A 57671-nucleotide genomic window follows, 5' to 3' on the forward strand; every position below is an offset into this window, starting at 1 on the left:
ACGTTGAAAGACTTTGTGCGTCTGGCATCGCGCGCCCTGGGTAGGGCTGCGAGATAACCCGAACGACCCGCACACCCCGCGTGATCCGCGCGCCGTGCCCGACGAGGAGGCCATCTGTGGCTGCACCGGCTTACGTCCCGTCCCCGGCCCTGTCCAAACCCGTGGCGGAGCATCCCTCCGCCTACCTCCCGGACTTCCCGGACCTCTCCGGCTCCGAGGAGCCGCAGTACTGCGTCTTCAGCGCGGAGGGCCCCTGCGCCGAGGTCCCGCTGACCAGCGAACCCCCGCTGCCCGACGCCGAACCCCTCACCAGCGAACCGCCGCTCGCCGACGCCGCCCCGCTGACCAGCGAGTCCGACGCCTTCACGGACACCTCCGACTCCTCCGGACTCGACTCCTTCCCGGCCCAGTACCGCCCGGAGCCCTAGGGTGACCGCGCCGCGGCCGGCCGAGCCCCCTTCCGAGGACCTGTCCCGGCTCGCCGCCCTGTACGGCGTCGCCACCTCCTACGCACCCTCCCCGGACCGCACGGTCACGGCCTCGGCCACCGCCGTCACCCTCGCGCTGGCCGCCCTCGGCGTGGACACCGCCACCCCGGACGCCGTGCGCACCGCGCTCACCGCCCGCGAACGGGAACTCGGCACGCGCCTGCTGCCCCCCACCCTGGTCGGCTGGGGCACCCGCGCCCCCGACGCCCTGAGCGCCCTCCCCGACGGCACCCGGCTGCGCGTACGCACCGAACAGGGCGAGATCCGCGCCTCGGCCGGACACCTCCCGCCCGGCGTGCACGAGGTGACCGCCACCGCCCCCGACGGCCGCACCGCCCGCGCCCACCTCATCGTCGCCCCGACCGCGCTGCCCGCCCCGCCCGGACGCTCCTACGGCCTCCTCGTCCAGCTCTACTCCCTGCTCTCCCGGCGCTCCTGGGGCATGGGCGACCTCGCCGACCTGGGCGAACTCGCCGGCTGGGCGGGACGCGCCCTCGGCGCCGGATTCGTCCAGGTCAACCCGCTGCACGCGGCCGTTCCCGGACCGCCGGCCGACCCGTCCCCCTACCGGCCCTCCTCGCGGCGCTTCCCCGACCCCGTGCACCTGCGGGTCGAGGACGTACCCGAGTTCGCGTACCTCGCGGGCGGTGCGGACGGGCTGCTCCAGCGGGCCGGACGGCTGCGCGAGGCCGTACTGGAGAAGGGCGCGCTGATCGACCGGGACGCCGTCTGGCAGGTCAAACGGGAGGCCCTGGAACGGGTGCGCGAGGTCCCCCTCGGGCCGGGCCGCCGTGCTGCCTACGACGCCTTCCGCGAGGAACAGGGGCAGGCCCTGGAGGACCACGCCACCTGGTGCGCGCTGGCCGAGGTGCACGGCGCCGACTGGCACCGCTGGCCCGACGGGCTGCGCGACCCGCGCTCGGACCGGACCGCGCGTGCGCGGCGCGAGCTGGCGGACCGCGTCGGCTTCCACTCCTGGCTCGTCTGGCTCACCGACGCCCAGCTCACCGCCGCGCAGCGGGCCGCGCGCGAGGCGGGGATGCCGGTCGGGATCGTCCACGACCTCGCGGTCGGCGTGCACCCCGGCGGTGCCGACGCCTGGGCGCAGCGGGAGTACTTCGCGGCCGGTATGTCCGTCGGCGCGCCCCCGGACGCGTTCAACGCGCGCGGGCAGGACTGGGGGCTGCCGCCCTGGCGGCCCGACCGGCTCGCCGACTTCGGGTACGCGCCGTTCCGGGCGCTGCTGCGCGGGCTGTTCCGGTACGCGGGCGCGCTGCGCATCGACCATGTGATGGGGCTGTTCCGGCTCTGGTGGGTGCCCGAGGGGCATCCGCCCACGGAGGGCACGTACGTCCGCTACGACGCCGAGGCGATGCTCGCCGTGCTGGTCCTGGAGGCGTCGCGGGCCGGGGCGATGGTGATCGGGGAGGACCTGGGGACCGTCGAGCCGGGTGTGCGGGAGGCGCTGCGCGAACGCGGGGTGTACGGCACGTCGGTGCTGTGGTTCGAACGGGACTGGGAGGGGGACCGGCGTCCGCTGCCGCCGGAGGCATGGCGCGCGGACTGTCTGGCCACGGCCACCACCCACGATCTGCCGCCCACCGCCGCCCGGCTCACCGGGGAGCACGTGGACCTGCGGGACAGCCTCGGGCTGCTGACGCGTCCGCCGGAGGAAGAACGGGCGGAGGCGGCGGCCGACACGGCGGAGTGGCGCGAGCTTTTCCTGCGGCTGGGGCTGATGGAGCCGGGGGCCTTCGAGGAGGCCGAGATCCAGGCCGTCCACCGCTACCTGCTGCGCACGCCGGCCCGCATGATCGGGGTCTGGCTCCCGGACGGCGTGGGCGACCGCCGCCCCCAGAACCTGCCCGGCACATGGGACCAGTATCCGAACTGGCGCCTCCCGATCGCGGATGCGGGGGGCCGCCCGGTCACGCTGGAACAACTGACGAGGTCACCCCGGCTCCGGGCCCTGCTCGAGGTACTGCACCGGCAGCGCTAGTCGCGGGCTGCCGCATGCCGCCGTTCCCGCGGGCGCGTCCATCGGGCACCCCGCGCGCGCGAACCCCGACCCCGTTGGATAGCTTGTGACCGTGGACAAGAAGAACGCCCTGCGCGCCGGCGCCCTGGCAGCCGGTACGACGCTGATGATGCTGCTCATGTCGTCCCCCGCGCTCGCGCTCACCCGCGACGACGGCGACGACCCCGGCACGGGCCTGAGCGTCGTCGAGACGCTGGGCCTCTACGTCCTGGCCCCGATCGCGTTGTTCCTGCTCATCGCAGGCCTGGTGATGATCGGCGACAAGACGCACAACAAGAAGGACCCGACCAGCTCCAACATCACGACCAAGGCCGAAGCCAAGGCCTGATCCGGGGCAGGCCGCCCGCGAGCGGCCGCCACGCACCTCCACGAGGGCGCCGACCCTGTCGTACGTACGCGCGTCAGCCGTACGGGACGAGGGCGGCGCCCTCGGTGCGTCCACCGCGGACCCGGCGCCGTCGGACGACGCCGCCCGGTGGGCGCCGGCCGTGCCACGGCCGAGGAGCGGGCGGCTACCTCTCCGTCGCCGCCAGCAGCTCCCGCAGGAGACCGGCGAGTTGTGCCGACCGGTCCCCGTCCAGGGCGGAGAGTGCCTCGGTCTGGGCGGCGAGGCCCGCGCCGGCCGCCGCGTCGATCAGCCTCAGGCCCGCCTCGGTGAGCGTGACCTGGAGGCCGCGGCGGTCGTGGGGGTCGGGGGAGCGGCGGAGCAGTCCCGCACGCTCCAGTTTGTCGAGGCGGCCGGTCATCCCGCCGGTCGTCAGCATCAGCGTGGCCGACAGCGCCCGCGGGGAGAGCGTGTGGGGCTCCCCCGTGCGGCGCAGCGCGGCGAGGACGTCGAACTCCCCCCGCGAGATCCCGTACGTGGCGTACACCGCCTCCATCCGGTCACCCATCGCGCGCGCGAGCCGGAACACCCGCCCGAAGACCTCCATACCGGCGGTGTCGAGATCGGGCCTGACCTGGGCCCATGCCTCGACGACCGCGTCGACGGCGTCCCGGGGGCGCTGCTCGGGGGTGTTCATGACCTGGAGTATCCGTCCGGCACTGATCGCCCGCAACAAAGTAGCTCGCCGGTAAGCGACCGGGTGACGGCCCGTCGGCCGGGCGTATCGTTCGCGCCACCTGGGGCCAAAGTGGCGCGTTCAACCATTGCCGCTTCGTGGGGCCACGCGCAGCCTGGGAGCGCGGGAGCGCTCCCACCCCGTCGACGCGATCGATCGCGCTCCTCCCGAACAGCGCACCAGCACCAGAACACCCCCGCCGTGCAAGCGTCCACGTTTCCGGAGCCGACATGCCACGACGCCGCTGGACCGGTCCCCTCCTGCTGGCCCTCCTGCTCACCGCCCTCGCCCCGCTGCCCGCGGCGGCGGACACCGCGCCGTCCCGTACCGGGACGGCCGAGGCCGTTCCCCTCCCCTCGATCAGCGCGACCACCACCCAGGTCGCCTCCGGGCTGAGACGGCCCACCGCCATCGCCGCCCCCGACGACGGCACGGACCGGCTGTTCATCACCCAGAAGTCCGGCAGCGTCCGCGTCTACGACCCCGACACCGGCCTGGCGCAGACCCCGCTGCTCGACATCACCTCCGCCGTCGACGAGTCCGGCAACGAGCGCGGCCTCCTCGGCATCGCCGTCCCGCCCGACTTCGCCGACAGCCAGGACCTGTACCTGGCGTACACGGCGCTGCCCGACGCCGCCGTCACCGTCGCCCGCTACCGGCTCGACGAGTCCCGCCTCGAGCCCCTGCTCTCCCAGCCGCACGCCGAGTTCAGCAACCACAACGGCGGCCAGCTCGCCTTCGGCCCCGACGGCAACCTGTACTGGAGCATCGGCGACGGCGGCAGCGCCGGCGACCCCTTCCGCTCCGGACAGCGGCTGGACACCCTGCTCGGCAAGATCATGCGGATCGACGTGAGCCGTACCTGCGGCACGCTGCCGTACTGCGTCCCCGCCGACAACCCGTTCGTCGGCACCCCCGGCGCCCGCGGGGAGATCTGGCTGTACGGGCTGCGCAACCCGTGGCGGTTCTCCTTCGACCAAGCCGACGGCTCGATGTGGATCGGCGACGTCGGCCAGGGCCGCTGGGAGGAGATCGACCATCTCGCTCCCGGCCGGGGCGGGCTGAATCTCGGCTGGTCCTGCTACGAGGGCCTGGAGAAGTTCCAGGGCGGCGACTGCGTGCCCGGTGAGCGCTACACCGAGCCCGTCTTCACCTACTCCCCCTACACCGGCGGCTGTTCGGTCATCGGCGGCCATGTCTACCGCGGCCGGGACCACGCGGGCCTGGTCGGCGGCACCTACATCGCCACCGACTACTGCTCGTCCACCGTCTGGGCGCTGCGCCCCGACGGCAGCGGCGGCTACGAGCAGGCCGAGATCGGTGAGATGCCCACCCAGGTGACGTCGATCGGCACGACCGCCGACGGCGAGTTCTACGTCGTCAACGACCTGCCCGGCGGCCTGCACAAGGTGTCCTTCGCCCAGGAGGAGCCCACCTGCCGGGTGGACCGGGCGGTGACCGCGTGGGGCACCGGCATGACGGTCGATCTCACCGTCACCAACACCGGCGACACCCCGGTGAACGGCTGGACCCTCGAGTTCTCCCTCGCCCTCGGCCAGACCGTCGTCTCCGACTGGAACACCACCCTGACCCAGGGAAGCAACACGATCACGGCGGTCAACGCCCCGCACAACGCCACGATCGCCCCCGGCGCGAGCGTCACCCTCGGCTACCTCACCGGCAACACCGGCGACGCCACACCACCGGCACGGTTCATGCTCAACGGCGACGCCTGCGCGGTGGGCCGCTGAACAGCCGTCAGGGGCGCCGGAAGAGGACTCCGGCGCCCCTGACGTACGTACCGCTAGGAGGCCGCCGCGTCCGCCGCCTGGGCGCGCAGGGCGCGTTCCACTCCGGCGCGGGACTCCGAGACCAGGCGGCGCAGGGCCGCGTTGGGCTCGGCGGACGTCAGCCAGGCGTCCGTCCTGTCGAGGGTCTCGCCGAAGACCTGGACCGCCGGGTACAGGCCGACCGCGATCTGCTGGGCCATCTCGTGCGAGCGGGAGGCCCACACGTCCGCCAGGACCTCGAAGTACCGGTCCGTGTACGGCGCCAGCAGTTCCCGCTGGTCGGTCTGGACGAAGCCGGCGATGACCGCCTCCTGGACGGCGTTCGGCAGCTTGTCGGACTCCACGACCGAGGCCCACGCCTCCGCCTTGGCCTCCTCCGTCGGCCGGGCCGCACGGGCGGTCGCGGCGTGCCGCTCACCGGCCGCCGTCCGGTCCCGCTCGTACTCGCCCGCGATCTCCGTCTCGTCGAACCGGCCCACCGCCGCCAGCCGCTGCACGAACGACCAGCGCAGCTCCGTGTCCACGGCCAGGCCCTCGACGGTCTGCGTGCCGGCCAGCAGCGCCTCCAGCAGGTCCAGCTGCTCCGGCGTACGGGCCGTCGCCGCGAACGCCCGCGCCCACGCCAGCTGGTGGTCGCTCGCCGCCTCGGCGGACCGCAGATGGGCCAGCGTGGCGTCCGTCCAGCGGGCCAGCAGGGCCTCACGGGAAGCCGGGGCGGCGTACAGGTCGACGGCCAGCTTCACCTGGCGGTGCAGCGACTGCACGACACCGATGTCGGACTCCTTGCCGATGCCCGACAGCACCAGGGACAGGTAGTCGCGGGCGGCGAGTTCCGCGTCCCGGGTCATGTCCCAGGCGGAGGCCCAGCACAGGGCGCGCGGCAGCGACTCCGCGAAGTCGCCCAGGTGCTCGGTGACGAACGCGAGGGAGGCCTCGTCCAGGCGGACCTTGGCGTACGAGAGGTCGTCGTCGTTGAGCAGGACGACCGCGGGACGGCGCTTTCCGGCCAGCTGCGGTACGGCGGTCAGTTCGCCGTCGACGTCCAGCTCGACCCGGTCGCCGCGCACCAGCTTGCCGGTCGCCCCGTCGAGGTCGTACAGGCCGATCGCGATGCGGTGCGGACGCAGTGTCGGCTCGCCCTTCGCGCCGGCCGGGAGCGCGGGGGCCTCCTGGCGGACGGCGAACGAGGTGATGACGCCGTCGGCGCCCGTCTCGATCTCGGGGCGCAGGACGTTGATGCCGGCCGTCTCCAGCCACTGCTTCGACCACGACCTCAGATCGCGGCCCGAGGTCTCCTCCAGCGCGCCGAGCAGGTCGGACAGGCGCGTGTTGCCGTACGCGTGGCGCTTGAAGTACGCCTGCACGCCCCGGAAGAACGCGTCCTCACCGACGTACGCGACGAGCTGCTTCAGCACGGACGCGCCCTTGGCGTACGTGATGCCGTCGAAGTTGACGAGCACGTCGTCCAGGTCGCGGATGTCCGCCATGATCGGGTGCGTGGACGGCAGCTGGTCCTGGCGGTAGGCCCAGGTCTTCATCTGGTTCGCGAACGTCGTCCACGAGTGCGGCCACTTCGAGCCGGGGGCGGCGGCCTGGCAGGCGGCCTCCGCGTAGGTGGCGAACGACTCGTTCAGCCACAGGTCGTTCCACCACTCCATGGTGACCAGGTCGCCGAACCACATGTGGGCGAGCTCGTGCAGGATCGTGGAGGCCCGCACCTCGTACGCGGCGTCCGTCACCTTCGAACGGAACACGTACTGGTCGCGGATGGTGACCGCGCCCGCGTTCTCCATCGCGCCCGCGTTGAACTCCGGCACGAACAGCTGGTCGTACTTGGCGAACGGGTACGCGTAGTCGAACTTCTCCTGGAACCAGTCGAAGCCCTGCCGGGTGACCTCGAAGATCGCGTCGGAGTCCAGGTACTCGGCCAGCGAGGGGCGGCAGTAGATGCCGAGCGGGACGGACTGGCCGTCCTTCTCGTACACACTGTGCACGGAGTGGTACGGGCCGACGATCAGCGCCGTGATGTACGACGAGATACGCGGGGTCGGCTCGAACTCCCAGACGTTGTCCTTCGGTTCGGGGGTCGGCGAGTTGGAGACGACCGTCCAGCCCTCCGGGGCCTTCACGGTGAACCGGAACGTCGCCTTGAGGTCGGGCTGTTCGAAGCTCGCGAAGACACGGCGGGCGTCCGGCACCTCGAACTGGGTGTACAGGTAGGCCTGGTCGTCGACCGGGTCGACGAACCGGTGCAGACCCTCACCGGTGTTGGTGTACGCGCAGTCGGCGCTCACCCGCAGCACGTTGCGGCCCTTCAGCAGGCCGGGCAGGGCGATGCGGGAGTCCGCGAAGACCTCGGCCGGATCGAGGGAGTCCCCGTTGAGGGTCACCTCGTGCACGGCGGGCGCCACCAGATCGATGAACGACTCCGCGCCGTCACCGTCCTCGGCGACGTCGAAGCGCACCGTGGTCACGGACCGGTAGGTGCCGCCCTCCTGCGCGCCGGAGAGGTCGAGATCGATCTCGTACGAGTCAACGGTCAGCAGCTTCGCCCGCTGCCGCGCCTCTTCGCGAGTCAGGTTTGTGCCAGGCACGCGGTCATCTCCTCGATATGTGTGGGTTGCGCCATCCTTCCACGCGACCTCGCGCCGAGGCGATGACCGAGCCGGATCATGGGGATACCCCTGTGTCACCCGGCCGCTGGGCGCGGGGCGGGCTCGACGTCCGAAACCCGCCAGCGGCCGCGGCGGGCGGGAGCGAGCCTGGGGGACATGCCGATCCACACCGCACGACCCGTCCCCCCGGCCGTCCGCGAGGAGCTGCTACGCCTCGACGACGCCGGCCGCCCGGCCGTCCCCCGCACCGACGACGAGGGCGGCGCCCCGCTCCGCTGCTGTCTGCGGCGCAGCCGCCCGGGAGAGCGCGTCGCCCTCGTCTCCTACGCGCCCCTGCGCCGCTGGGCGGCGCGGACGGGCGCGGACCCCGGCGCCTACGACGAACAGGGCCCCGTCTTCCTCCACGCCGGGGAGTGCGCGGGCGCGGAGGGCACGGACCTCCCCTTCACCCACGCCCACCGCACACTGCGCCGCTACTCCGCCGACGGCCGCATCCTCGGCGGGCGGCTCGTCGAGGCACCGGAGGACTTCGCACCCGCCCTCACCGAGGCCTTCACCGACCCCGAGGTCGCACTGGTGCACGTGAGGGCCGTGGAGTACGGCTGCTTCCTCTACGAGGTGCGCCGGGACTGAACCGTCCCCCTGCCGTACGACGAAGAGGCGGGCCCCCGGTCGCCCGCCGCTCGCGTCGTGGGGGTCAGCCGCGCAGCTCCGCCGCCACCAGCTCCGCGATCTGCACGGCGTTCAGCGCCGCGCCCTTGCGGAGGTTGTCGCTGGAGACGAAGAGCGCGAGGCCGTTGGCGACCGTCTCGTCGGGGCGGATACGGCCGACGTACGACGGGTCCTGGCCGGCCGCCTGGAGCGGGGTGGGGATGTCGGTGAGGACGACACCGGGAGCGTCCGCCAGCAGCTCGGTCGCGCGCTCGGCGCTGATCGGGCGGGCGAAGCGGGCGTTGATCTGCAGGGAGTGCCCGGAGAACACCGGGACGCGCACACAGGTGCCGGAGACCTTGAGCCCGGGGATCTCCAGGATCTTGCGGGACTCGTTGCGCAGCTTCTGCTCCTCGTCGGTCTCGTTCAGGCCGTCGTCGACGAGGTTGCCGGCCAGCGGCAGCACGTTGAAGGCGATGGGGCGCTGGTAGACACCCGGCTCGGGGAAGTCGACCGCCGCGCCGTCGTGGGTCAGCTTGTCCGCCTCGTCGATCACCTTCGACGCCTGGCCGTGCAGCTCCGCGACGCCGGCGAGGCCGGAGCCCGACACCGCCTGGTACGTGGCGACGACCAGCGCCTCCAGGCCCGCCTCGGCGTGCAGCGGACGCAGGACCGGCATCGCGGCCATCGTCGTGCAGTTCGGGTTGGCGATGATGCCCTTGGGGCGGTCCGCGATCGCGTGCGGGTTCACCTCGGAGACGACGAGGGGGACCTCGGGGTCCTTGCGCCAGGCGGAGGAGTTGTCGATCACGACCGGGCCCTGCGCGGCGACCTTCTCGGCCAGCGCCCTCGAGGTCGCGCCGCCCGCGGAGAACAGCACGATGTCCAGGCCGGAGTAGTCGGCGGCCGCCGCGTCCTCCACCGTCACGCCGTCCAGCTCCGTGCCCGCCGAACGCGCCGACGCGAACAGGCGCAGCTCGGTGACCGGAAAGTCGCGCTCCTTGAGGATCCTGCGCATGACCGTGCCCACCTGACCGGTGGCTCCGACGATTCCGACCCTCACGGCGACTCCCTACGTGTCCTGATTCGTTCCTGAATGCCTGGCCGAGGCTCTTCCATCATGCGGCCGACCACGGCCCGCCTGTCCAATTCTTTGCGGAGCCTGCCCGCACAGTGGGACGGACCGGCGGCGGCCACCGGTTGCGGACCTTCGGCCATAACCCCCCTGAACTGCAGAAATTCGACTTCTGGGGGCCGTGGACCGCAAGGTCCCCTGCCCCGTCCGGTACCGGCCACACGGAGGTGTGACGTACGCCTCTGAACGTTCCGGGCGGGACCGGCGTCGTAGGGGAAACAGTGTGAGGGGGGTGGCCGGTGCTGCGCGGAAGGAGCCGGCGCGGCCGGGGGCCGTCGTACACCGCGGTGGACGACGACCCGCTGGACGCGGCGCAGGAACGCCGGGTGCGGGCGGTGCTCGCGCTCGGCGGGGTGCCGCAGGCGGACCTGCCGGACGGGGTGCAGCAGGTCCGGCTGCGGCTGCTGGAACGCGCGGCGAGCGGGCGGGAGGCACCGCGGGACGTCTCGGCGTGGGTGGCCGTGGTCGCCTCCAACCTCGCCATGGACTGGCACCGGGCCAAACGCCGCCAGGAGCGGATCGGGGAGCGCCTCGCGTCGCTCCGCCCGGCTCAGGCCCCTTCCGGCGAGGAGACCAGCGTGCTCTCCCTCGCCGTCGCCCGCGGCCTGGACGAGCTGCCCGACGCACAGCGCCAGGTGGTCGTGCTGCGCTTCTACGCCGACCTGCCGGTCCGGTCCATCGCCGAGCAGCTCGGCGTCCCGGAGGGCACGGTCAAGAGCCGCCTGCACACGGCGGTACGCGCCCTGCGCACCCGCCTGCACGAGGACGAGGTGGTCTGACATGCCATCCCACGACGAACACCACGCCCCCGACCACGAGGCCGACGCCCCGACGCCCGCCGGCCAGGGGGCGGGCGCGTCCGGAACCCGTGACGGCGGGGTGGACGTGCTGATGGCCGTTCTGCTCGACGAACCGTTGTCCGCGCAGGGCCGGGAGGATCCCGCGGTCGTGGCGGCGCATCGGGCGGCCGCCGCCGATGTCGCCGTGCTGCGGGAGCGGCTCGGGCTGATCGGGGACGCCCTCGCCGCGCCCGCGGAGCCGGGCGTGCCGGCGGGGCGCGACGAGGCCGGGGGCGAGGTCCGGGAGCGGGTGGCCCCCCGGGCCGCGGTGCGGGGCGGGCGGCGGGCCGGGCCGGGGGCCGGCTCCCGCGGGCCCCGTCGCGGGCGGCCCGCGCGGGTCGCGCTCGGGGTGCTGGTCGCCGCCGTCGCCGCCACCGTCGTCGCCGGCATGGGGTGGCTCGTGGCGCAGCCGGGGGGTGTGTCCGGGGCGTCGGACAGTGGTACCGCCGCTCAGGCGGACTCCAAGGAGGCCGCCGGTGTCGCCTTCGGCAGCCCCCGCTATCTCGCCTGCGCCCGGCTCGTCGCCGAGGGCACCGTGCTCGCGGTGGAGCGGATGGCCGGTGCCGAGCGGGTCACGCTGTCGGCGGGCCGCTACTACAAGGGCGAGGGCGAGATCGTGTTCCTGCGGGACCCCGCCGCGGGTGCCCCGCTGCACGAGGGCGACCTCGTGATGGTCGGGATGCCCGCCGGCGGGCAGTACCCCGACGCGGTGATCGTCGGGGAGGCGGACATCGCCCGCGAGCGGCCCCGGATCATCGCCGCGCTCCCCGAGGCCCGCACCCTCACCTGCGGCTGAGGACGAGGAGGACGAAGGGGCGGGCGCCCGTACGGACGCCCGCCCCTTCCCGGATCACCGGCCCGCTACGGAACGACCTTCTCGATCGCCACGTTGCCGAGGCCCGCGACCGTGCCGCGCGCGTTCACCAGCTGCACGCGCCCGAAGAACGCGCGCCCCTCGGGAGCCGCCGCCGCGACGGTGACGTCACCGGAGACGGTGGCGGTGTCGCCCGTGCCGAGCTTCACCGGCGTCGAGTCGTCGACGCCGACGGAGCCGAGCGAGGCGGAGAAGAACACGTCCAGGTAGTCGTAGTCCGTGGAACCGGCCGGAACGGAGTAGCCCGCGACCTCCACGGTGTACGTACCGGCCGCCGGGGAGGCGATGGAGACGGACTCCTCCGAGTCGCCGTCGGCGGACTGGGCGACCTGGACGCCGTCGGCGTCGTAGACCGTCAGGTCGAGGTCCGCGGAGGCGTCCGTGACGTTGCCGATGGCCACGTCGAGGGAGGTGGCGCCCGCGGGCACCTCGACCGTCGTGGTGTGGGTGTCACCGGTCGCGATGGCCGGACGGGCCGTCTTGGACGAGCCGAGCGGGCCGCCCACGAGCTTGCCGTCCAGCGCGGCGAACTCGTTCGTCACCGTCCAGGAGACGGCGGCCGGCGTGCCGATCTTCGCCTCCGGCACGGTCACGGTCTCCGGGTCGAAGGCCGCGCCGAGGACGGCGACGTCCAGCTTGTAGGGGTTGTCGAGCAGCGGCGAGGTGCGCCGGGCCTCGACCTCGATCTCCCACACGCCCGGCTGCGGGTCGGCGTACGAGCGCACGTCGGGACGGCAGCCGTTGCCGTCGTTGTAGTTGTTGTAGCAGTCCGGCGTCGAGGTGCTGTCGGCCGGGACGCCGTACGGGTGGATGGCGATGAACCGGGTCTGGCTCTTGTCCTTCAGCCCGCTCATCGCGATCTCCAGCGTCCTCGCGCCCTCGGGCACGGTGACGAAGTAGGAGGTCGTGTCGTTGCGCTGGGCCGTGCCGCGCGCCGAGAAGGTGTGCCGCAGCGGCGCGGAGACGACCACGGTGCTGAGGATCTGCTGGTCGACGCCCTCGGTGCGCGGGTCGTCGACCTCCAGGATCGCGCTCTTCAGCCCGGCCGAGCGCGGTGCGGCCTGCACCTTGACGGTGACCGGCTGGTTCAGCGGCAGCCGGACGTCGTCGTCGCCGACGATGCGGAAGGTGTGGTCGGCGTTGTTCTCGAGGCCGAGCTCGTGCCGGACCGGGCGGTCGGGACCGGACGTACGGGTGATCGTGACGTCGTACGTCTTCTTCTGGCCGGCCTTCAGGCCGCCCTCACGGTCGTAGAGGCCCGTGCCGAAGCCGGGGGTCGCCAGGAACTGGTCGATCGCGGTGTCGACCGGCGCCTTCACCGTGTAGTCGTGCGCGGTGGCGCCGTCGCGGATGGCGTCCCAGGCGTCCTCGATGTCGATGAGGCCGGCGCCCTCCTCGTACGCCTGCACGCCCTTGATGTGCTCGGCGGTGGAGGTGAGGGCGGTGCGCAGGTCCGCGGGCGTCAGCTCGATGTGCTTCCGCTTGGCGGCCGACAGCAGCAGCGCGGTGGCGCCGGTGGCCTGCGGGGACGCCATCGAGGTGCCCTGCAGCATGCCGTAGCCGGCCGGGAGGCCGTAGCCCGCCTCGGCGACCGGGGCGCCCGGCATCCAGGTCTGGATGGTGTTGATCGCCGCGCCGGGCGCGACCAGCGTCGGCGTGAAGCCGCCGTCCTCACGCGGACCGCGCGAGGAGAACGGCATCATGGCGTACTTCGTCTTCACCACGGAGCCGTAGTTCGCGGCCCAGGTCTCCCTGGAGACGGACGCGCCGACGGAGATGACCTTGTCGGCCAGACCGGGGTCGCCGATGGTGTTGGCGCCGGGGCCGGAGTTGCCCGCGGAGATCACCAGCTGGACGCCGTAGGTGTCGATCAGGCGGGTGTACAGCTCGGCGCGGGCGTTGTTGCCGTCGTTCAGCGCCGGCAGACCGCCGATGGACATGTTGACGATGTCGACGCCGCGCTCGGTGACGAGGTCGATCATGCCCTCGGTGAGGGCCACGTTGGTGCAGCCGCCGGACCAGGTGCAGGCACGCGAGGAGACGATGTTGGCGCCGGGGGCGGCGCCGTCCATCCGCCCGCCGAACAGGCCGTTGGCGGCGGTGATGCCGGCGACGTGGGTGCCGTGCTCGGACTCGATGACACCGATGTTGACGAAGTCGGCCGTCTTGCCGACCCAGTCGCCGCCGTACGGGTCCATCGGGACGTCCTCGCGGATCTCCACGACGAACGGCTGCCGCTCGGCGATGTCGGTCTTCGGGTCGTCGGTGCCGAAGTACCCGATCTGGAAGCCGTCCTTGTACGGCTTCATCGGGGTGTCGTCGCCGAAGTCCTGGTTGTTGTTCAGGTCGACGCGGACCGTCCCGGAGGCGGCGTCGTAGAGGACGCCCCAGGAGTCGGTGGTGTCGCCGTCGCGGTTGGCGTCGCCCTTGGCGTCACCACCGGTGGTGTACGACTCCAGGAAGGTGCTGATCCGGTACGAACCCGCCGGTGCCCGCCAGGTCCTGCCGCCGTAGGTGAACGCCGGGCCGGAGACCGAGGAGACCATCGGGCGCCAGGTCTGGTCGCTGTCCACGATCGGGTCGGTCGCCGTCACCCAGTCGACGATCTTGCGCTCGCCGGTGGTGGTCTTCTGCAGCGCCGGGTGGCCGAGGTCCACACCGGAGTCGAGGATGCCGATGGTGACCCCGCGGCCGTCCGCCTTCGGGTTGTCCTCGACGAAGTCGACGGCACCGGTCTCGAAGGACGGGTTGTACGGGTTCTCCGCGGGCGTCCGCCGGTTCGGGGCCGGATAGGCGCCGGAGCCCTTGGAGCCCCCGGCCTTCTGCGCGGTGTCCGCGCTCGGCGTGGGGTCGTCCAGCGGGATCTCCTCGCGCAGGTCGACGCCGTGCACGGAGGAGAGCTTGGCGGCGGCGGCGATCGCCGCGTCCGCCTTGCCGGTGGGGACGGTGGCCCTGACATAGCCGAGCCGGTCGTGCGTCCGGCCGACCGAACCGCCCTTGACCGCGTCCAGCTGCGCGGCGACCTGCTCGGTCTTCCCGGGGGCGGTGGCGATCATCAGCGTGACGTTCTTGTCGCCGGCGGCCTTGGCCTCGGCGAGCAGGTCCGCGTCGTCGGCGCCGAGCTTGTCGTGCGCGGACTTGACGTCCGCGTCGGCGGGCGCGGCGGGCGGGTTGTCGGCGGCCATGGCGAGGGGTATCGGCCCGGCCGCGGAGAGCGCGGCGACGAGGCCGGCGGCCACGGCGATACGGGCCACGCGTCTGGCGCCGGGTATCGGTTCGCGCTGGGGGGAGTGGGTCATCGGCATCCCTTGTAAGTAAAGGAACGATCGTTGAGCGACCGGAGCCGGTCGACCCTGGTCGCGACGGCCCGGAACGTGATCCCGGACGATCGACGAGCCTTATGCAAGAGGTGCGTGTTTGGCGAGAGTTGGCCGCGCCGAAATGGATGTGTGGGGAAAACCCCCGATGCTCTTATGGGGAGATGAGCACCCGAAGGTGACAAGTCGCCCTTGGGTACCCCGCGGTACCGGCCGCCGGGTTAACGTCCCCGGATGCGAAGGAATCTGCGGGTGGCGGCCTACGCCGTGGTGGTGCGCGACGGACAGCTCCTGCTCGCCCGCTCACCGGTGCCCGGCGGCACACCCGAGTGGGTGCTGCCGGGCGGGGGCATGGAGCACGGCGAGGATCCCCACGACACCGTGCGCCGGGAGGTCGAGGAGGAGACCGGCTACCGCATCGAGGTCACCGGACTCCTCGGTGTGCACTCCACCCGCCGCACCTTCCCGGCCCGCTTCGGCCGCTCCGTCGACCACCACGGCGTACGGCTGGTCTACGAGGGCCGTGTCACCGGCGGCGAACTCAGGAACGAGATCGGCGGCTCCACCGAACTCGCCGCCTGGCAGCCCCTGGACGCCGTCCCGGACCTGGTCCGCGTCCGCCTGGTCGACATCGCGCTGCGCCTGTGGCGGGAACGGCCGGCGGCCGGACGCGTGGAGACGGCGTAGGGCGCGGCCGGCGAGCCGCACCGGTCCGGCTTCCCCGTGGGACGAACGCACGGTGACCGCACCGAACCGCTGCCGGGGAAACCCTGACCCCCGCCTACCGGGGCAGCACCCTCACATACGCCGACGGCTCGCGGTCGGCCGAGGCCATCAGCGCCGTACGGACGACCGCCGCCTGCTGCTCCATCGCGTCCCGGAGCCGGCGCGGGGTGACGTGGACGACCGTGATGCCCAGGCGTTCCAGGTGCTCGCGCTTGCGGACGTACTCCGACCACTGGGCCTCGTCCTCCGGCCGTCCCCCCGGGCGCGGGGCGCGGGTGTCCAGCTCCACGGCGACCGAGTGCTCCGGCCAGTACGCGTCCACGCCGCCGAGACGGGGCCCGCCCGGCAGCCCGAGGTCGACGTTCCAGCACGGGTCGGGCAGCCCGTGGTCGCGCACCATCCGGTACAGCCGGGACTCCGCCAGTGCCCGCCCCGCCGCCAGCAGCGAGTCCACCGCGTCCACCACGTGCGGCCGGTTGAGCAGCTTCGCGGAGGTCAGCTCCCGCACCACCGCCGCCGGATCGCAGAAACCGCCGCGCACCGCCTCCGTGAGCAGCCGGCGCACCGTGCCCGCGTCCCGCAGCCCGGCCACCGCGTCGGCGAGCGCCCGCGGCACCGGCGCCACCGGCACCCCCGTGACGTGCTCGGGAACGGGCAGCTCGGGCGCGCGGACGATACGGGCGGGGCCCGTCGAACGCAGCCGGCGCAGCCGCGGGACCAGTACGTCGAAGGTCTCCAGCGACGGCAGCGGGGGAGCGGACGGGAAGCCGTGCAGGGTCAGCGCGGCCAGCCCGGTGATCATCGCCTCCGGGTACAGGGGCGCGGCCGGGCCCTCCGTGCCGGGCTGGGCGGGTACGCCCCCGGTCCGCACCCGGGCCGCGTACAGCAGCACCGCGTGCAGCCGCTCCTCGCTGGTGGGCGGTCCGGAGTGGAGCAGGACCACGCCGGGCAGCAGCTGCCGCCAGGGTCCCCCGGGGCGGCACTGCGCGCCGGTCTCCGCGGCCGGGACACCGTGGGCGCGCAGCTGGGCGTGGGTCAGCACCCGGCGCCCGGTGACGCCGGCGAGGTGGTGCAGGGGGAGGGGGGAGAGCGGGGTTTCGTGGTTCATGACCGGCAATTTCCCGCCCCGGAACCGGGCCCGAACCCGTGTTACACGTCCGTCGACAAACAAGGACAAGCCCGCGCTAAAGGACGCCTGTTCGGATACCGAAAACCCCTGGTCCGTTCGGACACGGACCAGGGGTTACGGCCGCTGATGACCGGATTCCGTAACGATGACGGAACGCCCGACCATTGGCCAAAGCTAGCCCTCGGTCGCCGCCGCGTCGCAGGCCTGTCCGCGCAGCGCGCGGGCCAGGTCGTCACGGGACTCCAGGACCAGCCGGCGCAGCGCGGGGGCCGCGTCCTCGTGGGAGGCGAGCCAGGCGTCCGTCGCGTCCAGCGTCGCCTGCGAGTCCTGGTACGCGGGGAACAGTCCGCGCACCACGTCCATGCCGATCTGGATGGACCGCCGCGTCCACACCCGCTCGATCGCCGCGAAGTACTTCTCCGTGTACGGCGCGGTCAGCTCCCGCTGCGACGGCTGCGCGAAGCCCGAGATGGTGGCCTCCACCAGGGCGTTGGACAGCGCGTCCGACTCCACGACCTGCTCCCAGCACCGCGCCTTGACCGCCGCCGACGGACGGGCGGCCAGACAGCGCACATGGTGCCGCTTGCCGGAGGCGGTGTCGTCCCGGGCCAGTTCCTCGTCGAGCCGCTTCTCGTCGGCCACGCCGTGGGCGGCCAGCGGCTCCAGGAACGCCCAGCGCAGTTCCTGGTCGACCTCCAGCCCCGGCAGGGTCACCGTGCCGTCGAGCAGCGCGGTCAGCAGCTCGAAGTCGGCCGGTACGTCGGCCACGTGGGCGAAGAACCTCGCCCACGCCAGCTGGTGCTCGCTGCCCGCCTCGGCGGTGTACATCTGGAGCGCGGTGCCCTCGGCGAGCCGGCGGCCGGCCTGCTCCCGGTGCTCGGGCGCGGTGTAGTGCACCGCGGCCGACTCCGCCCACGCGTGCAGCATCTGCAGCACGCCGATGTCGGACTCCCGGCCCGCGAACTTCAGCACCAGACCGATGAACTCCCGGGCCGGCAGCAGCGCGTCCCGCGTCATGTTCCACAGCGCCGACCAGCACAGGGCGCGGGCCAGCGGGTCGGTGAGGTCGCCCAGCCCGGCGCGCAGGGCCGCGAGCGAGGTCTCGTCGAAGCGGGTCTTGCAGTACGTCAGGTCGTCGTCGTTGACCAGCACCAGCTCCGGCGCGTCCGCGCCCGCCAGTTCCGTCACGACCGTACGGGCGCCCTCGACGTCCGTCCCGGCCTGCGCGTAGCGCTCCAGGCTGCCCGAGTCCGTGCGCCGGTACAGGCCCACCGCCACCCGGTGCGGGCGCAGTTCGGGGTGGGACTCCGGGGCCTCCTGGAGGACCGCCAGCTCGTCGATCCGGCCGTCCTCGCCCAACAGCACCTGCGGGGTGAGGGAGTTGACACCGGCCGTCTGCAGCCAGGCCCGCGACCAGGCCGCCATGTCACGGCCGCTGGTCTCCTCGAGGACCGACAGCAGATCACCGAGGCGCGTGTTGCCGTACGCGTGCCGCTTGAAGTAGCGCCGGGCGCCCTCCAGGAACGCGTCCTGGCCGACGTACGCCACCAGCTGCTTGAGCACCGAGGCGCCCTTGGCGTAGGTGATGCCGTCGAAGTTGAGCTTGGCGTCCTGGAGGTCGCGGATGTCCGCGGTGATCGGGTGCGTGGAGGGGAGCTGGTCCGCGCGGTAGGCCCACGCCTTGCGGCGGTTGGCGAAGGTGATCCAACCGTCGGTGAAGCGGGTGGCGCCGACCAGCGAGAACGCGCCCATGAAGTCCGCGAAGGACTCCTTCAGCCACAGGTCGTCCCACCACTCCATGGTGACCAGGTCGCCGAACCACATGTGCGCCATCTCGTGCAGGACGACGTTGGCCCGGCCCTCGTACGACGCCCGCGTCACCTTGCCCCGGAAGATGAACTCCTCCCGGAAGGTGACCATCCCCGGGTTCTCCATCGCGCCGAGGTTGTACTCGGGCACGAACGCCTGGTCGTACTTGCCGAACGGGTACGGGTAGTCGAAGTGGTCGTGGAAGAAGTCCAGGCCCTGCTTGGTCACCAGGAACACGTCGTCGGCGTCGAAGTGCGGGGCGAGACCCCTGCGGCACATCGCGCCGAGCGGGATCTCCAGCCGGGTGCCGTCCTCGAAGGTCCGCTCGTAGGAGTCCGTCACATAGTGGTACGGGCCAGCCACCACGCAGGTGATGTACGTCGGGATCGGCTTGGTCTCCGCGAACCGCCACACCCCGTCGGCGAGTTCACCGGCCCCGTTGCTCCACACCGTCCAGCCCTCGGGCGCGCGCACCTCGAAGCGGTAGGGCGCCTTGAGGTCGGGCTGCTCGAAGTTGGCGAAGACCCGGCGGGAGTCGGCCGGCTCGTACTGGGTGTACAGGTACACCTCGCCGTCCTCCGGGTCGACGAAGCGGTGCATGCCCTCGCCGGTGCGGGAGTAGGCGCACCGCGCGTCCACGACCAGCTCGTTGTCGGCGGCCAGGTCCTCCAGCAGGATCCGCGACCCGTCGAAGACCTGGCCGGGGTCCAGGTCCCGGCCGTTGAGCGCAAGGGCCGTCACCTCCGGCGCGATCAGGTCCGCGAAGCTGCTCGCGCCCGGCTCGGCACAGCGGAACCGGACGGTGGTGACCGACCGGAAGGTGCGCGGCTCCCCGCCGGTGTGCTCGCCGATGGCGGACCGCAGGTCCAGGGACACCTCGTACCCGTCGACGGACAGCAGGACTGCCCGCTCCCGGGCCTCGTCTCGGGTCAGATTCTCACCGGGCACGGGCGGCACTCCTCAGGCGTCGTCGACAGGAATGAACAGGACCGATCCTGCCATGTGCCCCTGACGCGGGGCGGGCGGGAATGGCGAGGACCGGCCTTGTTGTTCCCGGGACAAACCTTTCCCTCTTGAGGAGCGACATGTCGGACAAGTCTCCCGCCACGCCCGTCGACTTCTGGTTCGACCCGCTGTGCCCCTGGGCCTGGATGACCTCCCGCTGGGTGCGGGAGGTGGAGAAGGTGCGGGACATCGAGGTCCGCTGGCATCTGATGAGCCTCGCCGTCCTCAACGAGGACAAGCTCGACGAGCTCCCCGCCGAGTACCGCGAGATGCTCGAGGTCAAGGCCTGGGGTCCGGTCCGGGTGGTCATCGCGGCGCAGCAGGAGCACGGCCCCGAGGTGCTGGGCGACCTCTACACCGCGCTCGGCACCCGCATCCACAACCAGGAGGAGGGTCCGGGCAAGGAGACGGTCGCCGCCGCGCTGAAGGACGTCGGTCTGCCCGAGTCGCTCCTGGAGCACTGGGACTCCACCCCGTACGAGGCCGAGCTGCGCGCCTCCCACAAGGAGGGCATCGACAAGGTCGGCCAGGAGGTCGGCACCCCGGTCATCGCGATCCCCGGCCCCGGCGGCGAGGAGATCGCCTTCTTCGGTCCGGTCGTCACCCCGGCGCCCCAGGGCGAGGAGGCCGCCCGGCTGTGGGACGGCACCCTCGCGGTGGCGTCCGTCCCCGGCTTCTACGAGATCAAGCGCACCCGCACGAAGGGCCCGGACTTCAGCAACCTGTGACCGTCACTCGGGCGGCAGCAGTCTGACGGGCGCGGGGAACGGATCCCGGACGAAGGGCAGACGCAGGGTCCGGCACTCCTTGCCGGTCTCCGGGTCCACCACGTTCACACAGAGCCAGAGGTCGTACGCGACTTTGCGGTCGAGCTGCTTCCTCGCCCTCGTTTGTTCCTCGCCGGTCAGCAGGCGGTGCTCGTGCTCGCCCTTGCAGGTCCCGCAGGGCAGCGTGCGTCTCCTGGATGTCGTCATCGCCCCACGGTGGCCCGGATCACCGCATACCGGAAGCTCCCGCGCGAGTCACTCCCCCGGAGGGGGGACCCCCATTGCGGGGGCTTCCGGTTCTTCCCCTGCCGGGTGAACGGTGAGAGGACGACCACGCGGCACGCCGCAGAAATGGCTGTCCGGGAGCTCCCGGCACGCGATACGGCCCCCGCGTGTCCACGCGGGGGCCGTCACACAGGACCGGGTCAGCCGTGGGCGTGCGCCCGCCGCTGCCGGACGTACCCCACGGCCGCCAGGGCCAGCGTCATCGCGCCCGTCGACAGCAGCTGTACGCGGGTGTCCGGCTCCCGGACCATCAGGACGAAGACCGCCGCCATCCCGGCCAGCGCCACCCAGGTCAGATACGGGTACGCCCACATCCGCACCACCAGCTTCTCCGGTGCCTCGAGCTCCAGCCGGCGGCGCAGCCGCAGCTGGGAGACGGCGATGAGGATCCAGACGACGAGGATCGCCGCGCCGACCGTGTTCAGCAGCCAGGCGAAGACGTCGTCCGGCCGCCAGTAGCTCAGCAGCACGCACAGGAAACCGAAGCACGAGGAGGCGAGGACGGCGGTCCGCGGCACCCCGCCCGACACCCGGCCGAGCGCCTTCGGCCCCTGACCGCGCCGCACCAGGGAGTAGCCGATGCGGGAGGCGCCGTAGATGTTGGCGTTCATCGCGGACAGCAGCGCGACCAGGATCACCACATCCATCAGCCGGCCCGCGCCCGGGATGCCGAGCCGGTCCAGGGCGGCGACGTACGGGCCCCGCTCGACCACGGCCGGGGAGTCCCACGGGACCAGGGTGACGACGACCGCCATCGACCCGACGTAGAACAGCGCGATCCGCCACATCGCCGTACGGACCGCGCGGGCCACGCCCCGGACCGGGTCCTGCGACTCGGCCGCCGCGATGGTCACCGTCTCCAGACCGCCGTACGCGAAGACGGAGGCGAGCAGCCCGATCACCAGGCCCTCGGCGCCGCGCGGCAGGAAGTCGGTCAGATGGGAGGTGCCCGGGGAGTCCGTGCCCGGCAGCACACCGGCGATCGCCAGCACGCCCAGCACCAGGAACAGGGCGATCGCGCCGACCTTCAGGGCGGCGAACCAGAACTCGAACTCGCCGAAGTTCTTCACCGCCGTCAGGTTCATCCCGCAGAACACCACGACGAACAGCGCCACCCACGCCCACTCCGGTGTGCCCGGCAGCCAGCCGCTCACGATCTGCGCCGCGCCGATGCCCTCCAGGCCGACCACCGTGCACAGCAGCACCCAGAACGACCAGCCGGCGGTGAACCCGGCCCAGGGTCCGATCGCCCGCTCGGCGTGCGCGGAGAAGGAACCCGACGACGGATACGCGGCGGACATCTCGCCCAGCATCCGCATGACGAGCATCACCAGCAGGCCGGAGAGGGCGTAGGCGACGACGATGGCGGGTCCGGCGGCGGCGATGCCCGCCCCCGACCCGACGAACAGCCCGGCGCCGATCACCCCGCCGAGGGCGATCATCGAGAGATGGCGCTGTTTCAGGCCGTGCGAGAGGGAGACGCCGTCCGCCTCGGGAGGCGTCTCGACAGAGGTGCGGGGCATGGGCGCGGCACGTCCAATGCGGGAGGAGACAAAACGCCGCCCAGTCTGGGCGGCCTTCCCGCGTGCACGGGGAGGCCGCCCAGCATATGGACACGTGTCATGCGGAGTGTGACAGTCCGCTTACCCGGCGACGGTGGTGTAGTGCGAGGCGTCCCCCTCGACCGAGTAGGACTCCTTGCCCTCGATGCCGACCGGGATGTCACCGGCGACGGTCACCCGGTGCAGCCGGCGCGGCAGACCGTCGTAGTTGTCGACGGCGTAGTGCTGGGTGATGCGGTTGTCGAACAGCACCAGCTGGTTGGGCGACCAGCGCCAGCGCACCACGTTCTCCGGCCGGGTGACGTACGCCTGGAGCAGGTCGAGGACCTTGCGGGACTCGCCCTTGGACAGACCCACGATCCGCTGCGCGAACCCGCCGATGAACAGCCCGCGCTCACCGGTCAGCGGGTGCACCCGCACCACGGGGTGGACGGTGCGGTACTTGATCGAGGTGAACCGGGCCCGCCGGGCCGCCTCGTCCTCGTCGACCGACTCCTCCGGTACGGCGTAGTCGTAGTCGTTGGTGTGCTCGGCCCACAGGGTGTCGGCGAGCCGCCGCAGCGGCTCGGGCAGGTCGCGGTAGGCGGCGGCCGAGTCGGCGATCAGCGTCTCGCCGCCGTAGGGCGGGACCGTGATGCTGCGCAGGGTGCTGGCCTGCGGCGGGTTGAGGACGAAGGTGACGTCCGTGTGCCAGTTGTTGGCGGCGCGGCCGCCCTCGCTGTCGACCGGCAGCACGTTGGGGGCGCCGTCCACGGCGGGCACCGTCGGATGGGCGCCGGTGATGTCGCCGAAGTGCCGGGCGAACGCCTGCTGGCCCTCGTCGTCGAGGTTCACGTCGTCGAAGAGGAGGGTTTTGTGGGTGTTCAGCGCGTCCCGGAGCGCGGCGACGGTCCCGTCGTCCAGCGGCCGGGAGATGTCGACGCCGGAGACCTGCGCGCCGATGTGCGCGGTCACCTTGGTGATCTCGATGTCGGTCATGGTGCGGTTCCCTTCGGATCGGGTCAGACGAGGGCGGGTACGCCGGTGAGGTGCTGGTTGGCGGGGCGGGGGAGTCCGTAGCGCTCGCGCAGGGTCTGCCGGGGGCCGTACTCCGTGCGGAGCAGGCCGCGGGCGCGCAGGATCGGGACGACGTGGTCGACGAAGGTGTCCAGGCCGGACGGCAGCACGGGCGGCATGATGTTGAAACCGTCGGCGGCGCCGAGGGAGAACCACCGCTCGATGGTGTCGGCGACCTGCTCGGGCGTGCCGGCGAAGGTCAGGTGACCGCGTCCGCCGCCGAGCCTGCCGATCAGCTGCCGCACGGTGAGCCGCTCGCGCCGGGCCAGCTCGACGATGAGCGTGTAGCGGCTCTTGGCGCCCTCGATGGCGTCCTCGGACGGCAGCCCGTCGGGCAGTTCCGCGTCCAGGGCGAGCGAGCCGGGGCCCAGCCGCAGCAGCTCCTCGAGGCGGCGCACCCCGTGCTCGTGCACGATGTGGTCCTCCAGCTGCCGCTCCCGCGCCAGGGCCTCCGCCTCGGTGGAGCCGATGACGGGCACGATCCCGGGCAGCACCTTGAGGTGCTCGGGGTCGCGTCCTGCCGCCGCCGTACGGGCCTTGAGGTCGGCGTAGAAGTCCTGCGCGTCGGCGAGGGTCTGCTGGGCGGTGAACACGGCCTCCGCGTACCGGGCCGCGAACCGCTTGCCGTCCTCGGAGGAGCCCGCCTGTACGAGGAGCGGGTAACCCTGCGGGCCGCGCGGCACGTTGAGGGCGCCCTCGACACTGAAGTACGTGCCCTGGTGCCGCGGCGGATGGATCTTGGCATCGTCGCCCCACACCCCGGCCGCCTTGTCGGCGACGATGGTGTCGTCCTCCCAGCTGTCCCACAGCTTGAGGGCGACGTCGAGGAACTCGGCGGCACGCGCGTACCGTTCGGCGTGCGCGGGCTCGGCGTCGAGCCCGAAGTTGCGGGCGGCCTCGGCACCGGCGGTGGTGACGACGTTCCAGCCGGCCCGTCCCCCGCTGATGATGTCCAGCGAGGCGAACTTCCGGGCCAGGTTGTAGGGCGAGTTGTACGACGTCGACGCGGTCGCGATCAGACCGATGTGCTCGGTGGCCGTGGCCAGTGCGGTGAGCAGCGTGAGCGGTTCGAGAGCCCCGGCGGGCCGCTGGGCGACGGTGTTCCACAACTGCGGCCCGTCGGCGAGGAACAGGGAGTCGAAGGTCCCGCGCTCGGCGGTACGGGCCAGCCGTACGTAGTGCTCGAGGGACACATGGGCGTACGGATCACTCTCGGGCAGCCGCCAGGAGGCCTCGTGATGACCGGTGTTCATGAGGAAGGCGTTGAGGTGGAGCTTTCGAGGCATGGGGGAGTCCCTCTTCCGGGCCAGGAGGTACGGGTCTTCGGACGTGGGGCGGCTCGGCGGCGCGGTCCGCCGCATCCGGCCCGTCGGGCGATGGCGGACGAGGCCCGTTCAGGGCCGGAGCGGGGGCCCGGGGGCGCCGGCCCCCGTATCGGTCACACCAAGGGCCTGGAGCAACCGCGCGCGGTACTCGCCATGTGAGTGCGGACCCTCACGGTCGACCATCAGGTCGACCTCGATCCGCCCCCGCGAAAGCACCAGCACCCGGTCCGCCAGGACCACGGCCTCATCCACGTCGTGGGTGACCAGAAGCACCGACGGCCGGTGCCGCTCCCACAACTCCCGTAGCAATGCGTGCATCTTGATGCGGGTCAGCGCGTCGAGCGCCCCGAACGGCTCGTCGGCCAGCAGCAGTTCCGGCTCCCGCACCAGCGACCTGGCCAGAGCGGCCCGCTGCGCCTCGCCCCCCGACAGCTCGCTGGGCCACGCCCGCTCCCGTCCGCCGAGACCGACCTCAAAGAGGGCCTGTCTGCCGCGCTCCTCCGCGTCCGCGCCGTCCAGTCCCAGCAGGACGTTGGGCAGGACCCGGCGCCAGGGCAGCAGCCGGGAGTCCTGGAAGACCACCGACACCTTCTCCGGCGCGGTGAGCGTCCCGCTGCCCGCGACCCCGTGGTCGATGCCGGCGACGGCGCGCAGCAGGGTGCTCTTTCCGGAGCCGCTGTGTCCGAGCAGGGCGGTGAACTGCCCGGCGGGCAGGTCGAGATCGATGTCGTCGAGGACCGTACGCCCCTCGAAGGAGCGGGTCAGCCCGCGCAGCCGTACGGCGGGCCGGGTCAGCTGCTCAGTGTGCGGCGCCATGACAGCACCCTCCGTTCGATCAGGCGGACGAGGGTGTCCGAGACGAGGCCGAAGATGCCGTAGACGACGAGGCCGACGAGGATGACGTCGGTCTGGCCGTAGTTCTGCGCCTGGAACATCATGTAGCCGAGTCCGCTGGTGGCGTTGATCTGTTCGAGGACGACCAGGCCCAGCCAGGAGCCGGTCACCCCGAGCCGCAGCCCGACGAAGAAGCCGGGCAGCGCGCCCGGCACGACGACCTGCCGGACGAAGGCGAGCCGGGACAGCCCCTGCACCTCGGCCAGTTCCACGAACCGGTGGTCGATGCCGGAGAGCGCGGAGTGGGTGTTGAGGTAGATCGGGATGTAGACGACGATGGCGATGATCGCGATCTTGAACGTCTCGCCGATGCCCAGCCACAGGATGAACAGCGGGATCAGCCCGAGCGTGGGCACCGCCCGGTTCAGCTGCACGCTGCCGTCGATCAGCGCCTCCCCGGTCCGGCTGAGCCCGGAGGCGAGCGCGAGGACGACGCCCGCGGTCAGCCCGATGGCGAAGCCGGAGCCGGCCCGCCGCAGCGAGGTGAGGATGTCGTCCGGCAGGGTGCCGTCGGTCCACAGCCGTACCCCGGTCTCCAGCACGGTCCAGGGCGCGGGGATCGCCCCGGGGTCCAGCCGGCCGGCGGCGGAGGCGGCGGCCCACAGGACGAGGACGAGCGCGGGGCCGAGCAGCCGGGAGGCGGGCAGCCGTCTGCCGGGGGACAGCCGCCGTCGCCGGCGTACCTGGTGCTCCTCCTCCTCGACGGCTGCGGGCGGTGCGGGCGCGGTGGTCGTGGTCACGGCGGTCACCTCCGGTACTCCTCGGGTACGGCCTCGGCGGCCAGGGGCTCGAAGCGCCGGTCGAAGAGCCCGCCGACGTCGAACTTCTTCACATAGCCGCCCTCCGCCAGCAGATCGGCGGTCTCCTGCTCCCAGGCGACCGCCTCGTCCCAGCTCGGCGGGAACAGCGGCTTGTTGGCCAGCGCGGTGACCGACTCGGCCTGCTCGAGGGTCAGGTTCTGTGTCTTGACGAAGTACTCCCGGTTCCACTCGTCCGGGTGCTCGTACTGCCACACCGCGCCCTTCGCCCAGTACGGGATGTACGCGGCGACCGCGGCGGCCTTCGCCCGGTCGGCCAGCACGGTGGCCGGCGCCCACAGCAGGTTGAGCAGGTCCACCACGTCGGTGGGGATGGTCCGGGCGCCCTTGTCCCCGTACTGCTTCAGATAGGACGGCGCCTGGGTGTTGCCGAGCGGGGCGATGTCCACCTGCCCGGACTGCAGGGCGGTGAGGAACTGGTTGCTGGTCAGCGGGATCAGCTCGGCGTCGTCGTACCTCAGTCCCGCCTCCTTCAGGGCGCGCAGCAGCACGACGCCCTGCGCCTGCCCCTGGGAGAACGCCAGCCGCTTGCCGCGGAAGTCCTCGACGGTGCGGATGCCGCTGCCGGGTTTCGTGGCGAAGAGATAGTTGGGCCTGCGGGTGATGTTGATCGCGACGATCTTCGCGTCGAAGCCCTGGTAGTACGCCTGGATCGGCGGTATCCCGGCGTTGTTGGCGAGTTCCAGGGACTGGGAGCGGAAGGCGTTGATGACATCCGGGCCGGCCCCGATGTTCAGCCAGTCGTCCACCGTGAACGGCAGCTCGCCGAGCCCGGCGAGCTTCAGCTGGAGCTGCTGGACATTCTGGAACGAGGAGATCTTCAGACGCGTACCGGCGGGGACCTTCTTGGCGAGCGGGTCCTTCAGGGACGCCGTGTCGGCCGCGGCGCCGGCCTCGGCGCAGCCGCTCAGCCCCGCCGCGGCGGCGGTGACGCCGAGCAGGGAGGACAGGAAGAGCCGTCGGTCGATGCCGGACGCTGGGGGTGCGGGCATGGAGAACTCCCGGAGTTCTTGAAAATGACACAGTGCGGAAAAGGGGCGATGAATTCCGGGCAGGAAAGGGCCACGGAAGGGAATTCACGCGGAGAGGGACGGACGCTGCGGATGCTCGCGCGTCAACGTGTCAGCAACAGAGGGTGCGACAGCTCATGACCAGGAGTTTCCTGTCCTCGGGTGAGGTCTGTCAATATTCGGAGTTTCTGAATTAATTCAGCTCTGGTGAAACGCCCAGCGGATCCCGGTAGAGGACGTCGAGAGCCACCGAACCGCCGGCCACGGCCAGGACGGAATCGGGGAAACTCGTCGGTACGACCGTGGCCGCCCGCTCCGCGTCCAGTTCGGCGCGCAGCGCGGCGAGGCAGTCCGGCCGGTGGATCACACCGATCTCGGTGACCACGACATGCTCCGGATTGAGCACATCGGTCAGCAGCCGCACCGCCCGCCCCGTCATACGGGCCCGCTCCCGCAGCAGCCGTACGGCAGACGGCTGACCGGCCGCCGCCGCGTCCACCACCCGTGCCGGGTCCGCGAGCCCGGCCCTGCGGCACAGGGTGCTTTCGCTCAACTCGGCCTGGAGGCAGCCGACTCGCCCGCAGGGGCAGGGTTCGGTGCCGCCCGCGAGCGGCAGATGGGCGATCGCCCCCGCCTGGGAACGCGGACCGTGGTGCACCTCGTCGTGGGTGGCGAACGCCGCGTCGACCATGTTGCCCGCGAACAGGTGCAGCGCGCTGCGGCTGCCGCGGGCCGCCCGCCCGAACAGCCGCTCCGCGTCGGCCAACGCCCGTGCGTGCCCGTCCACATGGACCGGCAGTCCGGTGTGCCCGGCGAGGATCTCCCGCACCGGGACCTCGCGCCAGCCCAGCAGCGGATGGTCGACGACGGTGCCGGCCTGCCGGTCCACCCAGCCGCCGGCCGCGAAGCCGACACCCAGCGGCCGGGCGTCCGGCACCCGGCGCAGGAGCGCCGACAGCCCTTCGGCGGCCCGCGCCAGCGTCCGTGCGGGCGGCTCGGGTCCCTCGTGCCGCAGCCGCCGCTCGGCCAGCACCCGGCCGCGCGGATCGAGCAACGCCACCGTGGTGTGGGGCACCGCCACATGCACCCCGCCCACCACCAGCCGCGAAGGGTCCACGTCCACCGGCAGATGCGGCCGGCCGACCCCGCCCGAGCGGCGGGGCGCGGCGGCCTCCCGGATGAGTCCGCGCCGGGTCAGCCGGGCGCAGTGGCCGGTCACCGAGGCGGGGGACAGGCCGGTGAGCCGGGCGATGGTGCTGCGCGCCACCGGCCCGTGCTCCAGCACGGACCGCAGCACCACACTGGCACTGGTCCGCAGCCGGTCCGGATCGGCGACCCGCGACACGGGGGAGCCGGAAGGGGATGGGGGTGCCACGGTACGAAGCATGGGGAACTTCCTCGGGAACGGGTCCGACACTGCGCCGTCGTACGGGAGTCGAGGCGCGCCGGAGATCCGCTCCGCCCGCCTCGCTAGCCGAGGCGACAGGCGGTGGCGCCCACGCGTCGCAGATCGACGTGGCGACGCGAGGTGAGGTTCCGAGACTGGGCGACCATGGCTCGAAGCTAGCAAACCGGTTCCGCGCTGCCCAGACGGCGACCGACGGGCGAGACGGCACCCGCGAACCCGTGCGGCCCGTTTGGTGGTTCCCTACAGCCGCGCTTCCCCGCCGCACTGTCGGCGAAACCACGTCACCTCAGTGACCGGTGTCACCTCACGCCCCTTCACCACCGGTTCTTTGTCCGGAGCCCACCAAGTCCGCGTCGGCGCCTTTGTCGACCGCTGACGGTGATCGGCGCACGGGCGCCGGTATAGCGTCGCGGTGTCCCCAACTGCCCTCACCCCGCGGAGACCCCATGAGCACCGCCACCGTCACGTCCGCCCGATCCGGACAGGTCCTCGCCGACCTCATCCCGGCCTCCCGCGTCCGGGACGCCGCGCTCGTGCTCGGCGGCGCCGCGCTCACCGGCCTCGCCGCCCAGATCGCGGTGCCCGTCCCCGGCTCCCCGGTGCCGGTGACCGGCCAGACCTTCGCCGCGCTCCTCGTCGGCACCGCCCTCGGCGCCCGCCGCGGCTTCGCCTCCCTCGCGGTGTACGCGCTGGTCGGCGCGGCCGGTGTGCCGTGGTTCGCGGAGGGCGGGTCCGGGACGGCGATGCCGTCCTTCGGCTACATCCTCGGCATGCTGCTGGCCTCCGTGGTGGTGGGCGCCCTGGCCCGCCGCGGCGCCGACCGCTCCGCCTGGCGCACGGCCGGCACCATGGTGCTCGGCTCGGCGATCATCTACGCCGTCGGCGTGCCCTACCTCGCCCTCGCCACCGGGATGTCCGCCTCCGCCGCGATCGCGGCCGGCCTGACCCCGTTCCTCGTCGGCGACGCCCTGAAGGCCGCCCTGGCCATGGGAGTACTGCCCACCGCCTGGAAGTTCGCCGGCAAGCGGTAGCACCGGTTCCGTACGGCAGGAGGCTCGTGGGACGCCGCACGGCGTCCCACGAGCCTCCTGCCGTATATACGAGTGCCTCAGCCGGCCGGGATCTCGTCCCGGTCCCGCGTCCCGCGGCCGGCCAGTCGCTGCTTGACGAGAGCGATGGCGAGCACGACGGCGGCGACCATCAGCGACAGCAGCATCGTCGTCCGCCCGTCGTGCTCCGTGTCGGTCAGCATGTAACCGAGCACGAACACGATCAGCGCGGCGCTGGCCCACGTCAGATACGGGTACAGCCACATCCGTACGACCAGCTTCTCCGGCGCCTCAGCCTGGATGATCTTCCGCATGCGCAGCTGCGAGAAGCAGATCACCAGCCATACGAACAGGGCGACGGCGCCGGAGGAGTTGACGAGGAAGAGGAAGACGGAGTCCGGGAACTTGTAGTTGAAGAACACGGCGACGAAGCCGAACACCACCGACGAGATGATCGCGGTCCGCGGCACGCCCCGCGCGGTGGTCCGGGCGAACGCCTTCGGCGCGTCCCCGCGCTGACCGAGCGAGAACGCCATCCGGGAGGCCGTGTAGAGCCCGGAGTTGAGACAGGACAGCACGGACGTCAGCACGATGAAGTTCATGATCTGGCCGGCGTGCGCGATACCGAGGGAGTCCAGGGCGGCGACGTAGGAGCCGTCCTCGGCGATCGACTCGCTGTCCCACGGCAGCAGACAGACCACGACGAAGATCGAGCCGAGGTAGAAGACGCCGATCCGCCAGATGATGCTGTTGGTCGCCTTGGTGACCGCGCGCTGCGGGTTCTCCGACTCACCGGCGGCCAGCGTGGCGATCTCGCTGCCCATGAAGGAGAAGACGACGAGCAGGATGCCGGTGAGGATCGCGCCGGCGCCGTGCGGCAGGAAGCCGCCGTGGTCGGTGAGGTTGGCCAGGCCCGCCTGGTCGGTGTCGGCGCCGGGCAGCATGCCGAAGACGGCGAGCCCGCCGATGACGATGAACGCGCCGATGGCGACGACCTTGATACCGGCGAACCAGAACTCGAACTCGCCGTAGGAGCCCACGGACACCAGGTTGGTGGCGGTCAGCACCACCATCACGATGAGCGCCCAGCCCCACTGGGGAACGGCCGGAATCCACCCTTCGAGGATCGCTGCTCCCGCGGTCGCCTCGACGGCGAGGACGACGACCCAGAAGAACCAGTAGAGCCAGCCGATGGTGAACCCGGCCCACGGACCGAGCGCGCGGTCGGCGTGCGCGGAGAACGAGCCGGACGTCGGGTTGGCCGCGGACATCTCACCGAGCATCCGCATCACCAGCACCACGAGCGTGCCGACGAGGGCGTACGACAGAAGGATGCCGGGGCCCGCGGTGGCGATGCCGGAGCTGGAGCCGACGAAGAGGCCGGCGCCGATGACACCACCGATGGCGATCATCGACAGATGGCGGTTCTTGAGTCCCGCCTGAAGCCCGGAACCGTGGGGACCGGTCGCGGAACCTCCCGGTTCTCCGGGGCCGCTTTCGGGTGTTTTCAGAGTCGGCTGCGACGTCATGGAGCGGTATTTCCTTTGCGCCGAGGGGGAGCTGCGCACCGTAGGGGTCTACGGGTCGGACCAGTGAAACGGAGGCGAACGGATTGCGGAACCTTCGAATCCATATCGTTACTTGAGCTTTCCCTGAGCTTCGGAGATTCTCCTCACTTTCATGGCATGCGCACCCCGCGCGCTTTCCCGGTGACCCGCGTGTCACACTCGGACCATGCGCGTGTATCTCGGCTCGGACCATGCGGGCTACGAACTCAAGAACCACCTCGTCGAGTGGCTCGAGGCGGCGGGGCACGAGCCCGTCGACTGCGGCCCGCACCTCTACGACGCCCAGGACGACTACCCGCCCTTCTGTCTGCGCGCCGCCGAGCGGACCGCCGCGGACGAGGGCGCCCTCGGCATCGTGATCGGCGGCTCCGGCAACGGAGAGCAGATCGCCGCCAACAAGGTCAAGGGCGTACGGGCGGCCCTGGCGTGGAGCGAGGAGACGGCCGCGCTCGGCCGCACGCACAACGACGCCAACGTGATCGCGCTGGGCGCCCGTATGCACTCCCGGGAAGAGGCGACCAGGTTCGCCGAGATCTTCCTCGGCACCCCCTTCTCCGGTGACGAGCGTCACATCCGCCGGATCGACATGCTCACCGGCTACGAGACCACGGGCGACCTCCCGCCCATCCCCGCGCACCACCCGCAGCGGTAACGGACGAAGAGAGCGGACGAGGGGGGACCGACCCGTGCCCGAGGGTCACACGATCCACCGGCTGGCCCAGGACTACGCCGCGGCCCTCCCGGCCGGTACCCCCCTCCGCGTCACCAGCCCCCAGGGCAAGTTCGCCGACGCCGCCGCCCTCCTCGACCGCACACCGCTGTACGCCACCGACGCCCACGGCAAGCACCTCTTCCTCGGCTTCGGCGCCCCCGAACCGGCCGAGTGGGTCCATATCCACCTCGGCCTCTTCGGCAAGGTCACCTTCGGCCCGGCCCCCGCGCCACCGCCCACGGACACCGTCCGGCTCCGCCTCGCCGGCGACCTGTCGTACGTCGATCTGCGCGGCCCCACCACCTGCGCCCTGATCACGGACGGCGAGAAACGGGCGGTCCACGACCGCCTCGGCCCCGACCCGCTCCGCCCGCACGCCGACCGGTCCCTCGCCTACCGCAGGATCAGCCGCAGCCGTACGTCGATCGCCGCGCTCCTCATGGACCAGAAGGTCATCGCGGGCGTCGGCAACGTCTACCGCGCCGAGGTCCTCTTCCGGCACGGCATCGACCCCTACCGCGCGGGCCGCGACATCACCCCGGCCGAATGGGACGCCCTCTGGGCCGACCTGGTCGCCCTGATGCGCGAGGGCGTGCGCCACAACCGCATCGACACCGTCCGCCCCGAACACACCCCGGAGGCGATGGGCCGCCCGCCGCGCGTCGACGACCACGGCGGCGAGGTGTACGTCTACCGCAGGGCGAACCTGCCCTGCCACATCTGCGGCGGCGAGATCCACACCGCCGGCCTCGCCGCCCGCAATCTGTTCTGGTGCCCCGGCTGCCAGCGCCGCTGAACCGTCAGAACCCGTGCGGCAGCCACGGCGCCGCGTCGCTCCCGAACGCCGGCGACGCCTCCGCCAGCGCACCCCGCCGCAGCTCGCCCACCCGGCCGGCCGCCGCGAGCGCCGTCAGACTCACCCCGCCCAGATACGCCGCGCCCAACTCCCGTACCGACAAGACGAGATCCGCCGCAACCTCGGTACGCTCGCAGGACGCGCCCTTGGCGTCGCCGCTCAGCCGCCAACGCCCCGTGTTCCAGGGGCAGAAGGCGTCCTCCACCTCGAACACCACGTCCACCGGCGTCCGGTAGGTCCGCGCCTGGAGCGCCGCCCCGACGTCGACCAGCCGTACATACAGCGAGTCCCGCACCTCCGGCCGGCAGCGGCGGATGTCCGACACCATGTACTGCCACGCCTCGTCGACCGGCCGGCCGCGCACCACCACCGTCGACGTCAGATCGACGCCGAACAGGAACCGCCACAGCGCCGCGTCCGCCGCCGGATCCAGCGCCGCCAGCGCGCTGACCACCACCGAGCCGTCGGGCCCGCCCGGCCCCCAGTCCGGCTTCACCCGGAACCGCGCGTACCCCACCGTCTCGCCGTCCCGCTCCGCGACCACGCACTGCAGCGGCGACGCCCCGTCCCGGCGGCTCTCCGGGTCGAGCAGCCCCAGCCGCTCCCAGCCGGGCCGCCGCGCCAGCATCCCCGGCCGCCCCGGCACCAGCCGGGCGTACACCGCCTCGCACGCGTCGAGCACCTCGGCGGGCGCCGCGTACCGCAGCCGTACGCCGTCCGTACCGGGCGGCACCGACAGACCCGTACGACCCGTGTCGATCTCGGCGTTCACATGGAACGTGGCCGCCCCGTACCCGAACCGGCCGTAGATCGCCGGCTCGGACGCCGTGAGCACCGCCAGCGGCTCGCCCCAGGACCGTACGTCGTCCAGCTGCCGCCGCATCATCGACGTCAGCACCCCGCGCCGGCGGTGCGTGGCGGCCACACCGACCATGGTGACGCCCGCGGCCCGCACCGACGCGCCCCCGGGCACGGTCAGCCCGAACGTGAACGCGCCCGCCGTACCGACCCAACCGCCGTCCCATACACCGAGGGAGCGGTCGACCTCGGTCAGCTCCCGGAACAGCTCCCGTTCCTCATCCGGCTCCGGGACCCCGCCGAAGGCACGGACAAGGCTTCCGTACCAGTCGTCCCACTCGTCCCGCCGCGGCACCCGCGGCCCGTTCACCCTGTCAACGCCGTTGTCGCCCATGGACCAATCCGTACCAGGACCGCACGGGACGGGCGAGGCAATTTCTCCCGGACGGCCCCAAGGCGGCGTTTCGTGAAGTTCACTGTGAAGTCCGTCCCGAACAAGGGGACAACCAGGACCTCCCGTGCCAAGCGGCCGGTCCGATGGATAGGGTCCCGAACTAATGGCAGCAGGACGAGAGCGGCGCGCGGAAGCCGACACGTTCACGGCCCGGTTGAAAAAGCAGTGGCACCGGGCCCGCGTCGGCATGCGCCGGGCCGCCGTCGACTACTTCCGCGGCGACGGCTCCGACTGGGTCGCACTCGCCGGACTGCTCCTCACCGTCCCGCTGATCGCGGCCGGGACACTCGCCGACTCCGTGTGGTGCGCGCCCTCCGCCCTCGTCATACCGATCGTCGCCGGCGGCCTGCTGCTGCGCCCGGCGAGCCTGCTCGGCCTGTACGCGGCCGCGGCGACCGCGCTGATCGTGGAATCGGTGCAGCTCGGCCCCTACACCGAGGGCGCCGCCCGGGTCACCCCGGGCGTGGTCCTCGTGGTCGCCGCCTGCGGCTCCTTCGGGCTGGTCGTCGCTCAGTTCCGCAGCCGCGTCGGCGTCCCCTGGCGGCGCGGCGGCACCATGCTGTTCGACCTGCGCGAACGCATCCGCGTCCAGAGCAAGCTGCCGAAACTCCCCAGCGGCTGGCACCGCGAGATGGCGCTGCGCCCGGCCGGCGGACAGTCCTTCTCGGGCGACTTCGTGGTCGCCGCCCGCACCAACGGCGGGCGCACCCTGGAGGTCGTCCTCACCGACGTCTCCGGCAAGGGCATGGACGCCGCCTCACGCGCCCTGCTGCTCTCCGGCGCCTTCGGCGGCCTCCTCGGCAGCCTCCCGCCGCACGCCTTCCTCCCCGCCGCCAACGGCTATCTGCTGCGCCAGGACTGGGACGAGGGCTTCGCCACCTCCATCCACCTGGTGCTCGACCTGGACTCCGGCGACTACGAGCTCTACTCCGCCGGACATCCGCCGGGCCTCCAGCTCAGCGCGGGCAGCGGCCGCTGGGAGGAGAAGGCCGCCGACGGCCCGCTGCTCGGCGTGTACGACGGCGCCCAGTTCGACTCCGTGAAGGGCTCGCTGCGCCCCGGCGACGTGCTGATGCTGTTCACGGACGGTCTGGTGGAGACCTCCGACCGGGACATCGTGGAGGGCATCGACCGGCTCACCGGCGAGGCCGACCGCTATGTCGCCGGCGGCTTCCACGGCGCCGCCTGGCATCTCATCGAGGCCGTCGCCAAGGACGTCAACGACGACCGGGCGCTGCTGCTGATCTGCCGTGAGGGACCGACCGCCGCGGCGTCCCGCTGACCCGTGCACACTGGGCGGGTGACCGAGACGACACCACTCACCCTGGCCGGCATCGAGGCCACCGCCCGCGCGGCGCACGCCGGCCAGACGGACAAGGCGGGCCGGCCCTACGCCGAACACCTCCGCGCCGTGGCCGAGGGGGTACGGGCTCGCGGCGGCGACGAGGAACAGATCGCCGCGGCCTGGCTGCACGACGCCGTCGAGGACGACAGGCTGTCGGCGCGCTGGCTGGAGGAGGCGGCGCTCACCCGGCGCACCAAGGACATCGTCCTCGCCGTCACCAAACGCTCCGGGGAGCCGCCCGAGGCCTACGCGGCCCGCATCCTCGCCACCCCCGGCGCGCTGCTGGTGAAGGAGGCGGACCTGGCACACAACGCCGACCCGGCCCGTCTCGCCGCGCTGGACGGGCCCACGGGGAGACGACTGACCGAGAAGTACGCGCGGATGCGCGCACTCCTCGGTCTCGCTCCGGGAGAAGAACGGGTCGGGTGACCGGTTACACGGAGACTTTCTCGCTCGGCGTACGCGCCTCGGCGTCCGTCCGCCGCTCGCGGCCGTGGGCCGTATCGCCCGCGTCCTGCCGGAAGGCCCACGCCATCCTCGGCTCCACCACGCACCGCAGGGCCCGCTGTACGGGTTTGGTGCACAGCACCGTGACGGCGGCGGCCGCGAGGACGGTCAGCCCGATCGCGCCGAGCGGCTCCTCGAACACCGGGTCGTGGAACCAGCCCGCGTAGCCGCCCGCCTTCACCAGGAAGGCGTGCAGCAGATAGCCGTAGATCGTGCCCGCGCCGAGCGAGGTGAACCACATGTGCCGGCGCGGCACCCAGGCGAAGAAACAGGCGGTCAGCAGCAGCGAGCAGCCGATCGTCGCGAACACCATGACCGGGCCCGTCCACCACGGCGCGCCCAGCTCCTGGGCGGCCCTGTTGTGGTAGAGCCAGCCGAGCTTCATGCGCGGCATCGACCACCAGGCGACGGCGGCCGCCGCGGCCAGCACCGGCAGGGACATCAGCCGCACCGAGCGCCGCTGCACCCGCTGGAAGTGCTCGGGCCGCAGCGTCAGGCCCAGCACGAAGAACGGCAGGAACTGCAGCACCCGCTGGAGCTCCAGGTCGTCACCGATCTGCGGCGACACCGAGCCGAGAGCGGCGAGGACCAGCGAGACCGCCACCGGATGACGGACCGTCTTCCACATCGGGGTGGTCAGCCGCCAGATGACCAGCGCGCACAGGAACCACAGGTGATACGTGGGGTCCAGCAGCGTGATGCCGTACTCCGGGTCGTCGTTCCCGTAGCGCTGGAACAGGGAGTACGCCGTCTCGAAGACGACATAGGGGACGATCACCCCGGTGATCAGCCGCTTCACATGCTTGGGGCGCAGATCGAAACTGCGGGAGAAGTAGCCGGAGATCAGGATGAACGCCGGCATGTGGAACGTGTACACGACGCGGTACGCGGTCTCCACCGCCCCGTCGTCCAGGATCTGCCCCCAGGCGTGACCGACGGCCACCAGCACGATCGCCAGGTACTTGGCGTTGTCGAAGAACGCGTCGCGCTGTTTGCCGGGCGGCGCCGTCCGGTCGCTCTCCTTGCTCTCGGCGCGTGGGCTCGGCACTCCGTCCGCCGGCGACTGCGCCGGGGGAAGCGGCCTCCTTCGGTTGCCGTACGGTCGCTGCGAGTTCGTCACAGACCCTCCCGACAGGAACTCGGGGAGATGATCGGTGGGCTCGCTGCGCTTGCGGGGGACGAGGCAGCGTGGAACATCTGAGGCACCCTAGCGTTGTCCGTGGGATTTCGTAAAACACCGACGTCGTTAGCGGATATCCCGCTCGGGTACCCCGGATCCGGGAATGTGTGCGGGCGTGCTTCGTGATGGACAACACACTGTGCGGGGGGCGGGGTTGGGTGTCGCGTGCGCCGTTTTTTTCGTGACAGTACCGGACAGAACCATGCATAGAGATGACGGACCACTCAGGTGAAATGCCTCGCTTCGGGTCATTCTTCCCGAACCGCTCCCGGGCCTGTCGGGACGCCCGCGGCGCCAATTCGAATTACCTGCGAACGCGTTGTGTGGAGACGGAAACGATCCGTTTCAATTCCTTGCGCGGGTGTTGTTTCGAATTGCCGTGCGATACGGCGCTGTTGGCCTGTGGGGGCGGCCGTGCGCGGGACGAGCCGGCCGCGCCGGCGCGGACGATGTGTCAGCGGCCGCATAGGGGAGCCCGGTTGGTGGCACGATGGTTCTGGCGGGGTGCGCGGGGTCGCGTCGCCCGGGCCGGGGAAGCGGAACCGACCGAGGGTGTGATCAGTTGTGGCCATTTCACTGTCTGTGGTGCTGCTGTTGGCGATCATCCTGGTGGTGCTGCTCAGAGGCGGCTCCATCAAGGCCGGACCGGCGGTCGTCGCTGTCCTCTTCGGCTTCTTCCTCGCCTCCACCGGCATGGCCGACGACATCCAGCGGTTCCTGGACTCGATAGCCGAAATGATCAACTCGATCAGCTTCTGACCCCGCCAGGCCCCGCCCCGGACGGCAACGGCCCACGGAAACGCCCGGGGCCGGGCCGGAGGGTGATCCCTCCGGCCCGGCCCCGGGCGGTACAGAGCGGGCGACGGGAATCGAACCCGCGTAGCTAGTTTGGAAGACTAGGGCTCTACCATTGAGCTACGCCCGCATGCGTCGCGCCGCGCGTCGGTGACCGCGGCACTGACAGGCATCGTAGCGGGTCGTAGGCCTTCGCCGCACACCCCGTTTCCGGCCCGCCCCGGCGCCGCACCGCGCCCGCGAAACGCGGCGGCCGTCGCGGCCGGGGACATGTACCCTACGTGTCGCACCAGACGGGGTGTGGCGCAGCTTGGTAGCGCGTCCGCTTTGGGAGCGGAAGGCCGTGGGTTCAAATCCCGCCACCCCGACCAGCCACCTGCCGTTGTGCCGGTGATCGCCTTTTGGGCGCCGTAGCCGCTGCCGTTACTATGCAAACTGCGCGCCCTGTGTGTCTCTGACAGTCCTCCGGGCGGCGAAATCGGCCGGACCTCTCTGGTCCCGGCAGTACCGAGAAGTCAGCCACAAGGAGACCGAACCGTGAAGAGCGCCGTGGAGACCCTGAACCCGACCCGGGTTCGGCTCACTGTCGAGGTGCCCTTCGAGGAGCTCAAGGACAGCCTCGACGCGGCGTACAAGAAGATCAACCAGCAGGTCACGGTGAAGGGCTTCCGCAAGGGCAAGGTCCCGGCCCGGGTCATCGACCAGCGGTTCGGCCGCGGTGCGGTGCTGGAGGAGGCCGTCAACGACGCCCTCCCGAAGTTCTACACCGACGCGGTCAACGAGGCCGAGCTGAACCCGCTCGGCCAGCCCGAGGTCGACATCACGGAGCTGAAGGACGGCGAGACGCTGAACTTCACCGCCGAGGTCGACATCCGCCCCTCCATCGAGATCCCGGACTACTCCGGCATCGAGGTCGAGGTCGACGCCGTCGAGGTCACCGACGAGGACGTCGAGAAGTCGGTCGAGCAGCTCCGCGAGCGCTTCGCCTCCACCTCCCCGGTGGAGCGTGCCGCCGCCGACGGTGACGTCGTCACCATCGACCTGGAGGCCAAGGTCGACGGTGAGATCCTGGAGGACGGCGTCGCGAGCGGCGTCTCCTACACCATCGGCTCCGGCGAGCTGCTGGACGGCATCGATGACGCCGTGACGGGCCTGGAGGCCGGTGGCGAGGCCACCTTCACCTCCGAGCTCAAGGGCGGCTCGGCGGCCGGCAAGGAGGCCGAGGTCACCGTCAAGGTCTCCCAGGTCGCCGCCCGTGAGCTGCCCGAGCTGGACGACGAGTTCGCCCAGCTCGCCTCCGAGTTCGACACCCTCGAGGAGCTGAAGGCGGACAGCCGTAAGCGCCTGGAGAACATGAAGCAGTACGACCAGGCCACGCAGGCCCAGGAGCGCGTCCTGGAGAAGCTGCTCGAGCTGGTCGAGGTCCCGGTCCCCGAGAAGCTGCTCGAGGACGAGATCAACACCCGTAAGCACAACCTCGAGCACCACCAGCTCGGCCAGATGGGCCTCGACCTCGCGAAGTACCTGGAGATCCAGGGCAAGACCGAGGAGGAGTTCGAGACCGAGACCCGCGAGTCCGCGGTCAAGGGCATCAAGACCCAGTTCGTGCTCGACGAGCTCGTCAAGCAGGAGAAGCTCAACGTCAACCAGGAGGAGCTCACCGAGCACCTCATGCGGCGCGCGGCCTCCTCCGGCATGTCCCCCGACCAGTTCGCCCAGGCCGTCGTCGAGCAGGGCCAGGTCCCGCTCCTCGTCGGCGAGGTCGCCCGCGGCAAGGCGCTGGCCGCCGTGGTCGAGAAGTCCACGGTCAAGGACACCAACGGCGAGATCGTCGACCTCGAGGACGAGGACGAGGAGGAGACGGCCGAGGCGGAGACCGCCGAGACCGCCCCCGAGGAGAAGCCCGAGGCCTGACCCTCACCGCTCCACCTGCGACGGGCCCCCGGACGACCAGTCCCGGGGGCCCGTCGGCCGTACGGCGGCCGGTGGGGGTTGTCCGCGCCCCCGAGGTGGGCTGCGTCCACGTTTGGCCGGGAAGCACCCGCGTTGCGCAACACGCGGCACATCTCCGCCGGACGCGGATGCGGCCCACCCGGGGCGCGGGGCCGTATCGACATGCGGCTCGGCCGCGACGGGCGCGACCGGCCCCCACCGGCGCGCGGCCGTGTACGGGACCCGTACCCCCGCCGGAACGGCGGACCCCCGTCCCCGCCGAGCGCTACGCCCCCGGCGAACACCCCGGTTACCGGGATTCCCCGGCGGAGCCCCCGCGTTAGGGTCCATGAATACCAGGGGACGCGAGTCACCGATAACGCTCCAGTCCCACAGGGAAACGTGAGACGGCCCGGCGCCGTCGTAAGACGAGCAGGTGGATACGTGACGAATCTGATGCCCTCAGCCGCCGGCGAGCCCTCCATCGGTGGTGGCCTCGGCGACCAGGTCTACAACCGGCTGCTCGGCGAGCGGATCATCTTCCTCGGCCAGCCGGTCGACGACGACATTGCCAACAAGATCACCGCACAGCTGCTGCTCCTTGCCGCCGACCCGGACAAGGACATCTACCTGTACATCAACAGCCCCGGCGGCTCGATCACGGCCGGCATGGCGATCTACGACACCATGCAGTTCATCAAGAACGACGTGGTGACGATCGCGATGGGCCTGGCGGCCTCCATGGGCCAGTTCCTGCTGAGCGCCGGCACCCCCGGCAAGCGCTTCGCGCTGCCGAACGCCGAGATCCTGATCCACCAGCCGTCCGCCGGCCTCGCCGGCTCGGCCTCGGACATCAAGATCCACGCCGAGCGGCTGCTGCACACCAAGAAGCGCATGGCGGAGCTGACGTCCCAGCACACCGGCCAGTCGGTCGAGCAGATCACCCGCGACTCCGACCGCGACCGCTGGTTCGACGCCTTCGAGGCCAAGGAGTACGGCCTCATCGACGACGTGATCCCCACGGCCGCCGGCATGCCGGGCGGAGGCGGCACCGGGGCCTGAGCGGCCGTACGGGAGCCCCCGTGGCCCCGCACCGGCCCCCGGACCCCTCCGCAGGGCCCGGAACACGCCCCAGCAGCCCCAGCCGACCGCCTCAGCCCCTTTCAGGAGACACCGTGAACGACTTCCCCGGCAGCGGCCTGTACGACCGCACGCCCGCCGCCTCCGAGGGCCGTTACACCGGCCCCTCGGCCGAGTCCCGCTACGTCATCCCGCGCTTCGTCGAGCGCACCTCCCAGGGCATCCGCGAGTACGACCCGTACGCGAAGCTCTTCGAGGAGCGGGTGATCTTCCTCGGCGTCCAGATCGACGACGCCTCCGCCAACGACGTCATGGCGCAGCTGCTGTGCCTGGAGTCGATGGACCCCGACCGTGACATCTCGATCTACATCAACAGCCCCGGCGGCTCCTTCACCGCGCTCACGGCGATCTACGACACGATGCAGTACGTGAAGCCGGACATCCAGACGGTCTGCATGGGCCAGGCCGCCTCCGCCGCCGCCGTCCTGCTGGCCGCCGGTACGCCCGGCAAGCGCATGGCCCTGCCGAACGCGCGCGTGCTGATCCACCAGCCGTACAGCGAGACCGGCCGCGGTCAGGTCTCCGACCTGGAGATCGCCGCCAACGAGATCCTGCGGATGCGCAGCCAGCTGGAGGAGATGCTGGCCAAGCACTCCACCCGCCCGCTGGACAAGATCCGCGAGGACATCGAGCGCGACAAGATCCTCACGGCCGAGGACGCGCTGGAGTACGGCCTGGTCGACCAGATCATCACCACCCGGAAGATGGACAACTCCAGCCTGCGCTGACGCGAGGCGGGGGTGTAACGTCTGCCGCCCCTTGGCACGGTTTGGCACGGTCCACGTCAAAGTGAACCGTGCCAAGGGGGGCCCGAACGGGGGGCCAGGCAAGGTACCGTCGGACATAAGGCAGCACCAGGAGTCGCTGGACGTTGACGTCCAGGTGGCTCCCAGGCGAAGGGGAAGCACACCGTGGCACGCATCGGTGACGGCGGCGATCTGCTCAAGTGCTCGTTCTGCGGCAAGAGCCAGAAGCAGGTCAAGAAGCTCATCGCAGGGCCCGGTGTCTACATCTGCGACGAGTGCATCGATCTCTGCAACGAGATCATCGAGGAAGAGCTCGCCGAGACCAGTGAGGTCCGCTGGGAGGAGCTGCCCAAGCCCCGCGAGATCTACGAGTTCCTCGAGGGGTACGTGGTGGGGCAGGAGTCGGCCAAGAAAGCCCTCTCCGTCGCCGTGTACAACCACTACAAGCGCGTCCAGGCCGGTGAGAACGGCGGCGCCCAGGGCCGTGAGGACGCCATCGAACTGGCGAAGTCGAACATCCTGCTGCTGGGCCCCACGGGCTCCGGCAAGACCCTCCTCGCCCAGACCCTCGCCCGCATGCTGAACGTCCCGTTCGCGATCGCCGACGCCACGGCGCTCACGGAGGCGGGCTACGTCGGCGAGGACGTCGAGAACATCCTGCTGAAGCTGATCCAGGCGGCCGACTACGACGTCAAGAAGGCCGAGACCGGGATCATCTACATCGACGAGATCGACAAAGTCGCCCGCAAGAGTGAAAACCCGTCGATCACCCGTGACGTCAGCGGTGAGGGCGTGCAGCAGGCCCTGCTGAAGATCCTCGAGGGCACCACGGCCTCCGTGCCGCCGCAGGGCGGCCGCAAGCACCCGCACCAGGAGTTCATCCAGATCGACACGACGAACGTGCTGTTCATCGTGGGCGGCGCCTTCGCCGGACTGGAGAAGATCATCGAGGGCCGGGCCGGCGCCAAGGGCATCGGCTTCGGCGCGACGATCCGCTCCAAGCGGGAGATGGAGAACAAGGACCAGTTCGAGCAGGTCATGCCCGAGGACCTGGTCAAGTTCGGCATGATCCCCGAGTTCATCGGCCGGCTCCCCGTCATCACCAGCGTCCACAACCTGGACCGCGAGGCCCTCCTCCAGATCCTGGTCGAGCCGCGTAACGCGCTGGTGAAGCAGTACCAGCGGCTGTTCGAACTCGACGGTGTGGAGCTGGACTTCGAGCGCGAGGCGCTGGAGGCCATCGCCGACCAGGCCATCCTCCGCCAGACCGGCGCGCGCGGTCTGCGCGCCATCATGGAGGAGGTCCTCCAGGGCGTGATGTACGAGGTCCCGTCCCGCAAGGACGTCGCCCGCGTCGTCATCACGGCCGACGTGGTCCTCTCCAACGTCAACCCGACCCTGATCCCGCGCGACGCCCGCGGCCGCGGCTCGGGCGAGCAGAAGACGGCGTAACCCCGGACACGCGGAAGGGGCCCCGGTCGACGACCGGGGCCCCTTCCGCGTATCCGTGCGGGTCAGACCTTCGCGCGGATCTCCTTGCGGAGCTTCGTGGTGAGGTCGACCGCGGTGTCCTTGGCGACGCCCGTGCCGTTGTTGTCACCGGGGGAGACCATGGCGACCGTGCTGTAGTCGGCCCAGGCGCAGAACCAGTCGGTCGACTCCTTCTTGGTGAGCCCGTTGACGGCCTTCGTCGACTGGCACTTGGCGACGGCGCCGTCGATCTCGACCTCCTCGGGCTCGCCGACCAGCTCGACGTTCTGCATACCGCCGCTGCTGCTGGTCGAGCCCTCCTTGACTTCCTTCTGGATGTTCGCGAAGAACTTGTCGAGCGTCGACTGCGGTTCGGCGATCTTGCCGTAACCGCCCACCATCGTCATCCCCTTGGCCTTCAGCAGCTCGGCCTGGTCGGGGAGCGTGGACGGGTCGTTGGGGTCGAAGTTGCTCAAGTCGGCGGTGGACCACTGTCCGATGACACTGACGCCGTTCTTGATGCCGCTCTTCTCCATGTCCTTCGCGTTGTCGGCGTCGTCCTTCACCTGGGCCTCGCCGGCCCGCGTGTACTCGCCGAGCACCGTCGTCGGCGTGGTCAGCTTGTGCGCGCCGTCGTCCTCCAGGCCGCCCGCGCCGCCGCCTCCGCCGATGACGAAGTACGCGCCCACGCCGATGGCCGCGACGACCGCGACCGCGCCGATGATGATGCCGGCCTTCTTGCCGCCGCCACCGGACGCCGGGGGCTGGCCCGGCACACCGTAGCCGGGCTGGCCGTAGGGCGGCTGCTGACCGTACGGCTGCTGCGGCGGGACACCCGGCTGGCCCTGCTGCGGGTAGCCGTATCCGGGCTGGCCGGGCTGACCGGGCTGGCCCGGCTGCTGGGGGTAGCCGTAGCCGGGCTGCGGAGCCTGCGGCTGCTGGCCGTAAGGTCCCTGCTGGCCGTACGGCCCGGGCTGCTGGGGCTGCTGCCCGCCGTACGGGCCCGGCTGGTTGTAACTCATGACTGGGTTCCCCTCCAGATGCTTATGCGTTGCTGACATCCTGACTCAGAGGAGAACGGTTCAGGCCAGTGGGGGTCGCACCGTTACAGAGGAATCGCGTTTCGGTACAGGGCCGTGACGCCTCTAAACTGAGTCCCGTGACCGAGAACGCTCAGCAGGAGCCACCAGCGCCCAACACCGAACTGCCGACCCAGTACGCGCCGGCCGATGTAGAGGGGCCGCTGTACGAGCGCTGGGTAGAGCGCGGTTACTTCGAGGCGGACGCGAAGAGCGAGAAGCCGCCGTTCACCGTCGTCATCCCGCCGCCGAACGTCACGGGCAGCCTGCACCTCGGGCACGCCTTCGAGCACACGCTCATCGACGCCCTGACCCGCCGCAAGCGGATGCAGGGCTTCGAGACGCTGTGGCAGCCCGGCATGGACCACGCCGGCATCGCCACGCAGAACGTGGTCGAGCGGGAGCTCGCCAAGGAGGGCAAGTCCCGCCACGACCTCGGCCGGGAGGCGTTCGTCGACCGGGTCTGGCAGTGGAAGGGCGAGTCCGGCGGGCAGATCTCCGGCCAGATGCGCCGCCTCGGCGACGGCGTCGCCTGGTCCCGCGAGCGCTTCACGATGGACGAGGGCCTCTCCCAGGCCGTCCAGACCATCTTCAAGCGGCTCTACGACGACGAGCTGATCTACCGCGCCGAGCGCATCATCAACTGGTGCCCGCGCTGTCTGACCGCGATCTCCGACATCGAGGTCAACTACCAGGAGGAGGACGGCGAGCTCGTCTCCATGAAGTACGGCGAGGGGGACGACACCATCGTCGTCGCCACCACCCGCGCGGAGACGATGCTCGGTGACACGGCCGTCGCCGTCCACCCCGGGGACGAGCGCTACAAGCACCTCGTCGGCAGGCTCGTCAAGCTGCCGCTGACCGACCGCTCCATCCCGGTCGTCGCGGACGAGCACGTCGACCCCGAGTTCGGCACGGGTGCCGTCAAGGTGACCCCGGCGCACGACCCGAACGACTTCGAGATCGGCCGCCGGCACGACCTGCCCGCCATCACCGTCATGGACGAGCACGCCGTCATCACCGCCCACGGCCCCTTCCAGGGCCTGGACCGGCTCGAGGCCCGCTCCGCCATCGTCGCCGCGCTGCGCGCCGAGGGCCGGATCGTCGCCGAGAAGCGGCCCTACGTCCACAGCGTCGGCCACTGCTCCCGCTGCAGGACCACCATCGAGCCGCGGCTGTCCATGCAGTGGTGGGTCAAGGTCGGCCCGCTGGCGAAGGCGGCCGGCGACGCGGTCCGCGAGGGCAAGGTCAAGATCCATCCGCAGGAGATGGAGAAGCGCTACTTCGACTGGGTCGACAACCTCCACGACTGGTGCATCTCGCGCCAGTTGTGGTGGGGCCACCGCATCCCCGTCTGGTACGGGCCGAACGGCGAGGTCGTCTGCGTCGGCCCCGACGACGAGGCCCCGGCCGGCGAGGGCTGGCACCAGGACACCGACGTCCTCGACACCTGGTTCTCCTCGGGCCTGTGGCCGTTCTCCACGCTCGGCTGGCCCGAACAGACCGAGTCGCTCGCGAAGTTCTACCCGAACTCCGTCCTGGTCACCGGCTACGACATCCTCTTCTTCTGGGTCGCCCGGATGATGATGTTCGGCCTGTACGCGATGGACGGCACCCCGCCGTTCCACACCATCGCCCTGCACGGCATGGTCCGCGACCAGTTCGGCAAGAAGATGTCGAAGTCCTTCGGCAACGCGGTCAACCCGCTGGACTGGATGGACAAGTACGGCAGCGACGCGCTCCGCTTCACCCTCGCCCGCGGCGCCAACCCGGGCGTCGACGTCCCGATCGGCGAGGACTGGGTCCAGGGCTCCCGCAACTTCGCCAACAAGATCTGGAACGCCACCCGTTTCGCGCTGATGAACGGCGCCACGGTCGAGGGTCCGTTGCCGGACGCCGCGAGGATGTCCTCCACCGACCGCTGGATCCTGTCCCGGCTGAATTCCGTGGTCGCCGAAGTCGACGCGTACTACGACGACTTCCAGTTCGCCAAGCTGTCCGACGCGCTGTTCCACTTCGCCTGGGACGAGGTCTTCGACTGGTACGTCGAGCTCTCCAAGACGACGTTCCAGGCGGGCGGCGAGCCGGCCGAGGTCAGCAAGCGGGTCCTCGGCGAGGTTCTCGACGTCACGCTCAGGCTCCTCCACCCGGTCGTCCCCTTCGTCACGGAGACGCTGTGGACGACGCTCACCGGCGGCGAGTCCGTCGTCGTCGCCGACTGGCCGGCCGCTGTGTCCGTTCCCGGTGCCGACGCACCGGGCGGCTTCCGGGACGCGGACGCGGAGCGGGAGATCGGGACGCTGCAGTCCGTCATCACCGAGGTCCGCCGCTTCCGCGCCGACCAGGGCCTCCAGCCCGGCCAGCGGGTCCCGGCCCGGCTGACCCTCGACGGTACGGCGCTCGCCCCGCACGAGCCGGCCGTCCGGCAGCTGCTGCGCCTCCAGCCGGAGGGCGACTCCTTCACCGCGACGGCGACCCTGCCGGTCGCCGGTGTCGAGGTCGCGCTGGACCTGTCCGGCGTGATCGACGTCGCGGCGGAGCGCAAGCGCCTCGCCAAGGACCTCGCGGCCGCCGAGAAGGAGAAGGCCCAGGCCACGGCCAAGCTCGGCAACGAGGCGTTCCTGGCGAAGGCCCCGGACCACGTGGTCGACAAGATCCGCACCCGGCTGGCCAAGGCGGAGGACGACATCATCCGCATCAAGGCCCAGCTGGACCGCCTGCCGGAAGCCTGACACCCCGGCCAGGACACCGAACGGCCCCCGACCCTTGCGGTCGGGGGCCGTTCACGTTCCGGTAACCCGCCCGAGGAAGCCTGCGGCTCTGTCCATCGCACAGCCCCACGCCGTCAGGAGCACCCCCACGATGCCCCGCCCCGCCGCCGCGCCGCCCACCGGACCGACAGCCAAGGACGGACCCGGCCGCGAGCGGCGGTACGACGTCGACCTGCTGCGGGTCGTCTGCACCGCCGCCGTCGTCCTGGTGCACGCCGCCGCCGAGTTCACCGACGCCGGCCACCGCACCACCGGCATCCTCGGCGACTCGGCCGGACGGTTCGCCGTACCCGTGTTCTTCGCGATGGCGGGCTGGGCGGCCCTCGTCGGCTCACCCGTGCGCGGCGACGCCCAGCTCCTCACCCGCCTCGGCCGGATCCTGCGGCCGATGGCGGTGTGGACGGTGCTCTACCTCCTGTGGCAGTACGCGGCCGGGCCGAGCTTCGAGGACGGTGCCGCCCGGGAAGCGGCAAATGCCCTGTCCGGCTCCGTGGAGGCCGCCTTCCACCTCTGGTACCTCTACATCTACGTCCCCCTCCTCCTGCTCCTGGGCGTCGCCGTGCTCGTCGTGCGACGGCGCCCCGCGCCCCGCAGGTCGCTGATCCTGCTCACCGCGTTCGCCGTCGCCCCGGCGGCCGCCGGGGACCTGAAGACCCTCACCGGGCTGCCGCTGCCCGCCTGGAACTGGAGCGTGTCGCTGTACGCGCTCGGGTACGCGCTGGCGGGCGCCGCGCTGCTGGCCGCCCGGCGACCGGGCCCGCGCGGGCTGTGGATCGCGGGCGCCGCCGCCGGCCTCGTCGCCCTCACCGTGTACCAGTTCACCGTCCGGCACCCCGCCGCGTACGGCAGCGCGGCGGTGGCCGCCGTGACCTTCGCCGTGGTCGGCGCGACGGCCGGGGTACGGGTGCCGGAGCGGGCACGGGCGGTGCTGCGACGGCTGTCGGACGCCTCGTTCGGGACCTACCTCGTGCATCTGCTGCTGGTGATGCTGCTGGTCAGGCCCGCCGCACAGCACGTCTCGCACGGCATCGCGGCACCCCTCGCGCTCGCCGTGACCGCGGCGGCCGCCGTCGTGCTGTCCTTCGCCGCGAGCGTCCTGTGGGGCCGGCTCGGGATGCGGCGGTGGCTCGGCTGACCGGGCAGACGGCACCCCGCGGGCCGCCCGTAGACTGGGCACCGTGAGCGAGCGCCCAGAATCACCAGGTCCCGACCCGGACGACACCTTCGACGACTTCACGGAGCTCGTCGAGGAGGAGACCCGCCGTGATCCCGACCTCGCGGTGATCGAGGCGGGCAGCCGCACCCTGCGCACCCAGGGCGGCCCGCCCCAGGCCGACGTACCCGCGCGGCCCGAGGACCCCGAGGTCGACAAGGCGCTGCGCGAGGTCGAGGCGGAGCTCGCCGGCCGGTGGGGCGAGACCAAGCTCGAGCCCTCGGTCACCCGTATCGCCGCCCTGATGGACGTCCTGGGCGAGCCGCAGCGCTCGTACCCCTCGATCCACATCACCGGCACCAACGGCAAGACCTCCACCGCCCGCATGATCGAGGCCCTGCTCGGCGCCTTCGAACTGCGCACCGGGCGGTACACCTCGCCGCACGTCCAGTCGGTCACCGAGCGGATCAGCCTCGACGGCGCCCCGGTCTCCCCCGAGCGGTTCATCGAGACGTACCAGGACATCAAGCCGTACATCGAGATGGTCGACTCCCGCGAGGAGTACCGGCTGTCCTTCTTCGAGGTGCTGACCGGCATGGCGTACGCCGCCTTCGCCGACGCGCCCGTGGACGTGGCGGTCGTCGAGGTCGGCATGGGCGGCAGCTGGGACGCCACCAACGTGATCGACGGCGGCGTCGCCGTGGTGACACCCATCGACCTCGACCACACCGACCGGCTCGGCGGCACGCCCGGCGAGATCGCCGGCGAGAAGGCCGGCATCATCAAGCAGGACGCGACGGTGATCATGGCGCAGCAGCCGGTGGACGCCGCGCAGGTGCTGCTGAAGAAGGCCGTCGAGGTGGACGCCACGGTGGCCCGCGAGGGCCTGGAGTTCGGCGTCGTCGCCCGGCAGGTCGCCGTCGGCGGCCAGCTGGTGACACTGCGCGGGCTCGGCGGTGAGTACCCCGAGGTGTATCTGCCGCTGCACGGCGAGCACCAGGCGCACAACGCGGCCGTGGCGCTCGCCGCCGTGGAGGCGTTCTTCGGCGTGGGCGCGCAGCGTGCCCGGCTGCTCGACGTCGACACCGTGCGCAAGGCGTTCGCCGCCGTCGCCTCCCCGGGCCGGCTGGAGGTCGTACGGCGTTCCCCGACCGTCGTCCTGGACGCCGCCCACAACCCGGCGGGCGCGCGGGCCGCGGCCGCCGCGATCGGCGAGGCGTTCCAGTTCAGCCGGCTCATCGGCGTGGTCGGCGCGAGCGGCGACAAGAACGTACGCGGGCTGCTGGAGGCGTTCGAGCCGGTCTTCGCCGAGATCGTCGTCACCCAGAACTCCAGCCACCGCGCGATGGACGCCGACGAGCTGGCGGCCGTCGCCGTCGAGGTGTTCGGCGAGGACCGCGTCCAGGTCGAGCCCCGGCTGCCCGACGCCCTGGAGGCCGCGATCACGCTGGCCGAGGAGGAGGGCGAGTTCGCCGGCGGCGGTGTGCTCGTCACCGGTTCCGTCATCACCGTCGGCGAGGCCCGACTGCTTCTGGGGAGGGGCTGAGATCCCGTGCGTACGCTCTGCGCGTCGACCCTGATCGGCGAGTTCTTCGTCATCGGTTTCGCCGGACTGGTCGCGATGAAGGACGCGGACCTGTCCTCCGGCACCGTGTGGACGGTCTGCGGCATCGCGATGTTCCTGTGCGTGGCCCTGTGCGGCGTGATCACGCGCGCCGGCGGGGTGGCCTTCGGCTGGGCGCTGCAGATCGCCCTGATCGCCTCCGGTGTCTTCGTCCCGGCGATGTACTTCATGGGCGTGGTCTTCGCACTGCTGTGGTGGGCGTCGGTGCACTTCGGGCGGAAGGTGGACGAAGCGAAGGCGCGGTTCGCGGCGCAGGCGGGCCGGCCTGACGCTGCGTGACAGGTGTCCCGACACGCCCGGTAACCTCGTCCTACCGCACAACTTCACGTACAAGGAGCACCTCCGTGACCCAGCGCACCCTCGTCCTGCTCAAGCCCGACGCCGTACGCCGTGGCCTGACCGGCGAGATCATCGGCCGTATCGAGCGCAAGGCCGGCTGGCGGATCGTGGCGCTGGAACTGCGCACCCTGGACCAGGACACGTTGGAGCAGCACTACGGCGAGCACAAGGGCAAGCCCTTCTACGAGCCGCTGGTGGAGTTCATGGCGTCCGGCCCGGTCGTCGCGCTGATCGTCGAGGGTGAGCGGGTCATCGAGGGAGTGCGGCAGCTGGCCGGTCCCACGGACCCGATCGCCGCCGCGCCCGGCTCGATCCGCGGCGACTTCGGTGTGATCGTCCGGGAGAACCTGATCCACGCCTCCGACTCCGAGGAGTCCGCCGAGCGCGAGGTGAAGATCTTCTTCCCCGGTCACGCCTGATCCCGCGCATAACGATCACGTCGCGTCCGCATTCAGCGGGTTTGCCGTATGCCGGACGGTCTGGGGGCTTTGCCCCCGGACCTTTTTTGGCATATGCGCGGCGTTCGGGGGAACGGATGCCCCCGATGGACCGTCTCCACAAGCAGGCGCGCACGCCATCTGATGACAATGGCGAAGACCCTCGCACGGTGTTCGCGAAGGCGCGTCTACGATGGAACCCTTCACGTCACCGCACCCACCTCGCCGTCCTGAAAAGCCCTCAAAAGCCCGTGGGACGGCCAGTCGAATCCTGATGGGGAACTCAATGTCGTTCATCGGCCGTGACATGGCTGTCGACCTCGGGACCGCCAACACGCTGGTGTACGTCAGGGGTCGTGGGATCGTACTCAACGAGCCGTCCGTCGTCGCGATCAACACCAACACCGGTGGCATCCTCGCGGTCGGTGCCGAAGCGAAGAAGATGATCGGACGCACCCCCGGCAACATCGTCGCCGTGCGTCCGCTGAAGGACGGCGTGATCGCCGACTTCGAGATCACCGAGCGGATGCTCCGCTACTTCATCCTGAAGATCCACAAGCGGCGGTATCTGGCCCGTCCGCGGGTCGTCGTCTGTGTGCCCTCGGGCATCACCGGCGTCGAGCGCCGCGCCGTGATCGAGGCGTCCTCCCAGGCCGGCGCCCGTCAGGTGCACATCATCGAGGAGCCCATGGCCGCCGCCATCGGCTCGGGGCTGCCGGTCCACGAGGCCACCGGCAACATGGTGGTGGACATCGGCGGCGGCACCACGGAGGTCGCGGTCATCTCCCTCGGCGGCATCGTCACCGCGCAGTCCATCCGGGTCGCGGGCGACGAGCTGGACAACGCGATCATCCAGCACATCAAGAAGGAGTACTCGCTCCTGCTGGGTGAGCGGACGGCGGAACAGATCAAGATCACGATCGGTTCGGCGTACGACCTCGACTCCGACGAACACACCGAGATCCGCGGCCGGGACCTGGTGTCCGGGCTGCCGAAGACCGTCGTGATCTCCGCCGCCGAAGTGCGCAAGGCGATCGAGGAGCCGGTCAACGCGATCGTGGACGCCGTCAAGACGACCCTCGACAAGTGCCCGCCGGAGCTGTCCGGCGACATCATGGACCGGGGCATCGTCCTGACCGGCGGCGGAGCCCTGCTGCGCGGGCTCGACGAGCGGCTGCGCCGGGAGACGGGCATGCCGATCCACATCGCGGAGGACCCGCTGGACAGCGTGGCCCTCGGCTCCGGCAAGTGCGTCGAGGAGTTCGAGGCGCTGCAGCAGGTGCTGGACGCCCAGCCGCGCAGATGACACCACTCTTCGACTCCGCCGTACGGGACGGTCTTCTCCCGTACGGCGGATCGTTGATATAGAGGCATAAACTCCCCCACAACGCCTCGGAACACCGCAATCGACCTCGGAGCACCGACTCCGACATCGCGTCATACAGCTGAACAGACCCCCCACCTCATACCCGTTCTCGACGAGGAAGGCACGGCCGCCGCACGTGAGGGACACACGAGAGAGCCGGCTGCTCCTGGTGCTGCTGATCGCCATCGCGTTCGCACTGATCACGGTGGACATCCGTGGCGGGGAGGATTCACCGGTCGACGGTGCCCGGCGGGCGGCAGCGACCGTCTTCGGCCCGATCGAGAACGGCGTGTCCGGCGCGGTCGACCCGATCGGCAACGCCGTGACCGCCGTCCGGGAGTCCGGCGACCGGCACGACCGGCTCGCCGAACTGGAGCGGGAGAACGCCGCGCTCAAGGCCGAACTCGGCAGCGACGACCGCGGCCGCAGCCGCCTCAAGCAGCTCGACAAACTGCTGAAGGTCTCCGGCCAGGGTCAGTACGGCATCAAGGGCGCCCAGGTCATCGCCATAGGAGCGGCCCAGGGCTTCTCCTGGACCATCACCATCGACGCCGGCTCGGACGACGGCATACAGCGTGACATGACCGTCCTCAACGGCGACGGACTCGTCGGCCGCGTCACCACCGTCGGCCCGACCACCGCCACCGTCCTCCTCGCCAGCGACCCCGACTTCACCGTCGGCACCCGCATGGAGGGCAGCGACGAGCTCGGCTTCGCCGCCGGCCAGGGCGACCGGCCGCTGCGCGTCGAACTCCTCAACGGCAAGGCCGAGATCAAGAAGGGCGACCGGCTCGTCACCTTCGGCTCGCAGGCCGACAAGCCCTTCGTGCCCGGTGTGCCCGTCGGCGTCGTCTCCCGCGTCGACCCCTCCGGCGGCGACCTCACCCGCACCGTCTACGTCACGCCGTACGTCGCCTTCAGCAAGCTCGACGTCGTCGGCGTCGTCGTCCAGGCCCCCGGCAAGGACCCGCGCGACACGGTGCTGCCGAAGAAGCCGCAGCCGACCCCCACCCCGACCGTGACGGTGACCGTCACACCCTCCGCCCCTGCCGACGGCCTGAACCAGCAAGAGCAGTAGGAGCTGTCACCCCATGCGCGTCAACCGGATCCTGCTCTCCAGCTCGCTGATCGTCGTCGCCCTGGTGATCCAGGTGAGCGTCCTCGCCCGCCTCCACCTGCCCGGCGCCGTCCCCGACCTGCTGCTGCTCACCGTCCTCGGCCTCGCCCTCGTCTACGGCCATGTCGGCGGCGCCCTCGTCGGCTTCGCCGCCGGACTCCTCGTCGACCTCGCCCCGCCCGCCGACCACGCCGCCGGACGCTACGCCCTCGTGCTGTGCGTCATCGGCTACCTCGCCGGACTCGTCAAACCCGAGAGCGGCCAGGTCAGATCGGCCACCGGCCCGATGGCCGTGGTCGTCGCCGCCGCCGTCGGCTCCACCCTGCTCTACGCCGGCGTCGGCGCCCTCGTCGGCGACACCGCCGCCCGCCATGTCGGCCTGAGCGGACTGCTGTTCACCGCCGCCCTGTACGACCTGCTGCTCGCCCCCTTCGTCGTCCCCGCCGTGATGGCCCTCGCCCGCCGCGCCGAGAACGACCCGCTCGCCGAGACGAGCCCCGGCAAGTCCGGCGACATCGCCTCCGGCTGGCTCTCCGGCGGCACCGGACTGCGCATCGGCGGACAGCGCAACGGACTGCGCGTCAAGGCGGCCCGCGCCCGGGTGGCCCGCGCCGGACGCATCAAGGGGGTCAAGCGCCTGTGAACCCGCCCGACTTCACCGGATCGAGTGAAGCGGCGTCGGAACGCCGACGCGCCGCCCGGCCGTTCATCACTTGTACCGACTCATCCGTACGCGCTCCGAGAGGGGAGGAAGCCGCGTGACCAACATCCCCGAGACCGGCCGCAGCCCCCGGGTCCAGATCCGGCTCGTCGTCATCCAGGTCCTCGTCATCTCCCTCCTCGGCACCCTCGGCGGGCGCCTGTGGTACCTCCAGATCCGCGAGGGCGAGGCCTACGCCAAGGAAGCCTCCGGCAACCACGTCCAGCAGGTCGTCCAGCCCGCCGTCCGCGGCTCCATCCTGGACGCCCGCGGAGTGGCCCTCGCGGACAACGAGACCCGCCTGGTCGTCTCCGCCTCCCGCACCGACCTGCTGAAGATGAAGGACGACGGCAAGTCCGTCCTCACCAAACTCGCCGGCGTCCTCGGCATGGACGCCCAGGAGGTCATCCAGAAGGTCCGCCTCTGCGACGCCGAAACCCCCCAGCCCTGCTGGAACGGCTCGCCGTACCAGCCCATCCCCATCACCGACGAGGCCTCCGCCAAACAGGCCCTGCAGATCCGCGAACGCGCCGAGGACTTCCCCGGCATCACCGCCGAACCGCAGGCACTGCGCCGCTACGCGAACCCCGGCAAGGCCAACACCGCCCAGGTCCTCGGCTATCTCTCGCCCGTCACCGACGAGGAGATCACCAAGGCCCAGGACACCAGCTCGCCCTATCTGCGCTCCGACATGGTCGGCCGGTCCGGCCTGGAGCGGCAGTACGACAAGCAGCTGCGCGGCAAGGCCGGCGTCACCCGCTACGAGGTCGACAACCTCGGCCGTGTCATCGGCCAGGCCGAGGCCGACCCCGCCCAGCCCGGCGCCAACCTCGTCACCAGCATCGACTCCCGGGTCCAGCGCATCGCGGAGTACGAGCTGAACGAGGCGATGAAGGCCGCCCGCAAGGAACACGACCGCAACACCAACCGCAACTACGAGGCGGACTCCGGCGCCGTCGTCGTCATGGAGGCCAAGACCGGCCGCGTCGTCGCCATGGCCTCCAACCCGACCTACGACCCCAACGCCTGGGTCGGCGGTATCTCCGCCAAGGACTACACCGCCCTCACCAGCAAGAAGTCCAACTACCCGCTGCTCAACCGCGCCATCCAGGGACAGTCGGCACCCGGCTCCATCTTCAAGGTCATCCCGACGGCCGCCGCCATACAGGCCGGCTACTCCTTCGAAGGCCCCTACAACTGCTCCAGCTCGTACTCCATCGGCAACCAGGTCTTCAAGAACTTCGAATCCCAGAACCACGGCCCGATCAGCCTCGGCCGCGCCCTCGAGGTCTCCTGCGACACCGTCTTCTACGCGCTCTCCCACGAGGAGTGGAAGCGCGACGGCGGCAACAAGCCGAAGAAGGACGCCAACGACTGGTTCTACAAGACCGCCCACCAGTTCGGCCTCGGCGACGAAACCGGCATCGACCTGCCCAACGAGGTCACCGGCCGTGTCCCCGACCGCCAGTGGAAGCTCGACTACTGGACGGCCAACAAGGACGTCTGGTGCAAGACCGGCAAGAAGGACGGCAGCTACGCCGAGAAGATCGCCTACGAGAACTGCCTCGAAGGCAACCGACTGCGCGCCGGTGACTCCGTCAACTACTCCATCGGCCAGGGCGACACCCTCGTCACCCCCATCCAGATGGCCACCATCTACGCCGCCATCTCCAACGGCGGCACCCTCTACGACCCCACCGTCGGCAAGGCCGTCATCAGCCCCGACGGCAGCACCGTCACGGAGATCGAGCCCAAGGCGCACGGCAAGCTGCCCACGTCGAAGAAGACGCTGAGCCAGATGGACGAGGCCCTCGCGGGAGTCGCCACCCGCGGTACGGCCGCCTGGCGCTTCGGCGGCTGGCCGCAGGACGAGATCCCGATGCACGCCAAGACCGGTACGGCCGAGGTCTACGGCAAGCAGACCACCTCCTGGTTCGCCACGTACACCAAGGACTACTCGATCGTCATGACGATCTCCCAGGGCGGTACGGGCTCCGGCGCCTCGGGCCCCGCCGTACGCAACATCTACAACGCCCTGTACGGCGTCTCCGAGGACGGCGAGATCGACAAGAAGAAGGCGCTCCTCTACACGCCGCAGAAGAACCTCCCGAAGGTCCGCACCGACGGCACCATCAAGTCCCCGAAGGTCGCCAAGGACCCCGCCAAGGACCGGGTGAGCCCCTCGCCCGACGCCGGGGCCACCACCCCGCAGCAGGACCCCGCCGACCCCCAGCAGACGGGCACGGTCCCCTCACCGGAGATCGGCAACCGCCAGACCCGCCGCCGGCACCGGCGACGACGCGGCGGCACCGGCCGCACGGGCGCCACCGGCGGCACCGGAACGCGGAGGGCGGCGGCATGACCGGCGGCGTCAACAGCTTCCAGGTCTCCGGCTACGGGCCGGAGCGGGCCGGCTGGACACGGGTCCTCGCCCGCGACTCCCTGGCCCGGCGACTCGACTGGCCGATACTGTTCTCCGCGCTCGCCCTCTCCCTGCTGGGCTCGCTCCTGGTCTACTCGGCCACCCGCAACCGCACCGAACTCAACCAGGGCGACCCCTACTACTTCCTGGTCCGGCACTGGCTCAACACCGGCATCGGACTCGCCCTGATGGTCGGCGTCCTCTGGCTCGGCCACCGCACCCTGCGCACGGCCGTGCCCCTGCTCTACGGCGCCTCGCTCTTCCTGATCCTGCTCGTCCTCACCCCCCTGGGCTCCACCATCAACGGCGCCCACTCCTGGATCAAACTCCCCGGCGGCTTCTCCCTCCAGCCCTCCGAGTTCGTGAAACTCACGATCATCCTCGGCATGGCCATGCTGCTCGCCGCCCGCGTCGACGCCGGCGACAAGCCCTACCCCGACCACCGCACGGTCCTCCAGGCCCTCGGCCTGGCCGTCGTCCCCATGCTGATCGTGATGCTCATGCCCGACCTCGGGTCGGTCATGGTCATGGTCATCATCGTGCTCGGCGTACTGCTCGCCTCCGGCGCCTCCAACCGCTGGATCTTCGGCCTGCTCGGCGCCGGGGCGGCCGGCGCCATCACCGTCTGGCAGCTCGGCATCCTCGACGAGTACCAGATCAACCGCTTCGCCGCCTTCGCCAACCCCGAACTCGACCCCGCCGGCGTCGGCTACAACACCAACCAGGCCCGCATCGCCATCGGCTCCGGCGGACTCACCGGCTCCGGCCTCTTCCACGGCTCCCAGACCACCGGCCAGTTCGTCCCCGAACAGCAGACCGACTTCGTCTTCACCGTCGCCGGTGAGGAACTCGGCTTCGTCGGCGGCGCCCTCATCATCGGCCTGCTCGGCGTCATCCTCTGGCGCGCCTGCCGCATCGCCCGCGACACCACCGACCTGTACGGCACCGTCGTGGCCGCCGGCATCGTCGCCTGGTTCGCCTTCCAGGCCTTCGAGAACGTCGGCATGACCCTCGGCATCATGCCCGTCACCGGCCTCCCGCTGCCGTTCGTCTCCTACGGCGGCTCCTCGATGTTCGCCGTCTGGCTGGCCGTCGGCCTGCTGCAGTCGATCCGGATACAACGGCCGATGTCCGCGTGACCACGCCGGACGCGCGGCGGCAGCCCACTGCCGTCGCGCGCCCACGGCGACTAGATTCGGTTCATGGCGGACATCAAGCGCGAGATCGAGCGAAAGTACGACTCCGACGACAGCCGACTGCCCGACCTGACCCGCGTACCCGGCGTGGCGGCCGTCCACGACAGAGGCGTCACCCACCTCGACGCCACGTACCACGACACCGCGGACGAACGCCTCGCCGCGTCGTCCATCACCCTGCGCCACCGCACCGGCGGCTCCGACGCCGGCTGGCATCTGAAGTTCCCCGTCGCCCCCGGAGTGCGCGACGAGATCCGCGCCCCGCTCTCCGACACCCTCCCGGACGAACTCGCCGCCCTCGTCCGCTCCCGCG

General features: G+C 71.2%; 48 protein-coding genes and 2 tRNA genes (1 of these 50 only partly in view). 31 read left to right on the forward strand and 19 right to left on the reverse strand.

Annotation, left to right across the window (positions count from 1 at the left end):
* The first annotated feature begins 116 nt into the window (after positions 1 to 116).
* From IF28_RS0111680 to IF28_RS0111690, 3 genes are all read left to right on the forward strand, one after another.
* Positions 117 to 428 carry a hypothetical protein gene (locus IF28_RS0111680; RefSeq protein ID WP_030217576.1) on the forward strand — a complete coding sequence of 104 codons (312 nt, stop codon included), beginning with the start codon at positions 117 to 119 and terminating at the stop codon, positions 426 to 428.
* Position 429: 1 nt separating this feature from the next.
* A complete protein-coding gene (malQ, locus tag IF28_RS0111685) occupies positions 430 to 2487 on the forward strand; it encodes a 4-alpha-glucanotransferase (RefSeq protein WP_030217577.1) in 2058 nt (685 codons plus the stop codon).
* A 91-nt stretch (positions 2488 to 2578) separates the two neighbouring features.
* Complete coding sequence (locus tag IF28_RS0111690; protein WP_030217578.1) at positions 2579 to 2854, forward strand: hypothetical protein; 276 nt, start codon at positions 2579 to 2581, stop codon at positions 2852 to 2854.
* A gap of 184 nt (positions 2855 to 3038) precedes the next feature.
* On the opposite strand, the gene IF28_RS0111695 is transcribed toward IF28_RS0111690, so the two are convergent.
* Positions 3039 to 3548: a MarR family winged helix-turn-helix transcriptional regulator gene (locus tag IF28_RS0111695; RefSeq protein ID WP_030217579.1), complete on the reverse strand. Its 510-nt coding sequence runs from the start codon at positions 3546 to 3548 to the stop codon at positions 3039 to 3041.
* Between the two features lie 269 nt (positions 3549 to 3817).
* Here IF28_RS0111695 and IF28_RS0111700 point away from each other — a divergent pair, with 269 nt between their 5' ends.
* Positions 3818 to 5338: a PQQ-dependent sugar dehydrogenase gene (locus IF28_RS0111700; RefSeq protein WP_030217582.1), complete on the forward strand. Its 1521-nt coding sequence runs from the start codon at positions 3818 to 3820 to the stop codon at positions 5336 to 5338.
* Positions 5339 to 5391: 53 nt separating this feature from the next.
* Here the strand turns inward: IF28_RS0111700 and pepN (IF28_RS0111705) are convergent, their stop codons facing one another.
* The gene (pepN, locus tag IF28_RS0111705) at positions 5392 to 7971 is read right to left on the reverse strand and encodes an aminopeptidase N (RefSeq protein ID WP_030217586.1); all 2580 of its coding nucleotides are present in this window, start codon (positions 7969 to 7971) and stop codon (positions 5392 to 5394) included.
* A gap of 177 nt (positions 7972 to 8148) precedes the next feature.
* Between pepN (IF28_RS0111705) and IF28_RS0111710 the strand changes: the two genes are divergently transcribed.
* Positions 8149 to 8625 (forward strand): DUF1203 domain-containing protein, encoded by a 477-nt coding sequence (locus IF28_RS0111710; RefSeq protein ID WP_030217588.1) that lies wholly within the window; start codon positions 8149 to 8151, stop codon positions 8623 to 8625.
* Positions 8626 to 8689: 64 nt separating this feature from the next.
* Here the strand turns inward: IF28_RS0111710 and IF28_RS0111715 are convergent, their stop codons facing one another.
* Positions 8690 to 9706, reverse strand: a complete 1017-nt coding sequence (locus IF28_RS0111715) for an aspartate-semialdehyde dehydrogenase (RefSeq protein ID WP_030217591.1) — start codon at positions 9704 to 9706, stop codon at positions 8690 to 8692.
* A 311-nt stretch (positions 9707 to 10017) separates the two neighbouring features.
* Between IF28_RS0111715 and IF28_RS0111720 the strand changes: the two genes are divergently transcribed.
* Both IF28_RS0111720 and IF28_RS0111725 read left to right on the forward strand, forming a co-directional pair.
* Entirely contained in the window at positions 10018 to 10557 is a 540-nt protein-coding gene (locus IF28_RS0111720; RefSeq protein WP_030217594.1) for an RNA polymerase sigma factor, read from the forward strand.
* Between the two features lies 1 nt (position 10558).
* Positions 10559 to 11413 (forward strand): hypothetical protein, encoded by an 855-nt coding sequence (locus tag IF28_RS0111725; protein ID WP_051713715.1) that lies wholly within the window; start codon positions 10559 to 10561, stop codon positions 11411 to 11413.
* Between the two features lie 65 nt (positions 11414 to 11478).
* On the opposite strand, the gene IF28_RS0111730 is transcribed toward IF28_RS0111725, so the two are convergent.
* Positions 11479 to 14790 (reverse strand): S8 family serine peptidase, encoded by a 3312-nt coding sequence (locus IF28_RS0111730; RefSeq protein ID WP_030217600.1) that lies wholly within the window; start codon positions 14788 to 14790, stop codon positions 11479 to 11481.
* 252 nt (positions 14791 to 15042) lie between these two features.
* On the opposite strand from IF28_RS0111730, the gene IF28_RS0111735 reads away from it, so the two are divergent.
* Complete coding sequence (locus tag IF28_RS0111735) at positions 15043 to 15495, forward strand: NUDIX hydrolase (protein WP_199808979.1); 453 nt, start codon at positions 15043 to 15045, stop codon at positions 15493 to 15495.
* A 94-nt stretch (positions 15496 to 15589) separates the two neighbouring features.
* Here IF28_RS0111735 and IF28_RS0111740 read toward each other — a convergent pair whose 3' ends face one another.
* Positions 15590 to 16642 carry a hypothetical protein gene (locus IF28_RS0111740; protein WP_030217607.1) on the reverse strand — a complete coding sequence of 351 codons (1053 nt, stop codon included), beginning with the start codon at positions 16640 to 16642 and terminating at the stop codon, positions 15590 to 15592.
* A gap of 195 nt (positions 16643 to 16837) precedes the next feature.
* Positions 16838 to 19420 (reverse strand): aminopeptidase N, encoded by a 2583-nt coding sequence (gene pepN, locus IF28_RS0111745; protein ID WP_030217610.1) that lies wholly within the window; start codon positions 19418 to 19420, stop codon positions 16838 to 16840.
* Between the two features lie 137 nt (positions 19421 to 19557).
* Here pepN (IF28_RS0111745) and IF28_RS0111750 point away from each other — a divergent pair, with 137 nt between their 5' ends.
* Positions 19558 to 20205 (forward strand): DsbA family protein, encoded by a 648-nt coding sequence (locus IF28_RS0111750; RefSeq protein ID WP_030217617.1) that lies wholly within the window; start codon positions 19558 to 19560, stop codon positions 20203 to 20205.
* 3 nt (positions 20206 to 20208) lie between these two features.
* On the opposite strand, the gene IF28_RS0111755 is transcribed toward IF28_RS0111750, so the two are convergent.
* The 8 genes from IF28_RS0111755 to IF28_RS0111790 all read right to left on the reverse strand — a co-directional run bounded on the left by IF28_RS0111755 (position 20209) and on the right by IF28_RS0111790 (position 28581).
* Positions 20209 to 20451, reverse strand: a complete 243-nt coding sequence (locus tag IF28_RS0111755; protein WP_030217620.1) for a hypothetical protein — start codon at positions 20449 to 20451, stop codon at positions 20209 to 20211.
* Positions 20452 to 20669: 218 nt separating this feature from the next.
* Complete coding sequence (locus IF28_RS0111760; protein WP_030217623.1) at positions 20670 to 22052, reverse strand: amino acid permease; 1383 nt, start codon at positions 22050 to 22052, stop codon at positions 20670 to 20672.
* A 120-nt stretch (positions 22053 to 22172) separates the two neighbouring features.
* Positions 22173 to 23069: a TauD/TfdA dioxygenase family protein gene (locus IF28_RS0111765; RefSeq protein WP_030217626.1), complete on the reverse strand. Its 897-nt coding sequence runs from the start codon at positions 23067 to 23069 to the stop codon at positions 22173 to 22175.
* A gap of 23 nt (positions 23070 to 23092) precedes the next feature.
* Positions 23093 to 24433, reverse strand: a complete 1341-nt coding sequence (locus IF28_RS0111770; protein ID WP_030217630.1) for an LLM class flavin-dependent oxidoreductase — start codon at positions 24431 to 24433, stop codon at positions 23093 to 23095.
* A gap of 108 nt (positions 24434 to 24541) precedes the next feature.
* Positions 24542 to 25288, reverse strand: a complete 747-nt coding sequence (locus IF28_RS0111775) for an ABC transporter ATP-binding protein (protein ID WP_030217634.1) — start codon at positions 25286 to 25288, stop codon at positions 24542 to 24544.
* Complete coding sequence (locus IF28_RS0111780; protein WP_030217637.1) at positions 25264 to 26115, reverse strand: ABC transporter permease; 852 nt, start codon at positions 26113 to 26115, stop codon at positions 25264 to 25266. The genes IF28_RS0111775 and IF28_RS0111780 overlap by 25 nt, the downstream gene beginning before the upstream one ends.
* On the reverse strand, positions 26112 to 27176 hold the full coding sequence (locus IF28_RS0111785) for an ABC transporter substrate-binding protein (protein WP_030217639.1): 1065 nt from the start codon (positions 27174 to 27176) through the stop codon (positions 26112 to 26114). Before IF28_RS0111785 ends, IF28_RS0111780 begins: the two co-directional genes overlap by 4 nt.
* A 211-nt stretch (positions 27177 to 27387) precedes the next feature.
* Positions 27388 to 28581 (reverse strand): ROK family transcriptional regulator, encoded by a 1194-nt coding sequence (locus IF28_RS0111790; RefSeq protein ID WP_030217642.1) that lies wholly within the window; start codon positions 28579 to 28581, stop codon positions 27388 to 27390.
* Between the two features lie 467 nt (positions 28582 to 29048).
* On the opposite strand from IF28_RS0111790, the gene IF28_RS0111795 reads away from it, so the two are divergent.
* Complete coding sequence (locus tag IF28_RS0111795) at positions 29049 to 29633, forward strand: biotin transporter BioY (RefSeq protein WP_030217646.1); 585 nt, start codon at positions 29049 to 29051, stop codon at positions 29631 to 29633.
* Positions 29634 to 29710: 77 nt separating this feature from the next.
* Here the strand turns inward: IF28_RS0111795 and IF28_RS0111800 are convergent, their stop codons facing one another.
* A complete protein-coding gene (locus IF28_RS0111800) occupies positions 29711 to 31180 on the reverse strand; it encodes an amino acid permease (protein ID WP_030217649.1) in 1470 nt (489 codons plus the stop codon).
* A gap of 205 nt (positions 31181 to 31385) precedes the next feature.
* Here IF28_RS0111800 and IF28_RS0111805 point away from each other — a divergent pair, with 205 nt between their 5' ends.
* Entirely contained in the window at positions 31386 to 31871 is a 486-nt protein-coding gene (locus tag IF28_RS0111805) for a ribose-5-phosphate isomerase (RefSeq protein WP_030217652.1), read from the forward strand.
* 34 nt (positions 31872 to 31905) lie between these two features.
* Entirely contained in the window at positions 31906 to 32727 is an 822-nt protein-coding gene (locus IF28_RS0111810) for an Fpg/Nei family DNA glycosylase (protein ID WP_030217655.1), read from the forward strand.
* A gap of 4 nt (positions 32728 to 32731) precedes the next feature.
* Here IF28_RS0111810 and IF28_RS0111815 read toward each other — a convergent pair whose 3' ends face one another.
* A complete protein-coding gene (locus tag IF28_RS0111815) occupies positions 32732 to 33979 on the reverse strand; it encodes a GNAT family N-acetyltransferase (protein ID WP_051713716.1) in 1248 nt (415 codons plus the stop codon).
* 163 nt (positions 33980 to 34142) lie between these two features.
* On the opposite strand from IF28_RS0111815, the gene IF28_RS0111820 reads away from it, so the two are divergent.
* Together IF28_RS0111820 and IF28_RS0111825 are read left to right on the forward strand one after the other, a co-directional pair.
* Complete coding sequence (locus tag IF28_RS0111820; protein ID WP_030217660.1) at positions 34143 to 35321, forward strand: PP2C family protein-serine/threonine phosphatase; 1179 nt, start codon at positions 34143 to 34145, stop codon at positions 35319 to 35321.
* Positions 35322 to 35339: 18 nt separating this feature from the next.
* Positions 35340 to 35813, forward strand: a complete 474-nt coding sequence (locus IF28_RS0111825) for an HD domain-containing protein (protein ID WP_030217663.1) — start codon at positions 35340 to 35342, stop codon at positions 35811 to 35813.
* 4 nt (positions 35814 to 35817) lie between these two features.
* Here the strand turns inward: IF28_RS0111825 and IF28_RS0111830 are convergent, their stop codons facing one another.
* The gene (locus IF28_RS0111830) at positions 35818 to 37011 is read right to left on the reverse strand and encodes an acyltransferase family protein (RefSeq protein ID WP_037893025.1); all 1194 of its coding nucleotides are present in this window, start codon (positions 37009 to 37011) and stop codon (positions 35818 to 35820) included.
* A gap of 624 nt (positions 37012 to 37635) precedes the next feature.
* Between IF28_RS0111830 and IF28_RS0111835 the strand changes: the two genes are divergently transcribed.
* Positions 37636 to 37830, forward strand: coding sequence for a hypothetical protein (locus tag IF28_RS0111835; RefSeq protein WP_030217669.1), 195 nt, complete (start codon positions 37636 to 37638; stop codon positions 37828 to 37830).
* A gap of 95 nt (positions 37831 to 37925) precedes the next feature.
* On the opposite strand, the gene IF28_RS0111840 is transcribed toward IF28_RS0111835, so the two are convergent.
* Positions 37926 to 37996 (reverse strand) — tRNA-Gly (locus IF28_RS0111840).
* Positions 37997 to 38160: 164 nt separating this feature from the next.
* Here IF28_RS0111840 and IF28_RS0111845 point away from each other — a divergent pair.
* The 5 genes from IF28_RS0111845 to clpX all read left to right on the forward strand — a co-directional run bounded on the left by IF28_RS0111845 (position 38161) and on the right by clpX (position 43136).
* Positions 38161 to 38237: transfer RNA gene (locus IF28_RS0111845), tRNA-Pro, on the forward strand.
* Positions 38238 to 38403: 166 nt separating this feature from the next.
* Positions 38404 to 39780, forward strand: a complete 1377-nt coding sequence (tig, locus tag IF28_RS0111850; protein ID WP_030217672.1) for a trigger factor — start codon at positions 38404 to 38406, stop codon at positions 39778 to 39780.
* A 474-nt stretch (positions 39781 to 40254) separates the two neighbouring features.
* Positions 40255 to 40860, forward strand: a complete 606-nt coding sequence (locus IF28_RS0111855) for an ATP-dependent Clp protease proteolytic subunit (RefSeq protein WP_030217676.1) — start codon at positions 40255 to 40257, stop codon at positions 40858 to 40860.
* Between the two features lie 113 nt (positions 40861 to 40973).
* Positions 40974 to 41666 (forward strand): ATP-dependent Clp protease proteolytic subunit, encoded by a 693-nt coding sequence (locus IF28_RS0111860; protein WP_030217679.1) that lies wholly within the window; start codon positions 40974 to 40976, stop codon positions 41664 to 41666.
* A gap of 183 nt (positions 41667 to 41849) precedes the next feature.
* Positions 41850 to 43136 (forward strand): ATP-dependent Clp protease ATP-binding subunit ClpX, encoded by a 1287-nt coding sequence (clpX, locus tag IF28_RS0111865; protein ID WP_030217681.1) that lies wholly within the window; start codon positions 41850 to 41852, stop codon positions 43134 to 43136.
* Positions 43137 to 43198: 62 nt separating this feature from the next.
* On the opposite strand, the gene IF28_RS0111870 is transcribed toward clpX, so the two are convergent.
* Positions 43199 to 44176 (reverse strand): hypothetical protein, encoded by a 978-nt coding sequence (locus IF28_RS0111870; protein ID WP_030217686.1) that lies wholly within the window; start codon positions 44174 to 44176, stop codon positions 43199 to 43201.
* A gap of 137 nt (positions 44177 to 44313) precedes the next feature.
* Between IF28_RS0111870 and IF28_RS0111875 the strand changes: the two genes are divergently transcribed.
* The 11 genes from IF28_RS0111875 to IF28_RS0111925 all read left to right on the forward strand — a co-directional run.
* Positions 44314 to 46965, forward strand: a complete 2652-nt coding sequence (locus IF28_RS0111875; protein ID WP_030217689.1) for a valine--tRNA ligase — start codon at positions 44314 to 44316, stop codon at positions 46963 to 46965.
* A 130-nt stretch (positions 46966 to 47095) separates the two neighbouring features.
* Complete coding sequence (locus IF28_RS0111880) at positions 47096 to 48139, forward strand: acyltransferase family protein (RefSeq protein ID WP_030217693.1); 1044 nt, start codon at positions 47096 to 47098, stop codon at positions 48137 to 48139.
* 43 nt (positions 48140 to 48182) lie between these two features.
* Positions 48183 to 49703 carry a bifunctional tetrahydrofolate synthase/dihydrofolate synthase gene (gene folC / locus IF28_RS0111885; RefSeq protein WP_030217696.1) on the forward strand — a complete coding sequence of 507 codons (1521 nt, stop codon included), beginning with the start codon at positions 48183 to 48185 and terminating at the stop codon, positions 49701 to 49703.
* Positions 49704 to 49709: 6 nt separating this feature from the next.
* On the forward strand, positions 49710 to 50060 hold the full coding sequence (locus tag IF28_RS0111890) for a DUF4233 domain-containing protein (protein ID WP_030217699.1): 351 nt from the start codon (positions 49710 to 49712) through the stop codon (positions 50058 to 50060).
* A gap of 65 nt (positions 50061 to 50125) precedes the next feature.
* Positions 50126 to 50539, forward strand: coding sequence for a nucleoside-diphosphate kinase (ndk, locus tag IF28_RS0111895; RefSeq protein ID WP_030217700.1), 414 nt, complete (start codon positions 50126 to 50128; stop codon positions 50537 to 50539).
* A 304-nt stretch (positions 50540 to 50843) separates the two neighbouring features.
* On the forward strand, positions 50844 to 51863 hold the full coding sequence (locus IF28_RS0111900; protein ID WP_004001297.1) for a rod shape-determining protein: 1020 nt from the start codon (positions 50844 to 50846) through the stop codon (positions 51861 to 51863).
* Between the two features lie 196 nt (positions 51864 to 52059).
* Positions 52060 to 53001, forward strand: coding sequence for a rod shape-determining protein MreC (gene mreC / locus IF28_RS0111905; RefSeq protein WP_030217707.1), 942 nt, complete (start codon positions 52060 to 52062; stop codon positions 52999 to 53001).
* A 13-nt stretch (positions 53002 to 53014) separates the two neighbouring features.
* Positions 53015 to 53683 (forward strand): rod shape-determining protein MreD, encoded by a 669-nt coding sequence (gene mreD, locus IF28_RS0111910; protein ID WP_030217710.1) that lies wholly within the window; start codon positions 53015 to 53017, stop codon positions 53681 to 53683.
* Positions 53684 to 53798: 115 nt separating this feature from the next.
* Entirely contained in the window at positions 53799 to 56102 is a 2304-nt protein-coding gene (gene mrdA / locus IF28_RS0111915; RefSeq protein WP_030217711.1) for a penicillin-binding protein 2, read from the forward strand.
* Positions 56099 to 57301, forward strand: a complete 1203-nt coding sequence (rodA, locus tag IF28_RS0111920; RefSeq protein WP_030217712.1) for a rod shape-determining protein RodA — start codon at positions 56099 to 56101, stop codon at positions 57299 to 57301. Before mrdA ends, rodA begins: the two co-directional genes overlap by 4 nt.
* A gap of 63 nt (positions 57302 to 57364) precedes the next feature.
* Positions 57365 to 57671, forward strand: the 5' portion of a protein-coding gene (locus IF28_RS0111925) for a CYTH and CHAD domain-containing protein (RefSeq protein WP_030217715.1). It continues 1265 nt past the right edge of the window; only the first 307 of its 1572 coding nucleotides appear in the window; its start codon is at positions 57365 to 57367; the stop codon falls past the right edge of the window.

The organism is Streptomyces sp. NRRL WC-3626 (assembly GCF_000718785.1).
Lineage (GTDB): Bacteria > Actinomycetota > Actinomycetes > Streptomycetales > Streptomycetaceae > Streptomyces > Streptomyces edwardsiae.

Bases quoted from the DNA above. Each gene is read 5' to 3' on its own strand.
- IF28_RS0111695 (WP_030217579.1), bottom strand. From the start codon at position 3,548: ATGAACACCCCCGAGCAGCGCCCCCGGGACGCCGTCGACGCGGTCGTC.
- IF28_RS0111700 (WP_030217582.1), top strand. From the start codon at position 3,818: ATGCCACGACGCCGCTGGACCGGTCCCCTCCTGCTGGCCCTCCTGCTC.
- IF28_RS0111710 (WP_030217588.1), top strand. From the start codon at position 8,149: ATGCCGATCCACACCGCACGACCCGTCCCCCCGGCCGTCCGCGAGGAG.
- IF28_RS0111725 (WP_051713715.1), top strand. From the start codon at position 10,559: ATGCCATCCCACGACGAACACCACGCCCCCGACCACGAGGCCGACGCC.
- IF28_RS0111730 (WP_030217600.1), bottom strand. From the start codon at position 14,790: ATGACCCACTCCCCCCAGCGCGAACCGATACCCGGCGCCAGACGCGTG.
- IF28_RS0111735 (WP_199808979.1), top strand. From the start codon at position 15,043: ATGCGAAGGAATCTGCGGGTGGCGGCCTACGCCGTGGTGGTGCGCGAC.
- IF28_RS0111740 (WP_030217607.1), bottom strand. From the start codon at position 16,642: ATGAACCACGAAACCCCGCTCTCCCCCCTCCCCCTGCACCACCTCGCC.
- IF28_RS0111750 (WP_030217617.1), top strand. From the start codon at position 19,558: ATGTCGGACAAGTCTCCCGCCACGCCCGTCGACTTCTGGTTCGACCCG.
- IF28_RS0111755 (WP_030217620.1), bottom strand. From the start codon at position 20,451: ATGACGACATCCAGGAGACGCACGCTGCCCTGCGGGACCTGCAAGGGC.
- IF28_RS0111760 (WP_030217623.1), bottom strand. From the start codon at position 22,052: ATGCCCCGCACCTCTGTCGAGACGCCTCCCGAGGCGGACGGCGTCTCC.
- IF28_RS0111765 (WP_030217626.1), bottom strand. From the start codon at position 23,069: ATGACCGACATCGAGATCACCAAGGTGACCGCGCACATCGGCGCGCAG.
- IF28_RS0111770 (WP_030217630.1), bottom strand. From the start codon at position 24,433: ATGCCTCGAAAGCTCCACCTCAACGCCTTCCTCATGAACACCGGTCAT.
- IF28_RS0111775 (WP_030217634.1), bottom strand. From the start codon at position 25,288: ATGGCGCCGCACACTGAGCAGCTGACCCGGCCCGCCGTACGGCTGCGC.
- IF28_RS0111785 (WP_030217639.1), bottom strand. From the start codon at position 27,176: ATGCCCGCACCCCCAGCGTCCGGCATCGACCGACGGCTCTTCCTGTCC.
- IF28_RS0111790 (WP_030217642.1), bottom strand. From the start codon at position 28,581: ATGCTTCGTACCGTGGCACCCCCATCCCCTTCCGGCTCCCCCGTGTCG.
- IF28_RS0111795 (WP_030217646.1), top strand. From the start codon at position 29,049: ATGAGCACCGCCACCGTCACGTCCGCCCGATCCGGACAGGTCCTCGCC.
- IF28_RS0111800 (WP_030217649.1), bottom strand. From the start codon at position 31,180: ATGACGTCGCAGCCGACTCTGAAAACACCCGAAAGCGGCCCCGGAGAA.
- IF28_RS0111805 (WP_030217652.1), top strand. From the start codon at position 31,386: ATGCGCGTGTATCTCGGCTCGGACCATGCGGGCTACGAACTCAAGAAC.
- IF28_RS0111815 (WP_051713716.1), bottom strand. From the start codon at position 33,979: ATGGGCGACAACGGCGTTGACAGGGTGAACGGGCCGCGGGTGCCGCGG.
- IF28_RS0111820 (WP_030217660.1), top strand. From the start codon at position 34,143: ATGGCAGCAGGACGAGAGCGGCGCGCGGAAGCCGACACGTTCACGGCC.
- IF28_RS0111855 (WP_030217676.1), top strand. From the start codon at position 40,255: ATGCCCTCAGCCGCCGGCGAGCCCTCCATCGGTGGTGGCCTCGGCGAC.
- IF28_RS0111870 (WP_030217686.1), bottom strand. From the start codon at position 44,176: ATGAGTTACAACCAGCCGGGCCCGTACGGCGGGCAGCAGCCCCAGCAG.
- IF28_RS0111880 (WP_030217693.1), top strand. From the start codon at position 47,096: ATGCCCCGCCCCGCCGCCGCGCCGCCCACCGGACCGACAGCCAAGGAC.
- IF28_RS0111900 (WP_004001297.1), top strand. From the start codon at position 50,844: ATGTCGTTCATCGGCCGTGACATGGCTGTCGACCTCGGGACCGCCAAC.
- mreD (WP_030217710.1), top strand. From the start codon at position 53,015: ATGCGCGTCAACCGGATCCTGCTCTCCAGCTCGCTGATCGTCGTCGCC.
- rodA (WP_030217712.1), top strand. From the start codon at position 56,099: ATGACCGGCGGCGTCAACAGCTTCCAGGTCTCCGGCTACGGGCCGGAG.